We start from the raw sequence: 52,592 nt of genomic DNA, 5'->3' as shown, positions 1-52,592 counted from the left end.
AGCGCCCCGGAAAAAGTTCTGGCATACTTTACGGGCAGGCATAGAGTTGATCTCGCTGAATTGGTTGCACAATCAGTAGATCATATTTTCTCTATGCCTGTCCTTTTTTCTGGGGATTCACCAGCGCTTCGGCGGGGTTTTTATTACCTGAAATCCGAACCACGCAGATTAAACGCTGTGGGGATTACGCACGCCTGGAGAAACATAAATGCCTGACATCATACCAAATGTAGTAATAGGAATGCCTTCCCAACTATTCACGATGCCCCGCAAATTTGGTGCGGTATTTGGCGGTCGAATTTACATTGGACTCATCGACACAGATCCGACTATTCCGTCTAATCAAATTCAGGTTTATTTGGAGAATCAAGATGGTAGCCTTGTGCCAATGGTTCAGCCAATCCTGATTAATGCCGGTGGTTTCCCTGTTTATAATGGGCAAATAGCCAAATTCGTGACAGTGCAGGGCCACTCAATGGCCGTATATGACGCGCTTAACGTCCAACAGTTCTATTTCCCTAACGTGCTTAAGTACGACCCAGACCAGTTCAGGCAATATCTTGACTCACAAGGCGGCGCTGTAACAGTAGACATGCTGGGCGAGCCAACAGGGGCCTCTTTAGTTGGAGTTCAGCCGCAGGGTAATCTCCAACAGCTATTCTTCCATGTTACGCCGGAACAATTTGGTGCCATTGGTGACGGTACGGTACATCCATTATCTGAGCGATACGCAACTCTTGCAGCAGCGCAGGCAGTGTATCCGCATGTTACTTCACTAACGCAAACAATTGACTGGGCGGCGTGCCAAGCAGCTGATAAATACTCAAGGCTTTATGCTGTCGTGAAATCTCCACGGAATGCAATTTATCACTTGGGTTCAAACTATCTCGAATTGTCAATAAAAAGTAAATGGGATAGCGGTTTCGCCACAAGCAATAATGCCGGGGACTGTCCTCGCTTCACTCGAAATATTGAATCAACGCTTCCCGCATTTGGGCAGTATTGTATCGTAAGAGTTCAAAACGCAGCAGCAGCGGGTAGCGCTGATGAATTTGTACGTGGGATAATGTTCAAAGGTTATTGTCTGACTTACGGACTGCCAAATCGATCTGCGTCAAAAGGCTCACAGCGTATATGCTTGCACATGAACTACGGCCATGGAGCAGAATTAGATGTTGCTGTTAAAGGTGGGGAGTATGGCGTATTTGGATATTCGTTCTGGGGCAGTAAGGGGCAGTTAGTAATTGATTCGTGTCACAAGGCTTTTTATGCAGATCCGAAAACTATAACACCTGAAAATTTAACTCCACCGAGCAATACAAATACCTCTTTCGATTTCTATGTCAAAATAGATGCATGCCCGTTTGGTTTAGTATTACGATCTTGCCATTACTCAATATTCAATGGATTCATTGAGGGAGCGGTTATAGGTTTCGTTAACTATGACAGTACAAATGAAACTGCTATTGCGATCACAGCAATAGATAGTACAGGGATTGGTGATAATATCGGCATTGAAGCGTGGCAAGGTGCGCATATTTATAACTCACAATCAACAACAGACTTCTCTATTTCTCTTGCACAAAGTCATAATATCTCTAATACAACTGGGAAAAATGGCCCGTGGTATTCTATGTCACTATTAAATGGTGCGGTTCAGTTATTTACGCTGCCAGCTGGCAATAACGCACTTTATTATTCTGTAAATAGGGGAAGAAGTACCATTAGAAATGTAGATGGTGATTTTTCCGGTGCGCCATTTGATGCTGCATATCTTTGTTATCAGGACGTAAATAGCAAAACATTATTCGCAAATACGAGGATGTATACAGGTTCGATAAGAAACCTTTCCCCAGCAAATTGGGCTAACGTTGACGTAATAAATGATTTCTACCTCGAATCGCTATTCATTCCGGGCGGAGGAACTGGTCATAAGTATTCCGGTAAAGGGGTTTGTGTAGCATATGACTATTCGCTTTCTGCTATCGCTGCTGATGGCACCGTTACGATAACACCACCAGCGGGCTGGAGGATACTGTCAGCGGAGGCTCATGTGAATGTTAGCACCTCGGGACAAGCTTCATCAGCGGCGGTAGGAATCAAAACCAAGGCCGTTGACGGGTCATCGATAACTTTCCAGACAGGGATATCAGCAACCGGTTACAGCATACTCTATAGGCTGACGTTACAAATTATAAAGTAAACAGCAACACTAACACTAGTTTTTCAAAGCGCCATCCGTGGCGCTTATTCTTCATTTTTTCTTTATTTTCGCCATAACTGTTGCTATGGATATGAAAATTATTGCGTCAAATGAGAATGCCATTCCAAACAAGTGCTTAGATAAATCTCTATATCCCTCCCCAAAGAAAGATATATAGAGTTGAGATATGAGAAACATAAAAGTAAGTGAGGATATTATTAGGTAATTTTTGTTTCTAGTAATCAGAAATGTAATTGCTATAAGGATGATGCTGATAGGGATTTTATAGTCTTTTACCATTCGGTCTTTTATTCTTGTGAGCTTTGATGTCCACGAATCGGTTTTATCAACAATCATTTTTATAGACTTTGCCACATGAAAATAATCTGTTGTGTAGTTTTCTTTAACAATATCATCAAAAGGAATGGTTAGTAAAATAGACGGGTGTCTGACAAATTCCCTAATTGAGTCGGAGAACTCTATATGAGTGTTGTTTTTATAGCAATCACCACCCATTGTTGAACGGTATGATCCCTTTTCTTTATCAAGTTTTCCGCCCCACGCATCAATCCCAACGCATTCGCTATCAACCCCTTCAGGAAGTTGATAACCATTCATTTTCTCAAAAGCAAAAACACCATAATAAGCAGCGTGATATTTATTGAATCCAGTTGTTGCCGGAGTGGTTGTTACAAAAATAATGCATATTATTTGCGATATTATTAATGCGATAAGTGTCACCTTTCTATAGTTTTTCAACCAAAAAACAAAAGGAATAATCATTATTGGGAAATAGAAAAACTGGCTCTTGCTCCCACCGATTATAAGCGCAGAAATAACAACTACAAATGTGGATAATTTGGTATTTTCACGGTCATATAAACACAATAAAATTGCAGGTAAGCATATTAATAAAACTTGCTCTTGATAAAATGAAGGGAAAAAGGCAATGTTTGAAGATGAACAAACAAATAAAATCAATGCCGCCGATACGACGAAATCAAAATTATTTATAGAATCCGACTGTATTTTTTTGTATAGCTTGTAAAATGTAAATATATATATAACTTTCAATATTGCCGATAATATGCGCATGTCAAGAGTGCTTGTTACTAGTTTAAATACATGAGCTACAGCATAAAGTAAATATGTATATGTACTTCTGTATGTGTATTTTGCCAAACCCCAAAATTCATCATATAGAGGATATGTTAGAGACATATCCTGTTTGAATGGGGGTACTGTTGGCATGATTGAAAATATTGCTCTATTGAAGTCTCCTGTGTTTATCATATAAACATTTTTAGTGGTTACAATAACCAAAAAGCACACAACAAATAGAAATATCTTTTCTGAGTATTGCTTTAATATTTTATTGAACATTCGATGTTTTCTCTATTGATTATATAGCTGCCCATTTTAGTATCCATGCCTACTCTCCCAAAGATCCAGCTTATCCTACACTTAGCTGACCCTCACAAGGTAAGTCTATCATCTGTAAATCAGACGATCAGCTATTGATTTAGTGTTGAGAGATTGGGGGGCATTAAGTGAGTTGGATGATGGGCAGGGATGCCGAGGGGCGAGTGGGGCAAAAATGGGGCAAAAAATTACCGCAAACTAACTCGAACTATGCTAATCACAGTTGAGACACTTTGCGGTAAGTCACTGCCAGCCGTGAAGTTCACATGAACTTACGCGAATTTAAAATCAACCACTTCACATCATGAATATGGGCGTGTGACGGTTTTTCAGACGGATGAATAAAATAACTTGGGCTTTGAGCAATGAAATGCCAGCCCAAGAGATACTTTTATTATTGTGATAATTGAGTTCGCACCACAGAACAATTTCTCATTCAACATTTATGTAACAATTTAAAGCGATATTTATCCTTTAAATGAATTTATATAGGTGGCTGCTATGAGAAGTTTTTTGATCATATTCTTCGTTTATTTTCCTATTTTTGCCGGTGCTGCTGAACCGCAATCTATCTTGCCCGTCCCTGCCATAATGAAAGTCTCTGAAGCTGTTTGCAGTAATCGGTATGTCACTAAAGAACGAATTACATGCATGAAGTTAGTTGATGTATCCATTCTTAAAGCCTATTGGGTTGGGCAGATGAAAAGTTCCTGTACTTCAAAGTTTGGGGCCCCAAACCCGTCATGCAATAATATTAGATGGCTGGCAAATGCTTTAGACAGAATGGGGGGACAGTATCTTGAGGAATAGAGAAATATATCAATAACCGCTATAAACTGTGTCATACCATCTCTTCATGTGACAATGCCCATAAATACAATGATGCAGTTGTGCCATAAGGCGTGTAGCGGCGGCGATATTGTTCAAAACGTTCTCGCGGTAGCGTTTTGTGGCGATATAAATTCATCATACCGCGGCGGATGGCCAAATCTCCCCAACTGAGAATGTCTGGGCGAGAAAGTGAAGAAATAAGCAACATTTCTGCGGTCCAAATACCCACACCATTAAGATTTGATAGCTGGGAAATAACCTCATTATCGGGTAACTGAGAAATAGCGGATAAATCCAGTGAACCATTGAGTACCGCGTCGGCTGCGCCCTTGATATATCCGGCTTTACGCATGGTCATCCCGCAGCCTTGAATTGCTTCTATAGACGCAGCGGCAACCGTGAGCGGTGTCACTGTACCCAATAATGCCAACAGGCGTGCGTTAACAGTGAGCGCCGCTTTAACTGATATTTGCTGGTCAACGATATTTCTGATTAATGCAGCAAACAAATCCGGTGATAATGGGCGGGCTATCATTCCGAGCCGCTCAATAGCCGCCGCCATCTTTTTGTCCCGCCGCTTAAGATGATTAATCTCTATCTCACCGTAGTTGTAGAACATTCGCTGACTCCAATAAAAACCTCTCAAGATGAGATTTAGCATAGCGTTACTGTTCAGCCATTACTCTCTCTTTCTTGTCTTTTAAACAGTTTCTGCCAGCGAAATATCCTGGTTGCCAAGTTTTTGCAGTAAAGCTGAAATATCAATATTATCTACTTTATCGGCTTGCAGGTAGGTAATGGCGTATTCCTGCCAGATGCCGGATTGTAGGAATAAAATAAACAGTTCTCTATCCAGGTGATTTTCATTCACCATATTTAGCATAATATTCAGTGCTTCGGATAATAACTTTCCTGGTTTATAAGGGCGGTCGGCTGCGGTCAGGGCTTCAAATACATCGGCAATAGCCATCATTCGTACTGGAATACTCATCTGTTTATAAGTGAGTTGGCAAGGATATCCTTTACCGTCCATGCGCTCATGATGCCCACCAGCAATAGCGGCTACATTTGCCATGGTGCGCGGGAAAGGCAGTTTTTTGAGCATCACAATTGTTTGCATAATGTGTTCATTAATTTTATAGCGGTCTTCTTCTGTCAATGTTCCACGCCGAATACTGAGGTTATAAATCTCACCTCGGTTATAAAGCAAAGTCGGTTCTGGTACTTTGAAATCATAATATTCCTTGCGCTTATTGTTACTATCTCGGTAAATGAGATGTTCTTCCTTATCTGCCAGCATCGGTTCTAGCGCGGGTATTGAGGCAACTGGCTGTCGAGCTTTACGCTCGCGTTCTTCGTGAGCAATACCGACATTATCATCTAATGTGCGAGTCCAGTGATACCCGGCAATGTGCTGGATACGCGCTATGGCGTCATCGGACATAAATTCACCGCCGATATTACAGTGCGCGATAAAGTAAAAGTCATCATCCAACTGACGCAATTCAGCCACCAATAATTGTTGTTCAGTGTCATTAGCATTAATCGTGGCATGGCGGCGCAAGAAATCGATCTCTTTTTCGCATTTTAAGACTTCAAACCTCATCCGTATTTCATGGATACGGTCATAAATTAACTCCAGTTTAGTTGATTTATCCACCACAAATTCAGGTGTGGTTATCTTGCCACAGTCATGTAACCAGCATGCTGTATGCAGTTCTTCCCACTCATTCTCAGATAAACTAAAGTTAGCGAAAGGCCCTTCTTTGATATTCACCGCAGCTCTGGCGAGCATTTTGGTTATTTGGGGCACTCGCTGACAGTGCCCACCGGTATAAGCACTTTTGGCATCAATAGCACCCGCAATGAGCTCAATAAATGCATTGAGCAGGTTTTTTTGCTCTTGTAATAACTTCTGAGTTTCTACTGAAACAGATAAACTACCGACCAGTGCATTAACTAATTGAATTTTAGAATGTTCACGCTCTGCATTTAATTGATACGGGGTAAATAGCAATAAAAAACCCAAGAGTTGTTTATCATGAGTTTTCATGGGTACAGCAACAAAACGCAGTGGCAAATAAGGTTGCAGAAAGTCTTGTAATTGACTGAATATATTATTTTCATTTAAAGTTCCAGCAATGGTTTGCCCTGCTAGCACTGGCTGGAAAGTGGCGAAATTATTTTCTTTTATATCTAATGACGCCATTTCTGCCACTGGAATATTTTCGCCATTCCAGCGAAACGCCGTCGGTGTAAATATCCCTCCATCTTTATCGGCAAGAAATATAATCCCACCAGTCATTGCTGCAATTTCTGTCGTTTCACTTAATAACCCCTGCATTTGTCGGAAGAAGCTGTTTTCTGCCGTCAACATATTGCCCATTGAAATGAATTGCTTCAGTGTTGATTTCATTTTTGACATTGATTTGTGCAACTCATCGACTTCTTCAATCATGGATTGCTCTGATTGGCCTTCTTCGAAGTATAAGTTGCTTATAGCGTCAGCATCTTTGCGAAGACGAATCAGTGGATTGGATATTTTGCGTGAGAAATACCAAACAAGAGGTAAGCTGAGTAACAGTAGGATAAATGCAATAAAGGTTGAATAATGACGAATTGAATTCGCATCAGCAGTAAGGTAGCTTGCCGGAGTGGCAATGACCAACTGATATTTATTTCCGCTATTATTAATGTCGACAATTGAGCCGTACCAACGCTTATCTTGTGCATCAAAAATGATACTGCGGCTATTATCAATATTGTACTCAGCGCTATTCTCTTGGGTGTTTAGCAATGTTTGTAATACCGAAATCTGTTTGTCCGCATCCATTGGGTTTGCTGTGTTTTCTTGCGGATTAGGTAGGCTCGCGATAATTTCACCACGAGAATTTATAATAATGGCTTGGCTACCCAGAGGTAGATTTTGTCTTATTAAAAATTGTGATAATGAGGCTAGGGAAACATCTAACCCAATAATTGACTGATTATTTTCAGATCGGCGACTATAGGTAAAACCAGTTTCACCAGTACCTTTGAAAATATAAATAGGGGAGGTGACCAAGTTGGGGCTTGCCGAGGCCAGAATAAACCAATCTCGCCTCCTGGGATCATAGTTATCATTATCGCGTGGCATTACAGCAATGGGCTGCAGTTTCTCATTCAGATAAATAAAACGTTTCTCCGGTAAGCTATCGAGAAAACGATTACTTTGAATCATCCACTCAGCACCTTCTGGCGCATGAAATAATGTACGATTAGCCTCTGTTAGGCGACGTAGCATAAATAAATCACCATTAGGATAAGCGCTATACACAGCACTGGCGTAGTCATTCTGTTTCAGAACTTCAACAAATTTACTCACAAAAGCCATCCGCTGTTCAAGTGTCGATAATTCTGTGATTTGCATACTGGCGAGGAGGTTAACGGACATCATCATTGGTCGTGTTATCGCATCTAATTCTGCCGCAATAGCCTCCCCTGTTTTTTGATATTGGCTATTGGTGCTAATTTCAGTCAGTTTAGTCAGTTGGCTATAACCAAAAATAATGATCACAGTACCAATTGAGATAATCAGCAGAGTGAAAAAGGCTGCAATCTGAATATGCAAAGGATAGCGTTTTTTTAGTTTGAACAGGTTACTGGGCATCATGTCCATCCTGATAGTTTATTATTTAATCAATCTTAATCATAGAATGCACCTGTCTAACTAGCATATTCTTATTTTTTTCAGTAAGTTATGTCTAATCGCATGATTGTAAAGATTTTTATTGATATCAATCCAATATTATTGGAAGAAAAATCTAGTGATGGTATTAAAAAATAAGGTTTTAACGTGTGGAATATCTAAAAGCAGTATTTAGCAGTCAGGATGATTATCGATAAAAGATGTGGATACCTAAATACGGATGTAGGCGTTGATAGTGGGCACACAGGCAATTTGAAGTATGATGTGTGTTAGGCCCTAAATCAGGTTTAAATAATGATGATAATTGACTTCTGGTGGGTCGTTATTGGGAGGTTGTAAACGATGATGCCCACGTATGGCTGTAGGAGCAAATCCAAAACGCTTGCGAAAACGTTCGGCAAAACGTGATGCGCTCTCGTAACCTACCTGATTAGCAATCAATGAAATTGGCCAGTCGGTACCTTGTAACAAACGTAGAGCACTGGTCATGCGCACATCAATCATCAAATCCCGTAAGAGTATATTTTCGGCCGCTAATTTTCGCCGTAATACCACTTCACTCATTGCCATATGATCGGCAACTGCAGCCGCTGACCATATTTTGTGTGGGTCAAGTGCCAGACAACGGCGCACTCTCTCACTTAATGACCTGTCATCGTTTAATCTAAATTTAACACCACATTGTGCTAACCAAAGTAACAATTCCAGCATGCGGTGCCTGATGATCGCCGGGGGAATATCACCTATATCGGATATTGCTTTAAATGTACTCCCGAATGTATTCATAAATTCCGGTGCTAAATTACGCACCGGCATAACTCCAGGAATAACGCTAAGGCCAGTTGATGCGGGATGATTAGCAAAGGTCGCTATCAAATGCGGGTCACAACGCAGTTGGTGACTAAAAAATAACCCATCGTCAGATAAGCCATTAACAATATCAATTGTCTGGCCGCTACTGATGGCAACTATTTCACCTGCTCGGATAGTGCATTCCTGATTATCCCAGCGAATAATTTTATGCCCACGGTTAACCATAATGAGCAAAGGTTGCTCAATATAGACGGAGGTGAGCAGTAGCTCTGTGTGTTGAATAATATGTGCAGAGCTACCCACTCCAGGGCAAAAATTAATTATACGTTCCATCGACATTCATTTCACAATTTTAGCCTGAGAATATCTTTACGCTTTGAATAGCTGGCTGGCAACTTATTTTAATAGAAAAATGACAATAACCGACTATCTTAGCGAAAAGCATTAGGAGTGAGAGTGATAGCCAGTTAGATATGAGTAATTGTTACTATTAATATAATTTCATGTTAAAAATAATGACATTAAAAATCTATTGTCATGTTAATAATTTCAAATTTATCTTATTGCTCAGTAATTCATCGAAATTTTATGATTTTATGAATTGAATATTACTGAGTTTCACCTAACAATAATGCATGGTCAGGAAACTGACCATAAGTATTATTCACCGCCTGTTGCTTTGTTGACTGGCCAACCAACTCACTTAATGCATCAAGACGCAATTGTAATAGACGCTTAATCTCAATTTCATTATCCAAAATAGCACGAAGCTTTTCTCGTAATAACTCTTGCAGTGCTAGCGATGAGCATGAAGAAATAGTGACATGGGCGGTGCTTTCAACTGCTTTAAGATAAATCATTTCTAGATCAACCAGCGCATCCCAATTACCCTCGGTCGCCAGCACTAACATTTGCTCACTGAGGGTCAGGATTTGTTGATAATCGGACAAAAGGTGCTGGTGACGTTCCATTTAATGGGGTCCTAATCTGGTTGATAATTGGGGCCGATCTGCCGCCAGGCATCCGCGATGTTTTCGAGCAAAGCGAGCACTTCTGTAATAGCTTGTTCGTCATTATGCAAGTTGGCATGCAGCAAACGCCGAGACATATAGTCATATAAAGCCGACAAATTCTCTGCCATTTCGCCGCCTTTTTCCAAATCTAGCCCGGCATTCAGGCCGTTATTAATAATATCAATCGCTTTAGAGATCGCGGCCCCTTTAGCAGAAATATCTTTTTGATTCATCAAGATGCGGGCACGAACCAGGGCGCTTTGCGCCCCGTCGAATAGCATCACGATCAATTGATGGGGGCTGGCACTCATTACCCCGCTCTCTAATCCTACCTGAGCGTAGGCCTGACTCCCTGATCGGTTGTACATGCTCTATCCCTTTAAGAGAACTGCTGCGTTAAGAAGCTGGCGGTACTGTTCAGTGACGTCATCAGCTTATCTAATTGAGTAAATTGGGTTTTATAGCGCTCAATAGTGGCTGTGATACTAGCAGTCGTTGCTACAACTTGTTTGTCCAGGTTTTTTAATGACTTATTAATACCATCAGTCACGGTTTTTAATGTACCTTCCGTGGCATCTAAAGTGGTATTCAGTAAGTTATCCATCTGAGTCGCAAAACCTGTGGTCTTGCCATCACCGACAAAAAATGCAGTTACGCTATTGGGTTTATCTTTTAACGCGGCATCTAATTTGGTGGTATCGATAACCATCTTGCCATCAAGGTCTTGGGTTATCCCCATACTGGCTAAAGTTTTTAGATCCCCAGATTGACTCGAAGCTAATTGGCTTTTTAATTGCGTCTGAATAGAACGCAATGTGCCATCACCAACTAAAGCCCCATTGCTGGTGGACTGGTCGGCACCTGATTCTACTGCCGTATATTTAGTTAAAGAGCCAAATGTTGTTTGCAATGAGTTATAGGCGTCAACAAAGCTTTGGATAGCGGCTTTTGTGGCACTGCTATCACGGACAATATTCAATTGTTCTGGTGCGTCCGCTTTCGTGACGGCTTTCAGGTTGATAGTGACACCTTGAGGCGCATCAGTAATGGCATTACTTTGGCGTGTAATAGTGACACCGTTAACGCTCAATACTGCATCTTCTGCTTTTACTTTTTGCGTCATAGCGCCACTACCACCGCTGCTGCTGGGTGTGTAGTTTAGGAAATCATTTAAGGTATCATCGCCGGTCACACTAATGGTCATTTCTGACTGTGTCCCGGTATCTTTCGAGGTCAATGCCAGATAATAAGTATTATCATCGGCTTTCACGATACTGGCGCTAACACTGCCTTCCTGCTTATTAATCGCATCACGGATGCCGGTCAGAGAGGTCTGCTCACTGGTCAGGCTGATTTCCAGCGGATCTTTTTGACCCGGCTGGGTAATGGTAATCGTGCGAGTTGCGTTGTCATTGCCTAATTTATCGGTGGAGTTAGCGACATCTCCCGATAGCAGGGATTGCGCTTTAGCCAGATTAGTGACTGCAATACTGTAAGTGCCAGCACTGGCCGCACTGTCTGTCGTGGCACTGAATGCCGTGTTGGAACCACTGACAGCGGTAGAGTTCAATTTGTCAGCTTTTTTCAGTGCAGCGGAAGCGGTTTCAAGCTTTGCCAACGCACTTTGCAAAACACCATAAGCGGTTAGTTTGCCTTTATAACTAGTCTGTTGCGTAGTCAGCGGGGTAAGTCGTGTTTGTTCTGCTGCTGATAGTTGTGACAGTAGTGTACTTAAATCCAATCCTGACCCGGTGCCTAATGCGCTGATACTTGCCATTTATAATCCTTAATATTCAAGTGTCGTTGCAGAGGTTATCGGCCAGAGATTCAAAAAGTTTACACATAGAATAGAATTTATGATGGGCAGAATAACGGGGGATAACAGGGGGCTATTTGCTCCATTGGATAGAGTTCTAATTAAAGAGACGGTAAATAATAAGTTTCAGGAAAAATAAAAATTATTTGCCGGAATGTCTAAAGGTTCCTTAAAGAGCGCCGATACAAGTTGTGACGGTGATGAAGCCGTGGGCAGTAAGCCCAAACCATAACCCAACAGAATTTAAGGAATATCACTATGGCGGTAATTAACACTAACAGCTTGTCTCTGCTGACTCAGAACAACCTGAACAAATCCCAGTCTTCTTTAGGCACCGCCATTGAGCGTTTGTCTTCTGGTCTGCGTATTAATAGCGCAAAAGACGATGCAGCGGGTCAGGCGATTGCTAACCGTTTCACCTCTAACATTAAAGGCCTGACTCAAGCGGCGCGTAACGCTAACGACGGTATCTCTATCGCTCAGACCACTGAAGGTTCTCTGAACGAAATCAACAACAACTTGCAACGTGTGCGTGAACTGACTGTACAGGCATCTACCGGTTCCAACTCAAGCTCTGACCTGGATTCAATTCAGGATGAAATTGGTCTGCGTCTGGCTGAGATTGATCGTGTATCTGCACAAACTCAATTTAACGGCACAAAAGTACTGTCTGAAAATACCACCATGAACGTCCAGGTTGGCGCGAACGATGGCGAAACTATCGCCATTAAGTTGCAGAAAATTGATTCTCAGAGCCTGGGCTTAGGGAGCTACTCAGTCAGTGGTGTGTCTGGTGCATTAACCTCGTTAACTGATACCTCAGTTGATGGTGTTACAAAAAGTACAGCTCTTGATATTAAAGGTCTTGAGGCTGCTGCTGGTAAAGGCGCTACTGTACACGGTGTTGGTGAAGTAGCAACAGACAAGACAGGTACCTATTCAGACTATGTTATCCGTACTAATGACGGTAAACAATATCAAGGTGCTGTAGATGCTAATGGCAAAGTAACTTTCGCTGATACTACCCTCAAAACTACTGCCGCAACTGCAGCAACTTCAGCCGCAGCTGCAGCCGCAGCTCCTACAGATCCTACTCTTGCGGCCACTGCTAAAACAGACGCAGACGCTTTTACGACAGCTTTAACTGCGGCTAAACAATATACACCAGTTGGCGCAGCAACTGCATCACCACTGGAAACTTTGGATGCTGCAATCAAGCAAGTTGATGGTTTCCGTAGCCAGTTAGGTGCGGTACAAAACCGTTTCGAATCTGCAGTAACCAACTTAAACAACACCGTAAACAACCTGACTTCTGCCCGTAGCCGTATCGAAGATGCTGATTACGCAACTGAAGTTTCAAACATGAGCCGTGCACAGATTCTGCAACAAGCAGGGACTTCTGTACTGTCTCAAGCCAATCAGGTTCCACAAACTGTATTGTCTCTGCTGCGTTAATTCCTCAGAAACACTGCATTATTCAGCCCCGCCTTTTCGGCGGGGTTTTTATATCGCGATAGGAATTTTACGCTAAGGAAATAATCGACAGGGTTATTTCCTTAGAATATAAGTTCAAATCTGGCGCTAATTATTTATTTTTAGGGATTTTTTGCCGCTATTTAGCGCTCTTTATTTGCAATCCTTGCAATGGGTTAACAGTAAAAGTCATGGGCATAAGTCAAATAGCCGCCTTTTTGTAGGCCTATTCAGGCGATTGGCTGGCTGACCGGACAGGATAATGGTACGACTCTCTTACCCTTAGGTGCCTGTCTAGTGAGTGATCTGTATACCGCCGAAGGCGTGATGGACAAGAATTCCCTCTGGCAACGCTATGTTCCTCTGGTTCGCCATGAAGCATTGCGCTTGCAGGTGCGCCTGCCCGCCAGTGTGGAATTGGATGATTTGTTGCAGGCTGGGGGGATTGGTCTGCTGAATGCTGTTGAGCGTTATGACGCTTTACAAGGAACCGCATTTACCACTTATGCGGTACAGCGCATACGTGGCGCGATGTTGGATGAACTGCGCAGCCGAGATTGGGCACCGCGCAGTGTGCGGCGCAATGCGCGCGAAGTCGCCAGTGCCATGCAAAAGGTGGAGCAGCGGCTCGGGCGTCCAGCGACTGAGCAGGAAGTCGCACAACTCCTTGATATCGATTTGGCGGAGTACCGTCAGATCTTGTTGGATACCAACAACAGCCAGCTTTTTTCCTATGACGAATGGCGGGAAGAACAGGGTGAAAGTGTCGAGCCGATGCTGGAAGGGCATGAGGATGCCAACCCGCTACAACATTTATTGGAAGGAAATCTGCGCCAACGTGTTATTGAAGCGATCGAGGCCCTGCCGGAACGTGAAAAAATGGTGTTGACGCTGTATTACCAGGAAGAACTGAACCTGAAAGAAATCGGAGCCGTGCTGGAAGTGGGGGAATCCCGCGTCAGCCAGCTTCATAGCCAGGCGATAAAACGCTTACGCAGCCGCCTGAATAACGACTCTTAATTCATTTTCGCTCAGTGACATCACAGTGTTTAACTTTATTAATGCAGGTCTTCTTATGCCAGGACTTCAGTTAAAAAAGCGGCCGCTGAGCCGTTATTTAAAAGATTATAAGCACGGCCAAACTCATTGTTCACATTGCCATAAACAGCTTGATCGTATGGCGTTGGTTTTTCGCGGACAAATTATCAATAAAGAAGCCATTGCCGGAATGGATCAACCGATTGATGATCAAGTCTGGTTAAAGCTTCAGCATGAATTAACCGCGTTATGCCGTTTTTGCAGTGAGATATATTGCAATAGCACACCGGGTTATTTCGATATTATGGCGTTCAAACAGTATTTATTTGAACAAACTGAAATGAGCCATAGCACTGTGCGCGAATATGTTGTGCGTCTACGTCGCTTAGATGAAATGCTGGTTGCAAGAAATTATCCAGCAGAAACATTTACCAGAGAAACATGCGCCAGTGAAACTCTTCATCAAAGTATTATTGATGAACTGCCAAATGCCGCACATAACAATTACCGTATTGCTTTGCGTAAATATGGTCAATATTTGGCCTGGCAAAAAAGCTACTAAGGCTAATGACGGGTTGACCTTAGTTGAGAAAACTCGGTGTTTTTACCGAGACTACCGCTAATATAACGTAAAATTATTAAATCAATATTTTCAGTGATTCCGCGCCCAGCAAGGTTTTCCTTGACTGGGCGTTTTATTATCTAATGCATTCCCCTGCATTATTGTTCTCCGGCATCTATAATAAAAATAAGTGATTATTACGATTACTTCTGATAAATCTATATTTCCATTTTGTACTTGAAGTAGCAGGGTTAGCAGCACCCACTTACCCGAGTCACTGGCTTAAATCAGTTCATTGGGGTTCGCATACTGTTGATCTTTAACGCCAATTGCTTTGGGGCAGAGTTAAAATAACTTGATTAATTTCTTGGGGGGCCTGTGACGCTTCAACACAAATTGGCGCAATTTCCGCGTTTGGATCTGGTCGGTAATGCCACGCCGTTGGAAAAACTATCGCGACTCTCCGATTATCTGGGACGTGAAATTTATATCAAACGTGATGATGTCACGCCGCTGGCGCTTGGGGGCAATAAGCTGCGTAAATTGGAGTTTTTAGCGGCGGATGCACTGAGGCAGGGCGCTGATACACTGATTACCGCTGGCGCTATCCAATCTAACCATGTGCGGCAAACGGCGGCGGTTGCTGCAAAATTGGGATTACATTGTGTTGCATTACTTGAGAATCCTATCGGTACCTCGCAGGAAAACTATCTGACCAATGGCAATCGATTGCTGCTGGATTTGTTTAATGTTGATGTGGTGATGTGCGATGGATTACATGATCCAAACCAACAATTGGCTGAGTTGGCAACCCGTATCGAGGCTCAGGGTTTTCGTCCATATGTTGTGCCAGTCGGGGGATCTAATGCTCTAGGTGCCTTGGGATATGTGCAATGCGCATTGGAAATTGCGGCTCAGTCGGCCGGGAATGTCACCTTTAGTTCGGTGGTTGTAGCTTCCGGTAGCGCGGGTACCCATGCAGGGCTGGCCGTGGGTTTACAGCAACTGTTACCCCAAGCAGAACTGATTGGCGTCACTGTCTCGCGTAAAGCACAAGAACAGCGCCCGAAAGTGACAGATATCCAGAAAACACTCGCCGAATCTCTTGGGTTCACTGACGCGTTGGCAGACATTACCCTGTGGGATGATTATTTCGCACCGCAATATGGCATGCCCAACGAAGAAGGGCTGGCGGCAATTGGGCTGTTGGCAAGGCAGGAGGGGATATTGTTGGATCCGGTTTATACCGGTAAGGCGATGGCTGGTTTACTGGATGGCCTCGAGCAGAACAAGTTTCGCGATGATGGCCCGATTTTGTTTATTCATACCGGCGGTGCACCTGCGCTATTTGCTTATCATCCGCAGGTGTAGTCTTTGGTTATTGCTTATTCCATTTATAGCTATCGTTATTAGTTTATATTCCTTTAATCCATTAAAAACACTGATAAAGTGTTGAATATCAAAAATAAACATGACAGTTGGAGTATGTATGGGCTTTTCAATTGTACGTCGTCGGATGGTCTTGGGTATGGTGGCAGTTGCGCTGGCAACAGGCCTGAATGTGAAATCTTACGCTGCGGGTGACCTGTTAGATCAGGTTAAGGATCGAGGAACTCTGATTGTCGGGTTGGAAGGAACTTATCCACCGTTTAGTTTCCAAGGTGAAGACGGCAAGCTTACGGGTTTTGAAGTGGATTTCGCCAATGCTCTGGCGCAGCATATGGGCGTCAAAGCAAAAATCACCCCGACCAAATGGGATGGTATGTTGGCCTCATTGGAATCTAAGCGTATTGATGTGGCGATTAACCAAGTTACCATTTCAGATGAGCGCAAGAAAAAATACGATTTCTCAACGCCTTATACAGTTTCGGGTATTCAGGTTCTGACCAAAAAAGGTAATGAAGGCAATTTCAACAAGCCTGAAGATCTGGTCGGCAAAAAAGTGGGTGTCGGGTTGGGCAGTAACTATGAGCAATGGTTACGTGAGAATCTAAAAGATGTTGATATTCGTACCTATGATGATGACCCAACTAAGTATCAAGATCTTCGTGTAGGTCGTACAGATGCTATTTTAGTTGACCGTTTAGCGGCATTGGATTTGGTGAAGAAAACCAATAACACTTTAGCGGCTGCAGGCCCGGCATTTGCCCGTCAGGAATCTGGTATAGCTTTGCGTAAGAACAACCCTGAGTTGTTAGCGGCTATCAACAAAGCCATTGCTGAAATGCAAGAAGACGGCACTTTGGCCAAGATTTCCGAAAAATATTTTGGCGCGGATGTCACTAAATAATGCAAGAAAGTATTCAATTGGTGCTGGATTCAGCACCATTTTTATTGAAAGGTGCTTGGTTTACCCTCCAGCTTAGTCTGGGGGGGATGTTCTTTGGTCTGGCATTAGGTTTTATGTTAGCCATGATGCGGTTATCTCGCTTCTTGCCCCTTTCACTTCTCTCTCGCTTTTACGTCTCCATTTTCCGTGGTACCCCATTAATTGCCCAACTGTTTATGATTTATTACGGTTTACCGCAATTTGGGATTGAGCTGGATCCTATGCCTGCCGCCTTGATTGGCTTATCACTCAATACCGCAGCTTATACATCAGAGACATTGCGAGCCGCTATTTCATCCATTGAGAAAGGGCAGTGGGAAGCCGCCGCCAGTATCGGGATGACGCGGTGGCAAACCCTCTATCGGGTGATATTACCGCAAGCTGGCCGTACTGCTTTGCCCCCGTTGGGTAACAGCTTTATCGGTTTAGTCAAAGACACTTCTCTGGCCGCGACTATCCAGGTTCCCGAACTTTTCCGACAAGCGCAATTGGTGACCTCCCGCACCTTGGAAGTTTTCACTATGTATCTGGCGGCCTCGCTGATTTATTGGATCATGGCAACAGTGTTGTCAGCATTACAAAATCGCTTGGAAGCGCATGTTAATCGTCAGGATCAGGAGTAACCATGAGTACCATCGACGTTAAAAAACTGACCAAACAGTTTAAAGGTCAACAGGTGCTGCACGGTATCTCACTTGAAGTGAATAGCGGTGAAGTGGTTGCGATCATTGGCCCGAGCGGCTCCGGTAAGACGACTCTGTTGCGTAGCATCAATCTGCTTGAGATCCCTGACTCTGGAATTATTCGCGTCGGTGATATAGAGATTGATGGCAGTATCCCTATTAGCAAGCAGCAGCGGCAAGTTCGGGCATTGCGGCAGAAAGTCGGGTTTGTCTTCCAGAGCTTCAATTTGTTTCCGCATCGTTCGGTGCTGGAAAATATTATTGAAGGGCCGGTTATCGTCAAAGGCGAAAAACGAGCAGAGGCTGAAAAACGTGCGCGTGAGTTGCTGGCAAAAGTTGGGTTAAGTGGCAAGGAAGACGCCTATCCTCGCCGCTTATCCGGCGGGCAGCAACAACGAGTAGCTATAGCACGAGCACTGGCGATGCAACCTCAGGTTATTCTGTTTGATGAACCGACATCTGCATTGGACCCGGAGCTGGTGGGCGAAGTATTAGGCACTATTCGCGCACTGGCAGAAGAAAAGCGGACGATGGTTATCGTCACTCATGAAATGAGTTTTGCTCGTGATGTGGCGGACCGCGTTATCTTTATGGACCACGGGCGCATTGTTGAACAAGGGCCAGCAAAAGAGCTGTTTGCTCATCCACAGCATGAACGTACGCGGCAGTTCCTTGATAAATTTTTGAATAATCGCTGATTAACCTGATTTCCAGCGAGACATGCCAAGTCATTGTGGGGGCAATCATCTAGCCCCCGTTTTGGTGATAGTTTTATTGATAATGGTTTTATTGGCAAGAATTCTAAAGGAAGGCCTCGAGTTTAAGGCGATAAGCTGTTGTTTTAACTTCTTTCATCCGCCCATGGCCCGGTAACACTTTTTGTTCAACAGTGACCAACCCGGCTTTTTTCAGAATAGCCACATCACGAGTGACGGCACTACGATCCCTTTTTAGGCGAGTAGAGAGGGAGGTGATAGAACCCGGATACATTTTCACTGTTCGTAGCAGAACAATCCGTGCGGCACTTAATACCCGCACCATCTCTAGCGGGTCTTCGAACGTAATGGTGTGCTCTTCCGGTAATGTTTGCCCCGCATCGGCGAGAGTAGCGAGTTTTTTGCCTCGTTTAAAAAAATCATCTTCCGTTGCTGTTTTGATGACTAGCTTGTCCATTAACTTCTCCTTAGTGAAGTCCAATCCTTTTGAAAGCAATCTTCTATCTGTTCAAAGCTGACAAAATCAACTGATTCAATTGCGCCCAAGTAATGGCGGTGATGAAAACCATGGGCATTGTCATAACCGATGACCCGACCATTATCACCTTGCGATAGACAGTGATTAATATAAGCCAAATTATAACGGGTGATGGTACCGAAACGGTCAACCCATATTTCACGGCGCAATTGACCATTTCCCCGTCGGCTAGCAATTTGATGCGTTTCATTGATAATTTTTTTATCAGCCATGAATATAATTATCACCTCTGAATGTTGTTGTACACAATATATTCACTAAGAAGAAAGCTAAGCGCATGTACCGCCCAGCGGTTTGTTTTAATTAATAATGGGTTAGACTCACTTAAGGACACAAGGGCGCTAGTTCAATGATGCAGGATATGACTGGAGAAAAAGAAGATGCTTGCAGTTTTGCACCCCGAATTGCGGGGACTCTCGGAAAAGATTCCGCTGGCGGTGTTATTGCTTAAGTCAAAAAATAAGGCCCCGAAGGGCCTTGGTAGATGAAACTCACTTATACATATTCATTACCTGAAAGCTTAGCCGATAGTCATCAAGCTGGCATTCCCACCCGCGGCTGCAGTATTGACACTCAATGAGTGCTCAATGAGCAAACGCTCTAGCAGGATATTGGTTTCACCGCGTGCAAAGCCTTGTACTGAGACAATTGGCCCATCAATTTGCGCTATCTGCTCGCATAAGGTGCGTAGTTGATCTGCATCTCCATGATAGATAACGGCATCAAAGGTGATGTTAGCTGTTTGCCAATCTTTCGCGAAAGTAATGCGTGATTTTACAACCGTGGGTAATGTGCGGAATAAGTCTTTTTGTAGCGTATTTTCCAGCCATAGCACTTCACTCCCGACCGCCAAAACTGCAGCCAATTGTGTCAGTGCATCCGCCTCTGTATCTGCCAGACACAGGATACGTTCACGAGGTAACAGGGCGTAGGTGTTTCGTTCACCGGTAGGCCCCGGTAATAGCCGGACAGTGCCGCCTTGTGCCAGCTCACCATAACGCGCAGCCAACTGAATTAATGCAGTATTCTGGTGCTCATTAGCCCATTTAGCCAGAGCATGATGGGCCGTTTGTAGTGCTTCACGGCCTAAGATATTTTGCACTTGCCCATTATCCTGATGAACAAGCGTGTTGATTACTGCATCTTCTGGCCGGCTACACAGGAGGCGATACAGATACAGTGGGCCACCGGCTTTAGGCCCCGTCCCGGAGAGGCCTTCACCGCCAAAAGGTTGGACGCCAACTACGGCCCCGACCATATTGCGGTTGACGTAGAGATTCCCCACTTTGGCTTTTTCAGTGACTTGAGTAATGGTTTCATCAATACGGGTATGAATACCTAACGTTAAACCATAACCAGAAGCATTAATTTGGTCGACTAGCGCACTGATATTTTGGCGCTGGAAGCGCACGACGTGCAGAACCGGGCCGAAAACTTCTTTTTGTAGCTCATCAAAGCTATCCAGTTCTATTAATGTCGGTTTGATAAAAGTCCCGCGCTGCCACTCTGTTTCGTCCAAACTATTGGCTCTGGCGGCTTGATACACTTTGCGCCCTTTAGCTCGCATTGCTTGAATATGTCGTTCAATACCCGCTTTGGCTTGCGTATCAATAACCGGCCCGATATCGGTAGACAGGCGCTCTGGGTTACCCATGCGGCATTCAGCCATGGCGCCCCGCAGCATTTGTAGCGTGTGCTCGGCAACATCATCCTGAATACAGAGGATCCGTAAGGCCGAGCAGCGCTGACCGGCGCTATCAAAGGCTGAGGCGACTACATCGGTCACCACTTGCTCAGTGAGCGCCGAGGAATCAACAATCATGGCATTCAAACCGCCAGTTTCGGCAATCAGCGGGGTTGGACGGCCTTGTGGATCGAGTCTGCCGGCGATGCTGCGTTGTAAAATAGCCGCCACTTCAGTTGAACCGGTAAACATCACGCCGCGCACGCGGGCATCATTAACTAAGGCTGCGCCGACACTATCACCCTGGCCGGGAAGCAATTGGAGCACACCTTGTGGGATACCGGCCTCCAGCAAGATACGCACTGCTTGAGCAGCAATCAGCGGGGTTTGCTCCGCCGGTTTTGCCAAAACACTATTACCAGCGGCTAATGCGGCAGCAACCTGACCGGTAAATATCGCCAGCGGGAAGTTCCACGGGCTGATGCAAACTACTGGGCCGAGTGGGCGGTGGCTATCATTGGAAAAGTTATCATGCACCATTCCGGCATAATAATGCAGGAAATCAACCGCCTCACGGACTTCTGCAATCGCGTTACTGAAGGTTTTACCGGCTTCACGCACCAGTATGCCCATCAGTGTTTGCATCTGATTTTCCATCAACTCGGCAGCACGCACTAAAATAGCGGCGCGCTCGACAGGGGGAGTGGCAAACCAAATCGCCCCGGCACTGGCGGCTGCATCCAATGCACGGCTGACTTCTGCATCGGTTGCTTCACGAACGTAGCCGACGATATCTGCCGGTTCTGCCGGGTTGATGATCGGCTGTTCCAATTTATTACCCTGTTCCGCGCCGCTATCAAGTTCTGCATTAATCAGCGGTTCTGCCCGCCACACTTGGCTCGCGCTGGCCAGCAGAGCGCTGGAAAGAGATGCCAAACGGTGCTCGTTCGCCAGATCCAAACCGCTGGAGTTAGCTCGTTTCTCGCCATACAACTCACGCGGTAAAGGAATGCGCGGGTGCGGTAAACCAAGTTGGCCTTCACTGGCTGCAATGGCTTCTACTGCACTGACCGGATCAGCCACTAGCTCATCCAGCGGCAGTGTGGCATCCGCAATGCGGTTGACAAATGAAGTATTGGCCCCGTTTTCCAACAGGCGGCGTACCAGATAAGCCAGCAAGGTTTCATGAGTACCAACCGGGGCATAAATGCGACATGGGCGGTTCAGCTTGCCCTCAGCAACTTTACCCACCACCTGCTCATACAGCGGTTCACCCATACCATGTAGGCATTGGAATTCGTATTGGCCGGGATAGTAGTTTTGTCCGGCCAGATGATAAATTGCAGATAAAGTATGTGCGTTGTGTGTCGCAAATTGTGGATAAATCAGGCTAGGGACGGCCAATAACTTACGCGCGCAGGCCAGATAAGAAACATCGGTATAAACCTTGCGGGTATAAACCGGATAACCTTCCAAACCATCCACTTGAGCGCGTTTTATTTCGCTGTCCCAATATGCCCCTTTGACCAGGCGAATCATCAGCCGGCGGCGGCTGCGCTGCGCCAGTTCAATCACTGCATCAATGGTGGCCGGGCAGCGTTTCTGGTAAGCCTGAATCACAAAACCGATACCATTCCAACCGGCCAATTTTGGCTCGAAGCAGAGTTTTTCCAGCAGATCGAGTGAAATTTCCAGACGATCGGCTTCTTCCGCGTCAATATTAATTCCAATGTCATATTGGCGGGCTTGTAAAGTCAGAGACAGCAAACGTGGGTAAAGCTCATCCATTACGCGCTCGTATTGGGCACGGCTATAGCGCGGGTGTAGGGCCGAAAGTTTGATTGAGATCCCCGGCCCCTCATAGATACCGCGGCCATTGGAGGCTTTGCCGATAGCATGAATAGCCTGCTGATAGGAGAGCAAATAGGCCTGAGCATCGGCTTCCGTCAGCGCCGCTTCCCCTAACATATCGTAAGAATAGCGGAACCCTTTATCTTCCAGTTTGCGCGCATTGGCTAAGGCTTCGGCGATAGTTTCACCGGTGACGAATTGCTCACCCATCAGGCGCATTGCCATATCTACGCCCTTGCGGATCAGCGGCTCCCCCCCTTTACCGATAATCCTATTTAATGAACTGGAAAGTTTGGTTTCATTATGAGTTGAGACCAAACGGCCGGTAAACAGTAAGCCCCAGGTCGCCGCATTGACAAACATGGACGGGCTACGGCCTAAGTGAGAGTGCCAATTGCCATTGCTGATTTTATCGCGGATCAGCGCATCACGAGTTGGTTTGTCAGGAATACGCAGCAGTGCTTCCGCAAGACACATCAATGCCACGCCCTCTTGGGACGACAGGGAAAACTCTTGCAGCAAACTTTGCACTATACCGGCACGACCATTAGCGCTTTTTTGATTTCTTAGTTTCTCAGCAATGGAATAAGCGAGTTGATGCGCTGCTTGGGCTAAATCTTCGGGTAAACGGGCCTGTTCCAATAACATAGGAATGGCTTCTGTTTCCGGGCGGCGGTAGGCCGCTGTAATGGCTGCTCGGGTAACGGATTGTGGCAACACTTGTTCGGCGAATTCTAAGAAAGGTTGATGATTATTCTCAGTAATTTGCGGCATAATATCGTCCGCTTCAGATGAAGAGGACGTCTGTGCCATTGGGAGTTCCGGTAATTCGCTGTTATTTTCCAGCCGCTCCAAATAGTTAAAAATGGCCTGTTTAATCAGCCAGTGTGGTGTGCGATCAACACGTTGTGCGGCGGCCTTAATTCGGTCGCGTGTTGCTTCGTCGAGCTTCACGCCCATTGTAGTGCTAGCCATACTGTCCGGCTCCTTAATCAGGGTGGTTAGTATTTTAATGCAAACAATATCAAGCATGTTGCAACTTTGTGCAACCGTGTTAAATCGGCTGTATAAGCGAAGTGTGAATTCAGTCTTGTTTTTAACAATTATCCGGTGATCCAGATTGTTCAAATATTAAGTAAAACTGTTGCTGGCACTAATAACAGTAGGTTTTTAGGGGGTTTACCTTAAGTATCACTCATTTTGTCGTGTTGGGTGTCACTACCAACAGGGCTTAATGTGACGCAGAGTGAAATTTTTGTAATAAATTTGTTTAAATTGTTGTGGCGGAAGAAAAGACTCAACTAGGATAGCAACTACAAGATAGCAACCGCAAGATAGCCATTTGCTAACGTGTAGTGTATTTCAGATTTTAGCGCCCATCTCTGGTGCAACTCAGTGTCACGTTCCGACAAACCAGAGAGAAAGCATGGTGCAGCCTTACAAGGCAAACACTCAATATCATGGGATATTAAAACGATAATATACAAAATGGAGATATAGCATGACCATGAATACACCGATGTTGGTGACTTTTTTAGTTTACATTGTTGGGATGATCCTCATTGGTCTTGTGGCTTATCGGGCGACCAAAAGCTTTGATGACTATATTCTAGGCGGGCGAAGTTTAGGGAGCGTGGTGACGGCATTGTCCGCTGGGGCTTCCGATATGAGCGGCTGGTTATTAATGGGATTACCGGGGGCTATCTTTTTGTCGGGTATATCCGAGAGCTGGATAGCTATAGGTTTGACCATTGGTGCTTATTTAAACTGGAAATTAGTGGCTGGCCGTTTACGGGTTCATACCGAAGCGAATAATAATGCTCTGACCTTACCGGACTATTTCACCAGTCGTTTTGAAGATAAAAGCAAGCTGTTACGGGTAATATCAGCCGTAGTTATTTTAGTCTTCTTTACTATTTATTGTGCTTCAGGAATCGTTGCCGGAGCGCGGTTATTCGAAAGCACTTTTGACATGAACTACAGCACCGCCTTGTGGGCAGGGGCTGCGGCTACTATCGCTTATACCTTTATTGGCGGTTTCCTGGCGGTCAGTTGGACTGATACTGTACAAGCGACATTGATGATTTTTGCGCTGATTCTGACCCCAATTATGGTGATCCTGGCTGTGGGGGGGATTGATACCTCAGTGATGGTTATTGCCGCGAAAAACCCTGCCAATATTGATATGTTCAAAGGGTTGAATCTGGTTGCTATCCTTTCTCTGCTGGGTTGGGGCTTGGGCTATTTTGGTCAGCCACATATTCTGGCGCGTTTTATGGCGGCAGACTCTCACCGCACTATTCGTAGCGCCCGCCGTATCAGTATGACCTGGATGATTCTGTGTTTGGCAGGGACTATTGCCGTGGGTTTCTTCGGGATTGCCTACTTCGAGAACAATCCGCAATACGCCGGAAGTGTGACTCAAAATGGTGAGCGCGTCTTTATTGAATTAGCCAAGTTGCTGTTCAATCCATGGATGGCCGGTATTTTGCTGTCTGCGATTTTGGCGGCGGTAATGAGTACGTTAAGCTGCCAATTATTGGTGTGCTCCAGTGCATTAACGGAAGATTTGTACAAAGCGTTTCTGCGTAAAAAAGCCAGCCAGAAAGAGTTGGTCTGGGTGGGGCGTGCCATGGTGTTGTTGGTGGCGTTAATTGCCATCGCATTAGCAGCGGACCCCGATAACCGGGTGCTTGGTCTGGTGAGTTATGCTTGGGCGGGCTTTGGTGCGGCCTTTGGGCCAGTGGTTCTAATTTCAGTCATGTGGCCACGGATGACCCGCAATGGTGCGTTGGTGGGGATGCTGGTCGGCGCAATTACGGTGATTGTTTGGAAGCAATATGCCTGGTTGGGTTTATACGAAATTATCCCCGGTTTCTTGTTCGCCAGTATCGCGATCCTAGTGGTGAGTTTACTGGGTAAAAGCCCGAGCAATGCGATGACCGAACGTTTTCGTCAGGCGGAAGCTGAGTTTAAAACTGTCTAAAAATAACTTTTATCTTTAATCCACATAGCCTCCTGCAAAACAGGGGGCTTTTTTATAGAAAATACCGCCTGGACTTCATTACTGCATTAATTTGTATCCTAATGAATTTATTTGCTATTTAACCCGCCAGAAACAACTTGCCACAGTTTGCTTAACAATATTCTTATTCCGCCTCTTGAATTTCTTTTTGCCAGAATGATAATCACTATCGTTTTACTTTTCTTTACGTTTATTGACGATGTTCTTAATCGCATATTTTCCTTACTGCCCACCTCAGGGGTGTTTAGCATGTTTGTCCCATTTCTTATTATGTTTCGTGAAGGGCTGGAGGCGGCGCTGATTGTCAGCTTGATCGCCAGTTATCTTAAACGTACTCAACGCGGTCAATGGATGGGGGCAGTATGGGTGGGGGTTATCACCGCCGCAGCACTTTGCCTGGCTATCGGTATATTTATTAATGAAACCACCGGTGAGTTCCCACAAAAACAACAAGAGCTGTTCGAAGGGATTATCGCCGTGGTGGCGGTTTGCATATTAACCTATATGGTTTTCTGGATGCGCAAAGTCTCTAAGTCAGTCAAAGTTCACTTAGAAGGGGCTATTGATAACGCCCTGAAATTTGATAGTAAAAAAGGCCGAGGCCAAGGATGGGCATTAGTCGCAATGGTCTTTTTTGCCGTGGCGCGCGAAGGTCTGGAGTCAGTTTTCTTTTTATTAGCTGCTTTTCAGCAGGATGTCGGAATTGGCGCACCCATCGGCGCAATATTGGGCCTGAGCTGCGCTATTTTGGTCGGTATAGCTATCTACTGGGGCGGCGTTAAATTACATCTGGCTAAATTCTTCAAATGGACCAGCCTGTTTATTCTGTTTGTGGCCGCTGGTCTTGCTGCTGGGGCGATAAGAGCCTTTCATGAAGCCGGCCTGTGGAACTATTTCCAAGATATCGCTTTTGACCTGACCAATGTGCTTTCAACACACTCTTTATTGGGCACCTTCCTCGAGGGCATGTTTGGCTATCAGGAAGCTCCTACCGTCAGTGAAGTCGCGGTCTACTTTATTTATTTGATTCCGGCATTGATTTTCTTTTTCCTTCCACCACGCGCCACGGCGACTTTAACCGTACCGGCTGCGCGGAAAACTAACCAATAATTCAGGGATTTATCACATGTCTAACCGGTTCTTCCGTCGCACAGCTCTACATGCCGCCTTACTGGCATTGCCTGTTTTCGCCATTAGCGCACAGGCTGCTGATATTCCTCAGGTTAAAATCACTGTCACTGATAAACAATGTGAGCCAATGGCGCTGTCTATCCCCGCCGGTAAAACACAGTTTATTGTTCACAATGCCAGCCCAAAAGGGTTGGAGTGGGAAATCCTGAAAGGGGTTATGGTGGTTGAAGAACGTGAGAATATCGCGCCAGGTTTTACCCAGAAAATGACTGCCAACCTGGAACCGGGTGAATACGATATGACCTGTGGTTTACTCAGTAACCCTAAAGGTAAATTGACCGTTACTGCTGGTTCTGACACTGCGACCAAGCCGGATGCCATGGCACTGGTGGGGCCGATTGCCGAGTATAAAGTGTATGTTATTCAAGAAGTGGCTCAGTTAGTCACTCAAACCAAAGCTTTCACTGATGCAGTGAAAAAAGGTGATTTGGCCTTAGCCCGTAAGCTCTACGCACCGACTCGTCAGCATTATGAGCGTATCGAACCGATTGCTGAATTGTTCTCTGATTTGGACGGCAGTATTGATGCCCGTGAAGACGATTTTGAACAGAAAGCGGCTGATCCAAAATTCACTGGTTTCCACCGTTTAGAAAAAATCCTATTTGGCGACAATACCACCAAAGGGGCTGATAAATTTGCTGACCAACTGTATCAAGACACGCTGGAACTGCAAAAACGTATTACCGGCCTAACATTTGCGCCGAACAAAGTCGTGGGTGGGGCTGCAGGTTTAATTGAAGAAGTGGCCGCCAGTAAAATCAGTGGTGAAGAAGATCGCTATAGCCGCACAGATTTGTGGGATTTCCAGGCAAACGTCGATGGCGCACAGAAAATTGTTAATCTGTTGCGGCCATTGCTGGAAAAAGCCGATAAACCATTATTGGATAAGATCGATGCCAACTTCGCCACAGTTGCTGGCATATTAGCGAAATACCGCACTAAAGATGGCTACGAATCCTACGAGAAGTTAACCGATGCAGATCGCAATGCGATGAAAGGGCCGATTACGGCACTGGCAGAAGACCTTGCTCAACTGCGTGGCGTATTGGGTCTGGATTGAGGCATTAAAATGAGTAAGAAAACCGGCCCGCAACACGGGCCGTATCAGCAAGATAAAGATAATGAGGCCGTTTTACCCTCTCGTCGGCGTTTGCTCTTGGGAATGGGGATGATGAGTGGCGCATTGGCGCTCGGTGCGGCAAAAATAGCCCGTGCTGCGGATTGTCCTACTCCAGAGGCTGCTTCCGCGCAAGATGATCGCTGGCAAAAACAGCCTTTTTACGGTCAGCATCAATCTGGCGTATTAACCTCGCAGCAAGCGGCGATGATGTTGGTGGCATTTGATGTGTTGGCAACAGATAAAACCGCATTGATTCGGCTATTCAAGCTATTAACTGAGCGTATTGCTTTTTTGACCACTGGCGGACATGCGCCTTCAGTGAATGCGAAACTGCCGCCATTGGATTCGGGCATTATGGGGCCGGAAATTTATCCCGATAACCTGACGATCACTGTTTCTGTCGGCGATTCGCTGTTTGATGAGCGTTTTGGCTTGCAAGGGCAAAAACCACTGCGGCTTCAGAGAATGAGCCGCTTTCCTAATGATTCATTGGATGCGGGTTTGTGTCATGGTGATATATTGCTGCAAATTTGCGCTAATACTAATGAAACCGTGATCCATGCGTTGCGCGATATTATCAAGCATTCGCCGGATCTTCTCAGTGTTCGCTGGAAGCGCGAAGGGTTTATTTCTGCCCATGCCGCTCGCAGCAGAGGTAAAGAAACGCCCATCAATTTGTTAGGTTTTAAAGACGGAACCGCCAATCCGAAAACCAGTGATAAGCCGCTGATGAATCAAGTAGTCTGGGTTCAGGGAAATGCCGGAGAACCTGCCTGGGCGGTAGGGGGGAGCTATCAGGCGGCGCGAATTATCCGCTTCAAAGTCGAGTTCTGGGATCGGACGCCCTTGCAAGAACAGCAAACTATTTTTGGCCGTGATAAACACAGCGGTGCGCCTTTGGGCATGATACATGAGCATGATGAACCGGATTACACTAAAGACCCTGACGGCAAAGTGATCCCGATGGATGCGCATATTCGGCTGGCCAATCCGCGCACGGCGGAAACTCAGAATAACTTGATGCTGCGCCGTGGCTACAGCTATTCACTGGGCGTATCAAATTCGGGGCAATTGGACATGGGACTATTATTTGTCTGCTATCAGTCTGATTTAGAAAAAGCGTTTTTGACCGTGCAAAAACGGCTGGATGGAGAAGCGCTCGAAGAGTATGTAAAACCTATTGGCGGGGGCTACTTCTTCGTCTTACCGGGGGTGGCGGATGCTAATCACTATCTGGCGCAAGGATTACTGGAAGCTTAATGTACTCGTCATAATTCAAGCTGCATGTGTGTTAGCTGCTCTCACTACTCGGCCCGTCCATGGGCCTCGCCTCTGCGAGGCCGCTGCAAGCAGCGTTCAAATCTGCTCCCGGCAGATTTGTCACCCCAGCCACTTACTTGTGTAAACTCCTGAGGATTAATGAGCCTCAAAGAGGCTCACCCTACGGGCTAGCATAAATGCTGTTCAAATCGGTTTTCACCGATTTGTCACTCGTTTGCCGCCTTCCTGCAACTCGAATTATTTATAGCATATTGAAATAAAGCACCACTTTTGCGGTGCTTTTTCTGACCCTTTAACGCGTTAATTTGGCTGTGATTTTCGCTACATGTTCGCCCTGGAAACGTGCAATGGCGAGTTCCTCCGCGCTAGGTTGGCGGGAACCATCACCGCCAGCAATAGTGGTTGCGCCATAAGGCGTGCCACCACGGGTATGCGAAACATCGAATAGCTCTTTGGCACCATAGCCGATAGGGACAATGATAAAACCGTGATGGGCTAAGGTGGTCCAGGTTGAAGTGATAGTGTGTTCTTGCCCGCCGCCGGTTCCAGTAGAGGCAAATACACTGGCGACTTTGCCATACAATGCGCCGGAAGCCCACAGCCCACCGGTTTGATCAAGGAATGTACGCATTTGCCCCGCCATATTACCAAAGCGAGTTGGCGTACCGAAAATGATGCCATCGTAATCAGCTAACTCTTGCGGGGTTGCCACGGGGGCTTTTTGGTTGGTTTTCCCTCCCGCTTTGGCGATAATATCGGCTGACATGGTTTCCGGCACGCGCTTAATGGTCACTTCAACGCCGCTGACTTTTTGGGCACCCTCGGCAATTGCGCCGGCAAGTGTTTCGATATGCCCATACATGGAATAGTAAAGCACTAGAATTTTCGCCATCTCGCTTTGCTCCAATCATATTTATTGAATAATGCTGATGATGTAATCATAGTCGCTGCTTATGATACCTATTAACCATACGCCAATACGCTCAAGCTGCAACTTTGACCGCACGGAGAGCAAAAGTACGTTGTATGGGGACCGTGCGAAAACATCGCAGAGCAATATAGGGCTTTAGGCCTAATTTAGTGCTTTGGCTCTACTAAAAATAAAGTAGGAAAGTAATACAGTAAATCCTGTTAACGCTATATATCCCCCCACATACACCAACCCATAAGGTAATAAAATACTAATAATTAATGGTGCTACACCACCAAATAAACTCGGTGCGAGATTACATCCTACGCCCATGGTGGCAGTATGACCTTGTGCAATATTAGCAACAACGGATTGTATACAACTTATTATTAAGGCTGCATTGGCAGTGATCAAAAATTGAGCCAATAAAACCAATTCAAGGTTGTTACTTGATAGTAGGAAATACAATGGGGCAGTAAAAATAATCAAGATAAAAACGCCCCATCTAAAACCTTTGGCAGCGGTTAAGTGCTTGTCAATTAACCAGCCAAATAATAACATGAGAATTAAGAGCAATAATGTGGATAACATGGCATATACATTTTTTAAATTACCTATTTGGAGCGTTTCTCGAATAAGCGACATTGACATATTCTGAGTATAGAACACAGTTACTGAAGGGGCGAGAGTCAGAACCATCTGTATTACATTCAACCAGTTAACATGGCGATGGCAATCAATTGGAGGCTGGATAGGTAATTTAATACGAAACCAAAAACTGATTGCAATATTGACGATGCCGAACAGCAGAGGAATCCGCCAGCCGAATGTTTGCATGGAGGTTGGGTCAAGAGTTCTTTCTAGCACATATACCATTAATAGTGAGGCGAGTACGCCAATAAGTGCACTACCACTGATAAGACTACTAATTCTGGCGCGTTCATTGTCGGCTGCATCATTATAAAGATATGTCGTTAGTGTTGCTAATTCACCACCAAAGCTGAGCGACAATGTCATCTGTAGTAGCAATACCACCAATGGTGCAGTATATCCTAATATACTGATAGGCAATAATGCCATACACAGGGTTGCCACCCCAGTAATAAAACTGGAAAGGATCAAGGCGGCCTTACGGCCGACTCTATCAGCATAATGACCAATAAGATAACCACCAAGGGGGCGAGTGAGAAACCTGAGAGCAAATATTCCCCATACAATACTGTCTGCCTGCGCATATCCTTGTTGTGCGAATTCCGCACTGAGATACCCCGATATAGCAGTAAATACCGCGATATCATAATACTCCAAGGTATTACCTGCTACGGCTCCTAATCTGAATCTCCATTTCATTTTATTCCCTCATTTACTATTTTGTAGTTATGTTGTTTTAATAAGAATATCTAAACAAGCCAGTGTGACACCGTGCTCTTTAAGTGCTTTAAATAACACAGCGGATGATTGATTTTGACAATCAAGCTTCTCTTTTATACGGTTAATTCGGGTTTGTATGGTTGTTGCTGAACACCCCTGAAGCGCAGCAATTTCTTTTACTCTCCGATGTGAAAGTAAATATCGAATGGTTATGATTTCTTTTTGCGTAAAACGAATATTGCCAAAACGCATATAGGGATGACAATCAAGAGCGTCAGTGTTATTGTCATTAGGCTCTATTATATCAATGATAGTGTTATCCCTCAGTGGTAAACTAATTTCCTGTTGATTATTTTTTGTTTTCCATATTTGGTTAGCATAGTCACTCAATGTGGGTTTTAATTTTAGAAAGTTCATCATGTCTTTTGACGATAATTCACCAGTGGAACACAGAGATGTCAGTTCAAAAATTGAACCGTGGCGAGTACAGATATTTATTTGAGTTTTCAGATTCTTATTTTTAAATTTAGATAGAGTATTTAAGTAGCTATCTGGGTAGTTATGCCAGGGTTCTATTCCAGGCGTTAATCGCTTACCTATTTGCAAGTCAAGTTCATCATTCCAGAATAATAAATGCCAATTATAATCGCTACACATACAGGTAATTTCTTTATTAACTACATCTATGACACCATGACCTACGATAGTATTATCCCAATCAAAACAATGTGCGAAAGTAGAACGCATATTATTGCTATTATTTTCAAATTGATTATTTTTAACATCCATAATTAGCTCCTAAATTTATGATAATGAAGTGATGGAAGTATTGTTTTACAGCTTTATCACATATCACGCTGTCATAAAAAATAAAAGATCTTTTTATTGCGATAACATGTTAATGATTTCTGCATTAGGCTATTTTATGTCAACCTGATACTCACTGAGATAAGTTGATAATATGGTTATAGTAATGATTTTTATGCACTATAATAACGGAGTTACATATTATGAATGATACTGATTGGCATCATGCTGATATTATTGCGGCTATCCGTAAAAAAGGTTCTTCGCTCTCAGCATTGTCGCGTGGCGCGGGGTTACATTCATCTACTTTGAGCAATGCTATTAATCGACATTGGCCAAAAGGAGAAGCTATTATTGCTAGTTTCTTGGGTGTTGATGCAGCAGTTATATGGCCATCACGTTATAAACCAAACGAGAAAAACAAAAAGAGTGAATTAATTTAAGTCGTATCTATCTGACATCGCCAGATGCCAGATAGATGTTTATTATTATGACAAATTGCGCAATTTCTTTTGTAGGCGCTTTTGCTGCCAGCGTTCAACCCAATTACCTAATAAGAAAAGGTTTATGGCTCTTAATCCCAATGGGATGCTTAAGCCCAAAACCACCCACCAAGCCCACATATAGCTGGGGGAAGTAAACCAGTTAATGGCAAATAATATGGCGCACAGGATAACGGCCCGCAGTAATTGGCGCAAAAATGACATTTCATTTTCAACAGCTTTACGTGCATCTAATACTCGCTGATCAACTGCTTCGCCAGGCCCATCTTGAGGTTGATTGGCATCAAGTGAATAGAGTTCGCTGACTTTCAATTCCATCACCGCCGCAATGGCACTCAAGGTTTCGAGACTGGCTTGTTCGCCATTTTCGATTCGCTGAATAGTGCGTACGTTGAGGCTACAGAGTTCCGCTAATTGCTCTTGTGACCAAGCCCGCGCCTGGCGTAATTCACGAATACGATAAAGATTCATTCTTAACTCCCCTGAGATTTGAAAGTATGTCTACAAACCTAAACGTAAGTGCGCAATATCACCACGACAGCAACCAGACAATAACCCGACATCTGTCTGCCGCAAGGGTGACTGCCTTGATTCGGCCAGTTTAGTAAAGAATAGCCGCGCTAATTCAGCTCAAACCCTCATCCAGCAGCGGGTATTTATCACAATTACTGACTATCTACATTGACAGTGTAACGTCCGATTAATATCTTCAATAGAAGTAAAGCTCCATTTATAAATCATTTATGGAGTTTGGTTGTTGTCACCACTCAACCCAATATAACGATTAATTAATGAGGAACATCTTGATGACTCAGATATATCATCAATATAAGAAAAAATTGAGTACAAAAGTCATTCTGCTGGGGGTGTTTATTCCCCTTGTCACGCTTTCTTTATCTTACGCTAATGCTGAGAGTTATCCCGATATACCTGTCCCTTTTAAATATGGAACGGGTACTCGGATTAATAACAATCTATATATCGGTCTCGGCAGTGCCGGTCAATCCTGGTATCGCCTTGATACAGATAAAACCAGTGACGGTTGGCAGAAAATAGCCGATTTCCCAGGTCAACCCCGTGAACAGGCCGTCACTGTAGCATTAGACGGCAAATTATATGTTTTTGGTGGGGTAGGTAAAAATGCCGCCAGCGACACACAGGTAAGCGCACTGAATGATGTTTATCGATATGACCCGCAAACTAATCAATGGCAGCCGTTGGCAACACGAGCACCGCGTGGCTTGGTCGGAACTGCCGCCACTACCCTGAATGGCTCTCAGGCGCTGCTGCTAGGGGGCGTCAATAAGGCTATTTTCGATGGCTACTTCGCGGATCTAGCCTCTGCGGGCAGCAATGAAACTCAGAAAAATGCGGTTATTAATGCGTATTTTGAACAGAAACCAGCGGACTATTTCTATAACCGCGATGTATTAGTGTATGACCCGGCCAAAAATCAGTGGAAAAGTGGCGGGCAGATGCCATTTTTAGGGACCGCAGGATCAGCTATCGCGACTATAAATAGCAATCTTATATTAATAAACGGTGAAATTAAGCCCGGCTTACGGACGACGGCAGTGTGGCAGGGTAAAAAGCAGGGGACAGAACTCCAATGGCAACAGCGGCCGGATTTGATTGCTGAAAAAGGTGCGGTACAAGAAGGGCTGGCGGGGGCTTTTGCTGGCATTAGCCATGATGTGGTGCTAGTGGGCGGTGGGGCCAACTTCCCCGGTTCATGGAAACAATTCAATGCAGGTCAGTTATATGCCCATAAAGGGCTGAAAAAACAGTGGCAACAACCCATTTATGCGCTGGTGGATAATCAATGGCAGGTTTTTGGGAAATTACCTCAACCACTGGGTTACGGCGTATCTATTCAAGATAAAGATAAAGTGATTTTGGTGGGAGGAGAAACAACTGATGGTGTTGCCACCTCAGCAGTGACCCAGCTTTCTTGGCAAGATGGCAAACTACACCTTGAGTAATTAGATTAATATGATAACGCTCTATATTGAGCTTTTTAGCATAATATAAGAGCGTTATGGCGCAATATCGGCTCTCCTGTACAAACTACATCGCTGCCAATAGGCGAAATTGCCGCGCAACACGGTTATATTTCAGCGTCGCGTTTTCAGCAACATTTTGGTTTAACATCCAGTAGGTTGCGTGAAGCGATAACCGTCCCTTGACCAAGGGAATTGCGAATCATGGGCAGCTTTATGTTATGGGCTATCACTCAGCATGACACCAATAACTGAATAGGGTGGGCCGCTAAAACTGGCGCCAGAAAAACTCTGACGCCAGATAATGACTACAAATTACTGTCGTATAGGCGAGTTTTGCGCTTTTTCAAGATGATATAGCCGATGGTGAGAATGACAAACCACAATGGCGTCACAATCAGTGCCTGGCGGGTATCACTTTCCAGTGTCAACAATACCAATACAAAGGCGAAGAATGCCATGCACACCCAAGACATGAAAATACCGGCTGGCATTTTGTAGATGGACTTTTTATGCAGCGCCGGGCGTCTTTTGCGATACACCAGATAAGAGCAAAGGATGATGGTCCAGACGAACATAAATAAAATCGCCGATACCGTGGTGACCAGAGTAAATACGGTCATGACGTTCGGAATAAGGTAAATCAACACCACGCCACCTAGCAAGCAAATACAAGAGAATGTCAGGCCAGAGGCGGGAACAGAACGGCGCGATAACTTACCAAATTGTTTTGGCGCATCGCCTTCTTTCGCTAAACCGAACAGCATACGGCTGGTGGAGAATACGCCACTGTTGGCTGACGAGGCCGCAGAAGTTAACACCACAAAGTTGATAACACTGGCAGCAGCGGGTAAGCCGACTAAAACGAATAACTCAACAAACGGGCTTTTATCGGCAACCACTGAACTCCATGGGGTCACCGACATAATCATAATCAATGAGAAGACATAGAACATTATGATGCGGATAGGAATGGAGTTAATCGCACGCGGCAATACCACCTCTGGATCTTTGGTTTCAGCGGCGGTGGTCCCAACCAATTCAATGCCCACAAAAGCAAAGACAGCAATCTGGAAACCAGCAAAGAAGCCACTGATTCCTTTCGGGAACATTCCTCCATCATTCCATAAATGGGCAAATGATGCAGTAGTGCCAGAAGGTGACTGATAACTCATTAATACCATGGTCAGGCCAGCAAAGATCAGAGCCACAATGGCCACAATTTTGATCATAGCGAACCAGAATTCCATTTCACCGAACATTTTTACTGTTGCCAGATTCAGCGACAGCAGCAGTAAAACCACTAATAATGAAGCGACCCATTGTGAGAAACCAGGGAACCAGAATTGCGCATAAGCCGTGATGGCAACAACATCCGCGATGCCGGTTATCACCCAACAAAACCAATAAGTCCAGCCAGTGAAAAACCCCGCCCATGGGCCAAGCAAATCAGCGGCAAAATCACTGAATGATTTATATTTCAGATTCGACAGCAGCAATTCACCCATTGCTCGCATCACGAAAAACAACATAAAACCGATAATCATATAAACAAAAATAATTGACGGCCCGGCAAGGCTGATGGTTTTACCCGATCCCATAAACAAACCAGTACCTATGGCGCCGCCGATAGCTATCAGCTGAATATGACGGTTGGAGAGACTTCGTTGAAGGTGCTCTTCAGGTTCCGGCAACGGTTTTGCCACTATCTTGGATTGGTCTACCATCTTTCCCATTCCCTCTTCCTGTATTTGTGAAGTTGTTGAGCTCTATGTTGGCTCTTTGGTCTTACCCTGTCTGTCTATTAGATTTTTTGTATGCTTTAAGTACAATTTTTAAATTATTTAATATCTTCGCAACAATAATTACACAATGCGCCTCATTTTCCAGTGTTTATATTTCACACACTGAATTTTGTTAAGTTCATCACAGCATATGGAATTACAACATGAAGTTACATAACTAACAATAATCGTCAGCATCAGGTGCATAATTAATTCGTAGAGAGGAATCTCACGCGGTATAAAGAGAAAAATCCGATGAAGTGTTTGACAGCCAAGTCCAACAGGAGAATAATTATTGCCGTTGGGTCGTTAGCTCAGTTGGTAGAGCAGTTGACTCTTAATCAATTGGTCGCAGGTTCGAACCCTGCACGACCCACCAACAGAATCAATCACTTAGCATTAACCTCTAATTTCAAATCTATTTCATGGGACATATTTGGGACACAATCATTAAATATTGCGTCTATTTGCCTGGCGTGTTCATTTAAATGATTTGGTGAAAGATGGGCATATCTTTTCACCATTTCAATTGATTCCCATCCGCCCATTTCTTGTAATGCAGAAATAGGAACTCCGGATTGAACCAACCAACTTGCCCATGTATGCCTTAAATCATGAAATCTGAAATTATCTATTCCGGCTCTTTTTAATCCAGCCTTCCAAGCCTTATTTCCGTCAACTCTCATTTTCCTTATTTCTGGTGTTAATTTTCCGTTAGGTTTCACTGATGATGACATGGGAACAAAAACCCATCGATTATGCTTCCCAATCTGCCCACGCAAAACTTTGCATGCTGTGTCATTTAGGGCGGCGCCTATCGCTCTGCCATTTTTCGCATCCTCAGAATGTATCCAGGCTATCTTTCTTTGAATATCCAGTTGAGACCACTCCAAGTCCAAGATGTTTGATCTTCTTAGCCCAGTGGCAAGGGCAAATAAAACTACCGGTTTAAAGTGGTCAGACATTTCACTGATAAGCCTCCTTGCTTCTTCGTGAGTCAACCATCTGATCCTCCGATTCTTCGGCTGCCTAGCCTTAACGTTTGGGGCCGAATCCAACCATTGCCATTCATCCCCGACTTTGACGCAGCAAGTAGTTTGCTGTGTAGTGGGACGTAAGTATCTGGGGGACTGAATATAGATTCTATACCTGGAACTTCTGGGGAAATAAGGGTCATCTTCGCTTCGATAGCTATCATAAGGGTTATTTCTCTGCTCCCTTAATTGGAGTCCCAGAAAGAGTACCCGGCGTCGTTGGAAGGACAAGTAATAATATACGAATGGAATTTGATGTTACTCCATTCCCTATCACTATAAGCGGTGATCGCTATTCTCAGGATCATGTATATTTTAAAGGATCTGTAACTTCAGATGCAAACTATGATTCTGCAAACGAAACAGCTTGCGACATAACCTTGTTGGGAGGGGGCGGTTCGGTTTCATTTGAGTTTGGTATTGAAAATGGGAAGGCGTCCATTTAATTGGGGTTGGAAACCAAGAGATATCTGCCGCGTTCGGCTTTTTAGTGATGCGCATTATAAAATGTCGATAGGAAATTATAGAGCAGTAATTTTTCAGCATTAAATCAAAAGCCCCGAAAGGGGCTTATTTCAATGTTATTATGTTCCTTTCACCCTCGGAAAGAGTTATATACCTACTTTCAAATATTATTTTACTATTGTTTGATGTAATATTTACATTATTAGCCATTTCAACTGGGATGTTATAATGCTTTAGCATTATCATGCCAGACCAACTATATAACGGCGTTATCATCCATTTAAGTACAGGAAATCTTTTGAACTCCATACTTGTTGCTTGGCTGGTTGATACTTGACCTGTAATGTACATCTTACTTTTAAACCATGACTTTGGTATCTCGCTAGCTATTTGATAAAATACTTTATCTTCTAATGCTCTTTGTGATTTGCTGGCATTAGCATAAGCTGACGACAAGGAAAGACTTAGGGTTACTGGTATTATACAAGCGACAATAGAAATTATTTTTTTATCAATTAAAGTGCATAGATACCCTACAAGAAGCATTAATCCCGGCATTCCCATCATTACCCGTGGCGCTACAACTGTCTTGTCAATAAATAAAAATGGCCCTGCCACCGAAAATATAGAAACCAGTATGCTAGACATTATAAGTATAATTGAAATTATTTTTGATTTTAAGCTTTCATTGTTTTTTATTATTTTTAAAGATATAGAGAAAATAGCTATTGTAGCTACAAATAGCGCTATAGCCCAAGCATAAATAAATGCTGTGTTATTCAAGCTTTCAACGATTGCAGCAAATCTGTTAATATTGTTTCTCAAGCTTTCTATTGGATTGCTTGCCTTAAAGATTAAGTCAGAATTAACTGATTTCGCAACATAAATTGGAACTATAATCTTTAAATATATAATTAATGCCAATATTAATGATAGCCCTCTATTTATTACCGCTTTTGCTGCCACAATGCCACTTCCAGTAGAGCGTATATTGAAAATTATTTCAATTGCGCAAATGGCAATAAATATATTAACAGTTGCTTGGTATAAACATAGCGATGCTATTATCATTATGGCCGATAAAAACACCCTAGACACTAACCCGACTTTTTGAACCAAAATAGAGTATGGCAAAACACTAAAGAAAACGCCAAGCATCATAGGGAAGCTATCAAATTGATATGATAGATTCTGTAAAAAAAATGGACTTAGCGAAAATAGAGAAAATGCTATGCCAGTAGTAATGTCTCTTTTTATAGCAAAACGGTTGTATAGGATGATAGATGAGGCAGCAAGAAGAGTTGTCGCCAAAATTAATGTTAATGGGAATAAATTAACAACAAAGTCGCTTCCGAACCCAAGCCCCATGACTACAACGTCAGACAATGGTCTTCCAAGCGCACCCCAGTAAGCTTCTCCATTTGCGGATCGAAGTATATCATCCTGATATAAGATACCAGATAACAGTATAGGAAGTGAGAATAAGGCTGTGATGATTGCTATAGCCTTGCTTCCACTATCAAATAGATATCTTTCTTTCATTTATTTCCCTTAACTATATAGCGCGGTCGGCTTTTTGATTCCATATATATACGTCCAATGTACTCACCAAGCACCCCTATCCCTATTAGCTGAATCCCACCAAGAAATAGTATTGCAGTCATTAAAGATGGATATCCCGGAACCGGGTTACCCCAAATCAATTTATCTACAATCATCCATGCAGCATAAATAAATGCGAATGCAGATACGGCAAGCCCAATGTATGACCACATTCGCAGTGGGAACGTAGAGAAGCTGGTGATCCCCTCAAGTGCAAGGTTCCATAGCTTCCAACCATTAAACTTCGATTCTCCAGCGCAACGTTCAGCACGTGAATACTCCACAACTTCAGTCCTGCCACCAACCCATGACAATATTCCCTTCATGAATAGGTTACGCTCTGGAAGCAGCTTGATATTTTCAACTGTTTCGCGCGACATCAATCTGAAATCACCCACATTTTCTTCTATTTTTGGGGTGCTAATTTTATTGTGGAGCTTATAGAACCATTCTGCTGATTTTCGCTTAAGTCCACTGTCAGTGGAGCGATCTGAGCGTTTAGCTAAAACAACATCTGCGCCAGCTTTCCATTTTTCGATTAGCTGCGGTATGACATCAATCGGGTCTTGTAGGTCAACATCAATAGGGATAATCGCATCGCCTGTCGCATGGTCAAGCCCGGCGAATAAAGCTGGTTCTTTGCCAAAGTTGCGGGTAAAGCTTAAGGGAACAACAAGAGAGTCTGAGATAGCCAGCGCGTTAATAATATTTTTTGTTGAGTCTTTGCTTCCATCATCGATAAAAACAATCTCAATCTCATAAGGCTTTAGTGGCTCATATTCGCGAACTGCTTTATAGAAGATGGGGATCGCGTCTTCTTCGTTGAATACAGGCACAACCAGAGAAATTTTCATTTAGTTTCCCTAAATACAATGAATTTCGAGTAGAAAAATCCGCATACAAGACTGATGGCTGAGAAGCATATCAGCGTAAACAGGGCAGGGAGTCCGAAGTAATCAGCAAACCAGCCCGTTGCTGCGCTAAGCACCCCCATGAACCCGACATAAAGCATGTATCGCACTGTCGTTGTGCGTGCCTTAAATGTGAATCGGGCATTAGCAAAGAATGAGAATGTCACTGCTACACAGAAAGCGATGAAGTTAGCCAGCGCCTGATTAGTGTGGAAAGCGTAAAGGCAAACGGCAAACACTACCCAGTGGATAGCGGTATTAAAAATACCAACTGTAAAATATTTTGAAAATAGCTTAAGCATTTGTCAATAAGAGTCATTTTAAGTAATGGCAAGAGTGTAGCATTTGAGATGCTAATGATCAGCTATTGATTGAGTTGTTCTAAAAATCATACGAGTGATGTGGGTAAGCGTAGCTATGTGTATGGTGGCATGTGTACCGGAGAGAAGTGTGAATGCAGTTTTAGGCTTTAAAAACAGTCTGTTACATGTGATTTTAGGGGGCATTAGTCGCAGGTTCGAACCCTGCACGACCCACCAGCAAACTCCGAAATATCAATAAATTACAAAACCCTCAGTTAAAACCCCCAAAAGTAGTGGCGACAAAATGGCGACAGAAATCTGTGGCAATGGCGATATTTTGACGCTAAAAAAAACCGCGAGTTAGCAGGTTGTTTTTTAGCCAAATAATATAATTAGAAATTGAGCGTTGATTGCCCTTGAGCAGTTGAATGTGGCGGAATTTTATTAATAACACCCAGCGTCATAATAGAGCGAATAAAATGTCTCCATTATAATAAAGGTGTGTCCGTAATTAATATTGGTACACTGATTATATCTCTCTTTAGTTTCGGCAGATATTTCACGACTGGATCGAGTATGTGCTGTGCAACGGCAAATAGGGCATTTCATCATAATAAACACTTCAACGTTCATTTGAGTTTATTAACTACTTTAAATTACTCAAATTGATAAATAATCTGTTTTTATTCAATGCGTTATACTGATAATCATTTGAGATGCTTGATTTTTCGTAGTCTGGGGATCATGCTCATTTCATGAACATCAGACTCTCACCTGAACAAATTGCAGTCCTTGAGATTCAGCACCGACAAAGTCGTAACCGCCGTGTCTGCGACAGGATTCGTTCTGTGCTTTGGTCTGCTCAGGGCTGGTCAACGGCCATGATTGCTCAATCACAGTTCATTCATGAGACCACTGTTCTGCGCTGTATCACCGGGTTTCACTGGTGCAGGACTGGGCGGTGGATGAATAAAAATGTTCGGAACAACCAGTATTTTGTCTCTGCAAAAGCCTCCGGGTGGCGATAACCGAATTTTTCAGACATACCCTGCCAAGTGATCGCGGGGAAGCGCGCAAGTCGCATTAACGATAATTTTCAAAAACTCACATCTGTATCTTCGGGATGATTGGGTTTAAGTCGACTGTTCTGTACTACGGATAACTTTATGAGTTCACTCAAATTACATTTCAACATTCTGGCAGGATACAACGCATGGGCGAATGAGCGTTTGTATTCCTGTGTTGGACAGATTGGCTCAGATGCCTATCGTAACGATTGTGGTGCTTTCTTCGGATCTATCGAGGGAACGCTAAATCACCTACTCGTGACCGACCGGATATGGAGGCATCGGTTAAGCGCATTACCTGAAACAGGGTATTGTTTGGACCAGATTCTATTCGACAATGATTTGCCTGGTTTAAGACTGGCACGGAAAGAAGAAGATGAGAAGATCGTTGATTTTATCGTGGGGTTGTCGGAAGCCGACCTGAGTACCACTATCACCTATCGCCGGGCTTCGACGCCAGAGCTGAAAAAGCAGATTATCTGGTCTGCTTTGGCTCACTGGTTCAATCACCAGGCCCATCATCGAGGGCAGGTTCATGCGATGTTGTCACGCGTTTCGGGGAAAGCGCCCGAACTAGACTTGCTGATATATCAAAGGCAACAGGAAAACAGCAATTAACTCGATGTTCAATGTGTGTAGAAGATTGATAGGGAATTGCGCCACCTCGGTTGCTTCATGGCGGCGACATCAAGACGTTTAATTCTTCATCTTGAAGTTTATTTTCAATATTTATCAATATGTTGTATCTAATAGTGGAACTTCAAGTTCAAGGTTGATGCAGCACTGATCCGGAAAGTCTTTTTATTCGTTGATCATCTTACCTAAAAATATTTTCAAACATATATCTGTCATCGGTAATATGCGATTCTGGACATAAGAATACGAATTCTACCGTTGTTTTTGCGATGAGTTGATGTGCAGTATTGGGATAAATGCAAAATACAGAACCTTTGCTAAATTTATCTTCTCGGTGATTTTTTAAAATACCCTCTATAACGTCTGCTGTCCAAATTGAACCCTCTCCCGAAAGGATGATATACCATTCCTCACCCTCAGTATGACTATGGCAGACAACATACTTTCCTTGATCAATTATTGTACCATAGGCCTGTAACCCCTCTTTCTTAAACATTTCTATAATTGATATACCCACCACAGGGTCTTCTTTTACTTTATTTCCAGCAAAATTTGAAAAATTTATCATGCCAAACATCCTTTTAGTCAGCAGAGTAAAAAATGGCCTGAACATTTGATGGTAACCGCTATTTAATAATTAAATAATCACGACTTAAGTATAAAGACAAGATGAGTAATTTATTATTTAATTAATAATTAAAATATAATCCCAATACTAAAAGGTGAATTGAATGAATGAAAATCTATACGACGCTCTCAAATTATTAATACATTTTTTTGCGCTAAGCTCTGAACCTTGGGGGGCAAAAGATAATCAATCAAAGTTTATTTATGCAAATGATAAATACAAATCCTTATTGGCGTTACCAAACAAATTTTGCGTTGAAGGACGATTTGATGGAGAACTCCCAGCGCCTACTGCTGAGTTTCAAACAGATTTTCAACAGCATGACCGCAAAGTAGAGCTATTGCAAGACCGTATAACATCAATTGAAATACATGCTTTTGATGGTCAATCATATTTTCAAGCTTGGTTTTTTGATAAGTATCCTTTAATAGATAAAGATGGTGTTTCACAAGGAACGATTTTCCATGGAAGACCGGTCGATAATCTATTGCTGAAGAATTTGTATAAAATAAAAATCCCAACCTCAGGGCGCTCCTTTTCCTCATCCAATGCAGGCCAATCTGTAATTTGTTGTGCTGTTGGGCCCCATTCTTCTAAATGTGTAATAATAAAACCATGCTTAATCAAAATATTAATATAATTTCCTAAGGTTCTATGCTGTTTGATAACCCTCTTAGCCAACCAATCTGTTACCCGTTTCCCTTCAGCCTGATAGCCATTTACTGGCCACTCCGGAGCACCATCCAATCCATCAATTGAACGACTAAGTTTGGCGTAACCTGAAAAAACGTCCTGATTATCATAAATATTTTGCGTCATTTATATTATTCCATAAAAAATATCTAGTTAAGCAAAAGGCGTGCTTTCAGCTAACAGCCAGCTGTTATAAGAGAATAATAGGAATCTGAATACCCCTAAATCAATGATAGATAAGGCTTACATTATCCCATTAGTAAAAGAAATACACAGTCTATTACCTTATTGCCCGCCCAAATTTTATAAAGTGAGCCATACTATGAGATAACGGTAAAATGGAGTATCAAGCCTATGAAAAACCCCACTATTTTTCAGTTCTTTCATTGGTATTATCCTGACGGAGGTAAGCTATGGCAGGAGGTCGCTGAGCAAGCAGAGCATATTAGTCAACTTGGGATTAATTATGTTTGGCTTCCTCCAGCCTATAAAGGAGCCTCGGGTGGATATTCTGTCGGATATGATACCTATGACTTATTTGATTTAGGTGAATTTGATCAGAAGGGGACTCAGGCGACAAAATACGGAAATAAAGAGGAGCTTGTGAATGCAATTAATCGCTTAAAGGAAGTGGATATCAAAATCCTTTTTGATGTTGTATTCAATCATAAAATGGGTGCTGATGAAAAAGAAGCGGTAAGTGTCCATAACGTCAATATTGAAAACCGTACTGACATTGACGATGAGGTTATCGATACCCAGGCTTATACCCGATTTACTTTTCCGGGCCGTAATGAAATATATTCCTCCTTTATTTGGGATAAGCAGTGCATTAATGGCGTTGACCATATTGAAGATCCGGCAGGTGAAGGTATTTTTAAGATTATAAATGATTATAGCAATGAAGGTTGGGGAACCGAAGTTGACGATGAGTTAGGTAATTTTGATTATCTAATGGGAGCCGATATTGATTTTCGTAACCCCGCAGTAATAGAGGAGCTAAAGTATTGGGGGGAATGGTTGTTAGAAACACTACCCATTGATGGTTTCCGTTTGGATGCAGTAAAGCATATTCCTGCATGGTTCTTTAAACAATGGATTCAGCACGTACAAAATAAAGCGGATCATGATTTGCTGATTATCGCGGAATATTGGTCTCCTGATATTACAAAGTTACAACAATATCTGGAACGGGTGGAAGGTTTGGCAATGCTGTTTGATGTCGCTTTACACCACAAGTTTCACGAAGCCTCAAATCAAGGTGAGGATTTTGATCTTACACAAGTGTTCAGTGGGACATTAATTGAAGCCGATCCAATGCATACCATCACTATAGTGGCAAATCATGACACTCAACCACTCCAATCGCTAGAAGCGCCAGTCGAGCCTTGGTTTAAACCGCTAGCATACGCATTAATTTTAATTCGTGAGCAGGGGATACCATGCGTATTTTATCCTGATTTATTTGGTACTAGCTATGAAGATACTGGGGATGATGGCGGGACTTATCAAATAGAAATGCCAATCATTGCGGAGTTAGATAAATTAATTCAAGCTAGAAAGCGCTTCGCACATGGTGCACAAAGTGACTATTTTGATGATAAGAATTGTATTGCTTTTGTGCGAGCTGGCACAGAGGAAGACCCCGGCTGTGTTGTTATTCTTTCTAATGGTGCGGAAAATAAGAAAGTAATCACGCTTGGGGAAGACTTAGCTAATAAAGAGTTTGCTGATTTTTTAGGTAATCATCCGGCTATTATTACTACAGATGATTCTGGTGAGGCGGTATTCCCAGTAAGTGGGGGGAGTGTGAGCCTTTGGGTACAAAAAGAGTTTTTGCAATAATATGATGTGAGTTAACCTTGTATACCCCAAAAACGTTAGGTGATTAATCATGGTCTTCGTCATTATTTGGTTTGTTGTTGCAGGACTAAGCGAGTATTTGGTCTGGGGTTATCCTCTGTTGGCGGTATCATTAGCACTATTTTTTGTGGTGCTTGGTGGCTACTGGATTTACAAAATCAGAAAAATTCAGGTCAGTGATGAGCCGTCTGATGAGGTGAGATCAAAGTCAATCAGTAATTTAAACCTGACTTTTTCTGTAATAATGCTGGCTATTCATGCCCTTGTTTTGTTGCTATTACGCTGATTAGACGAGGTTTATAACATAGCCGCCGTTAACTGTGCCACTGACTCCAGGCTGATATGAGTATCCAGGCTGCAATAATCCAACATAAAACAGCGGCACTTAACGCAATGGATAAACGTAGGTGGTCAAGAAAAAAATAAAGTGATATCAGATAGATAAAGTAAGGAATAATTGCCCATAAGCCAAAAATAATTGTTACACGCAATGCTTCGATGCTACGTTCACTGCCGACAATATAATGCGCAAGAAGCGCAAACGTTGGAAACAATGGGATCAAGCCCGCAATATAGTAATTACGTGTTTTCGATAATATTCCAATTAACACCACAACGCTGGCACCGATTAATGCTTTAAGTAATAGGCTCATCATTGTCTCGAACGACCATAAAATAAGCTGCCGATAGAGTATATTTCGATGAAAGAAAAAGAATTTTCTATATCGGCAGCATGACTGCATAGGGATATTACAGGCTGTCACTTGCTGCTATTGACGATAGCCGCTTTTAATTTGAGCCAGTGTATTGGCGAAAACTTCAGCTTGAGCAGTGTCTTCGATATCGGCAATGGAACGTTCGATATTTAAGATTACTTTCCCCGCATCGGCTTGGCCGATCGCTTTTAGCAGCAGGGTTACAGTAGCTTTCAAACATGCAACTTCATTGGCTAAAGTTTCTGGATCAGCAGAAGTGGTAAAGTCTGGATTACTCATTTTTTTTCCTGAAGTAGTCGCTTGCTTGTGGACAAGATGGATGCAGGTAGACCCGCACGACAGTGAACATAAGCGGCATTATTAAACAGTTATCGTATTATATCATAAACTGATGATTAGCTTTGATAACATGTGCGCAATCTTCAATGAGCGCCACAAGCCAAGAGAGTATTTATGCTGATGCTGTGGCCAATCTATGTCTCTATTCGTGCTGGATGGATTAACTTAATTAAGTTCATAATGTCCATATTTTCTTATAATGGGTAAATTGTGTTAAAAATCACGCATTTTCATAGTGAATAAAAGATCAATAATAAATAAAAAAATAAGAATAATTCCTATACTTAAAAATAGAACAAAATTATCTGATTGTTAGTTGTATCAATATGTTGTGTTTGCTGGCATAAAAATAACTTTTCTGAGGGTGAAAATTATTTTTTTTATGAACGAATAGATAACCACAAGAAAAATCTTAAAAAAACTTTTCTTTTTTATCTTGTCATTAATTGATACATCTGAAATTTTATGTACATAGTAAAAATGTTGATGAAAACAATATCTGTCAAACGATATAGATATGAATTTGCAATTATTCTGTATTCATTCTTTGCCCGAAAACAAGTAATATCATTACTGTAAGTAAAGCGTGATTAGGTTACTCCCTTATTTTTGGAGAATTTTCTTTGATTAGCGTTCTTCTTGTTGATGACCACGAACTGGTGCGCGCAGGGATACGACGCATTCTTGAAGACATCAAGGGTATCAAAGTAGCGGATGAGATGCAGTGTGGTGAAGATGCGGTAAAATGGTGCCGCAGCCATATTGTTGATATCGTATTGATGGATATGAATATGCCCGGCATCGGCGGGTTGGAGGCTACACGTAAAATTTTACGCTTCTCTCCGGATACTAAAGTTATCATGTTGACTATTCATACTGAGAATCCATTACCCGCGAAAGTTATGCAGGCGGGTGCCTGTGGGTACTTAAGTAAAGGTGCGGCACCTCAGGATGTAGTGACTGCTATCCGTGCTGTTCATTCGGGGCAACGTTACATAGCCTCAGATATTGCACAGCAAATGGCGTTGGGGCAGTTGGAACCCTCGACGGAAACACCTTTTAGTTGTTTATCTGAGCGTGAGTTACAAATTATGCTCATGATAACGAAAGGCCAGAAGGTGAATGAGATATCGGAACAACTTCATCTGAGCCCAAAAACGGTGAACAGTTACCGTTACCGGATGTTTAGTAAGCTTAATATTAGTGGTGACGTTGAATTGACCCACTTGGCTATCCGCCATGGGCTGTTTAACGCGGAGACGTTATCAAATAGTGACTGATTGTTTTGATTCTAAAGAGTTTTTGAAAACTGTCACCAGCCAACCTGGTGTTTACCGCATGTATGATAAGGCGGGAACAGTTATTTATGTCGGCAAAGCGAAAGATCTCAAGAAGCGCCTGACCAGCTATTTCCGTGCTCAGGTTGCGAGCCGTAAAACGGAAACCTTAGTTAAGAATATTGCCCAGATTGATGTAACCGTCACTCATACGGAGACGGAAGCGCTCTTACTTGAGCATAATTACATCAAACTTTATCAGCCCCGTTACAATGTGTTGTTGCGGGATGATAAATCGTATCCACTTATTTTCCTCAGTGCAGATAAGCATCCTCGTCTGGCGATTCATCGTGGTGCAAAGCATGAGAAAGGGGAATATTTTGGGCCATTTCCAAATTCCTATGCCGTTCGCGAAACTTTAGCATTATTACAAAAGCTTTTTCCTGTTAGACAATGTGAAAACAGTGTTTATCGCAATCGCTCGCGGCCTTGTCTGCAATACCAAATTGGCCGTTGTTCTGGGCCCTGTGTTACCGGATTAGTGACTGAAGAAGAGTATCAGCGCCAGGTCGATTATGTGCGTTTGTTCCTCTCAGGCAAAGACCAACAAGTATTGACGCAATTGATATCACGGATGGAAGATGCCAGTCGATTGCTTCATTTTGAAGATGCGGCGCGTACTCGTGACCAAATACAAGCGGTACGGCGCGTTACGGAGCAGCAGTTTGTTTCCGGCGACAGTGAAGATCTCGATGTCATCGGGGTAGCGTTTGATGCTGGATTAGCTTGTGTACATGTGTTGTTTATTCGGCAGGGAAAGGTTCTGGGAAGCCGAAGTTATTTCCCCAAGGTTCCTGCTGGAACTGAATTGAGTGAAGTTGTTCAGACATTCGTCGGGCAGTTTTACTTACAAGGAAGCCAAGGGCGTACGCTCCCGGGTGAAATTTTGTTAGATTTCACCCTTGAGGAAAAGGATCTGTTGGCATCCTCTCTTTCTGAACTGGCGGGAAGAAAAATTCAGATCCAAAGTCGTCCTCGTGGTGATCGAGCTCGTTACCTCAAGCTTGCTCGGACGAATGCTTCAACAGCACTGGTGACACGGTTATCGCAGCAATCAACTATCCATCAACGAATGAAAGAGTTGGCTAAGATTCTCAATCTTGATGAGATAAATCGGATGGAATGTTTTGATATCAGCCATACGATGGGAGAACAAACAGTAGCATCTTGTGTGGTATTTGACGCAAATGGTCCTGTACGTTCGGAATATAGGCGCTACAATATTAGTGGTATCACGCCGGGTGATGATTATGCGGCTATGTCTCAAGTGCTGAAACGCCGATACGGCAAAGCATTAGATGATAAAAAGATCCCCGACGTTATCTTTATTGACGGTGGTAAAGGTCAGTTATCCCAAGCTTTTGACGTTTTTGCTTCACTAAATGTTACGTGGGACAAGCAAAAACCGCTATTAGTTGGGGTTGCTAAAGGAAGTGACCGAAAAGCAGGGCTAGAAACATTGTTTCTGGCAGCTGAAGGGGAGGGCTTTTCATTGCCGCCAGACTCTCCTGCATTACATTTAATTCAACATATTCGTGACGATTCTCACAATCATGCAATAACTGGGCATAGGCAGCGTCGTTCAAAAGTAAAAAATACTAGTGCATTAGAAATGATAGAGGGAGTTGGCCCTAAACGGCGGCAAATACTGCTGAAGTATATGGGGGGACTGCAACCTTTACTTAATGCTAGCGTCGAGGAAATTGCAAAAGTGCCGAGTATTTCACAAGCATTGGCAGAAAAAATCTACAATGCATTGAAACACTGAAGCTAATGTTGCACCATACTCATAATATCCACACCAGCCAGATAGTTATCGTAGCATTATGCAATTGAATATACCGACTTGGCTTACCCTGTTTCGTGTTGTACTCATCCCATTCTTCGTTTTGGCGTTTTACCTGCCATTCGTATGGGCTCCGATGGTTTGTGCCATCATTTTCGTGTTTGCAGCAGCAACCGATTGGTTCGATGGCTTTTTAGCCCGCCGCTGGAAGCAAACAACCCGTTTTGGGGCTTTTCTTGACCCTGTTGCGGATAAAGTTATGGTGGCCATCGCATTAGTGTTGGTTGCTGAATATTACCATGTCTGGTGGATTACTTTGCCGGCAGCGACCATGATTGCCCGTGAAATTATCATTTCCTCTCTCCGGGAATGGATGGCTGAAATTGGTAAACGCAGCAGTGTTGCGGTTTCATGGATTGGTAAGGTAAAAACAACTGCTCAAATGGGCTCATTAGTTGGGTTACTTTGGCGTCCTGACCACAATATTGAGCTTGCGAGCTTTGTTCTACTCTACATTGCCGCGGTACTGACATTTTGGTCAATGTTTCAATATTTAAACGCTGCCTGGAAAGATTTGCTCGAACCTTGATCGAAGCGCCGGAAAAAGCAGCAAACGAACGAATTAGTCAGATAATTTTATTGACTCATCGCGTCAGGTAAGTAGAATGCATCGCATCAGACGGCAGCAACCAAATGTCGAAAGATAGCAAAAAAATCAGTAAGTTCTGATGTTGCGGGAATAGCTCAGTTGGTAGAGCACGACCTTGCCAAGGTCGGGGTCGCGAGTTCGAGTCTCGTTTCCCGCTCCAAATTAGTAGGTTGGCTATAAGCGAACCTCAGCAGTAAGGCAAAGAAGAATAAGGCGCGTTGGCAGAGTGGCCATGCTACGGATTGCAAATCCGTCTACCTCGGTTCGACTCCGGGACGCGCCTCCAGTTTTCCAGAGCCCGGGTGGTGAAATCGGTAGACACAAGGGATTTAAAATCCCTCGGCTTATGGCTGTGCGGGTTCAAGTCCCGCCCCGGGCACCATGGAAAATAGTATAAGTAAAACAAAGTAGTATGAGTATGTCGTTAACCGCCGTGAGGCGGTTTTTTTGTGCCTGAGATTTGAAAGTGGCAGCAGAGTGACTACAAAATGACTACATTGTGTCTACGGCACTTTTCACACGCCCAAGGCTGCATCCAGTAGCAAGCACGATAAACCGCCAGTTATCCCCAATAAGATATTAATTACGCCGAATTTTAATAATAAAAAAACCTGCAATTTGCAGGCTTCTTTAATTACATCCACAACACGCCTTGATTCCCTTTAGGGTGGGGCGGTACAGCATTAATTATTCCCGGTTCCATTATCGTTTCAACGATAGTTTCATGGGTCTTAAAGGTTTTGCCGCAATTAATATTGGTGCACTGGTGATAGCGTTCTTTCGTTTCGTCACTAAGGTAACGGCTGGATCTCGCGTGTGCTGCAAATTTACAGCGTGGGCAATGCATCATATTTACCTCCGAAACTGCATATTCAGTAATTATGCTGATCTTATCACTGGCGTTCGCATTTGTGAAATAAATATCAATTAGTTGAATGTTGCTACTCGGTGGCCTCATAAGTGACATCCGACAACAACACTTCGAGAGATAACTGGGTGGTGTAGCCGCTGTTGCTCAGGCTGTGCGCTACCTTGCTGATGATCCAGTTTTGTTGGTCTATCACGGATTTAAAGCCATTAACCGCGACAGGGGTTTCAGGAAATAAATCAGCGCGCCCCATGGCTAAAGTGATAGAGAACTCAGCAACACCGCGCTGTAACTTCTCCCATTTAGATTGAGCGGCGCGCATGGCGGCTTTTTGCGTGGCGTAAACGGTGGTGATAGCAAAAACGTTATCTTCTGACCCCACCAGATAATCCCCTTGTTTTTCCTCCACCGGTTTTTTCACTGTAGCGGCTTTGGTGCGCGTCGGTTTGGCTTTGGGGTGTTCCAGTGCGCGGAGCTGTTTAAACTTTGGCTTGCGCTGCAACTTAACTTTTTTCGGCTTGGCCGGTTTGGGGTCTTTGGTGTGCAACCAACTGGCACTCACACCGGTATAGGCGCCCCGGTCAGCAATACTAAAGCTATGCTGGTCGCCATCCTGCCGGGTGATGGTCATCTGCGGAATGGGTTTACCGCTGGCAGTAACACCGCTACCCGGCTTGATAAATAACAATCGCCCGGCTTTGACGGCCGCTACCGCGCCATTCAGTGTGGCTAACCGGGTGATAAACTTGGCGTCTGTTTCTTGCGTTTGGTCGATGTGTGAAATAGCGATATCCGCCAGTCCGTCAGCCAGCATGGCTTTCAGGTTATTACGCTCGGCCACCTGCGCCACTACTTTTCCCAGTGTTGTTTCATGGTAAGAGACTTCACGCCGGGTATTGAGCGAGCCGCGAAAATCCGCACTGCGAGCGCGAATGGTCAGCGTGTCCGGTGCGCCATGGTGTTCGACCTCATCCACGGTAAAATCACCTTTACCTATCAGGCTCCCCCCTTTCCAGCCCAAGAATACCGACAGCACCGCGCCCC

General features: G+C 43.8%; 45 protein-coding genes, 4 tRNA genes and 4 pseudogenes. 26 read left to right on the top strand and 27 right to left on the bottom strand.

Annotated features, from left to right (window positions below):
- Window positions 1–216: hypothetical protein (locus OVO64_RS19765; protein WP_267248961.1), on the top strand; the 216-nt coding region annotated here is incomplete at its 5' end.
- Window positions 209–2,203 carry a phage head-binding domain-containing protein gene (locus OVO64_RS19760; RefSeq protein ID WP_267248960.1) on the top strand — a complete coding sequence of 665 codons (1,995 nt, stop codon included), beginning with the start codon at window positions 209–211 and terminating at the stop codon, window positions 2,201–2,203. The genes OVO64_RS19765 and OVO64_RS19760, both read left to right, overlap by 8 nt.
- Before the next feature lie 51 nt (window positions 2,204–2,254).
- Here the strand turns inward: OVO64_RS19760 and OVO64_RS19755 are convergent, their stop codons facing one another.
- From OVO64_RS19755 to fliD, 7 genes are all read right to left on the bottom strand, one after another.
- On the bottom strand, window positions 2,255–3,496 hold the full coding sequence (locus tag OVO64_RS19755; protein WP_186377485.1) for a hypothetical protein: 1,242 nt from the start codon (window positions 3,494–3,496) through the stop codon (window positions 2,255–2,257).
- A gap of 970 nt (window positions 3,497–4,466) precedes the next feature.
- Entirely contained in the window at window positions 4,467–5,075 is a 609-nt protein-coding gene (locus tag OVO64_RS19750) for a DNA-3-methyladenine glycosylase family protein (protein ID WP_038633712.1), read from the bottom strand.
- An 81-nt stretch (window positions 5,076–5,156) separates the two neighbouring features.
- Complete coding sequence (locus OVO64_RS19745; protein ID WP_050291786.1) at window positions 5,157–8,105, bottom strand: HD domain-containing phosphohydrolase; 2,949 nt, start codon at window positions 8,103–8,105, stop codon at window positions 5,157–5,159.
- A 315-nt stretch (window positions 8,106–8,420) separates the two neighbouring features.
- Window positions 8,421–9,290: a helix-turn-helix transcriptional regulator gene (locus OVO64_RS19740; RefSeq protein ID WP_038633708.1), complete on the bottom strand. Its 870-nt coding sequence runs from the start codon at window positions 9,288–9,290 to the stop codon at window positions 8,421–8,423.
- Between the two features lie 275 nt (window positions 9,291–9,565).
- Entirely contained in the window at window positions 9,566–9,928 is a 363-nt protein-coding gene (gene fliT, locus OVO64_RS19735; RefSeq protein ID WP_038633706.1) for a flagella biosynthesis regulatory protein FliT, read from the bottom strand.
- Between the two features lie 11 nt (window positions 9,929–9,939).
- On the bottom strand, window positions 9,940–10,338 hold the full coding sequence (gene fliS / locus OVO64_RS19730; RefSeq protein ID WP_145509376.1) for a flagellar export chaperone FliS: 399 nt from the start codon (window positions 10,336–10,338) through the stop codon (window positions 9,940–9,942).
- Window positions 10,339–10,349: 11 nt separating this feature from the next.
- Window positions 10,350–11,747, bottom strand: coding sequence for a flagellar filament capping protein FliD (gene fliD, locus OVO64_RS19725; protein WP_145509377.1), 1,398 nt, complete (start codon window positions 11,745–11,747; stop codon window positions 10,350–10,352).
- Between the two features lie 297 nt (window positions 11,748–12,044).
- On the opposite strand from fliD, the gene OVO64_RS19720 reads away from it, so the two are divergent.
- From OVO64_RS19720 to tcyN, 7 genes are all read left to right on the top strand, one after another.
- Window positions 12,045–13,241, top strand: coding sequence for a FliC/FljB family flagellin (locus OVO64_RS19720; RefSeq protein WP_267248959.1), 1,197 nt, complete (start codon window positions 12,045–12,047; stop codon window positions 13,239–13,241).
- Between the two features lie 315 nt (window positions 13,242–13,556).
- Entirely contained in the window at window positions 13,557–14,279 is a 723-nt protein-coding gene (locus tag OVO64_RS19715; RefSeq protein WP_038633699.1) for an RNA polymerase sigma factor FliA, read from the top strand.
- A gap of 55 nt (window positions 14,280–14,334) precedes the next feature.
- On the top strand, window positions 14,335–14,859 hold the full coding sequence (fliZ, locus tag OVO64_RS19710) for a flagella biosynthesis regulatory protein FliZ (RefSeq protein WP_038633696.1): 525 nt from the start codon (window positions 14,335–14,337) through the stop codon (window positions 14,857–14,859).
- Window positions 14,860–15,237: 378 nt separating this feature from the next.
- Window positions 15,238–16,230: a D-cysteine desulfhydrase gene (locus OVO64_RS19705; RefSeq protein WP_038633694.1), complete on the top strand. Its 993-nt coding sequence runs from the start codon at window positions 15,238–15,240 to the stop codon at window positions 16,228–16,230.
- 118 nt (window positions 16,231–16,348) lie between these two features.
- Complete coding sequence (gene tcyJ / locus OVO64_RS19700; protein WP_038633692.1) at window positions 16,349–17,149, top strand: cystine ABC transporter substrate-binding protein; 801 nt, start codon at window positions 16,349–16,351, stop codon at window positions 17,147–17,149.
- A complete protein-coding gene (tcyL, locus tag OVO64_RS19695) occupies window positions 17,149–17,811 on the top strand; it encodes a cystine ABC transporter permease (RefSeq protein ID WP_032820934.1) in 663 nt (220 codons plus the stop codon). The genes tcyJ and tcyL overlap by 1 nt, the downstream gene beginning before the upstream one ends.
- 2 nt (window positions 17,812–17,813) lie before the next feature.
- Window positions 17,814–18,569: an L-cystine ABC transporter ATP-binding protein TcyN gene (gene tcyN / locus OVO64_RS19690; RefSeq protein WP_038633689.1), complete on the top strand. Its 756-nt coding sequence runs from the start codon at window positions 17,814–17,816 to the stop codon at window positions 18,567–18,569.
- A 103-nt stretch (window positions 18,570–18,672) separates the two neighbouring features.
- On the opposite strand, the gene OVO64_RS19685 is transcribed toward tcyN, so the two are convergent.
- The 3 genes from OVO64_RS19685 to putA all read right to left on the bottom strand — a co-directional run bounded on the left by OVO64_RS19685 (window position 18,673) and on the right by putA (window position 23,635).
- Window positions 18,673–19,044 (bottom strand): MarR family transcriptional regulator, encoded by a 372-nt coding sequence (locus tag OVO64_RS19685; protein ID WP_038633687.1) that lies wholly within the window; start codon window positions 19,042–19,044, stop codon window positions 18,673–18,675.
- Entirely contained in the window at window positions 19,044–19,337 is a 294-nt protein-coding gene (locus OVO64_RS19680) for a toxin-antitoxin system TumE family protein (protein WP_038633685.1), read from the bottom strand. Before OVO64_RS19680 ends, OVO64_RS19685 begins: the two co-directional genes overlap by 1 nt.
- Window positions 19,338–19,645: 308 nt before the next feature.
- Window positions 19,646–23,635 carry a trifunctional transcriptional regulator/proline dehydrogenase/L-glutamate gamma-semialdehyde dehydrogenase gene (putA, locus tag OVO64_RS19675; RefSeq protein ID WP_267248958.1) on the bottom strand — a complete coding sequence of 1,330 codons (3,990 nt, stop codon included), beginning with the start codon at window positions 23,633–23,635 and terminating at the stop codon, window positions 19,646–19,648.
- 526 nt (window positions 23,636–24,161) lie between these two features.
- Here putA and putP point away from each other — a divergent pair.
- The 4 genes from putP (at window position 24,162) to efeB (ending at window position 29,256) form a co-directional block, all read left to right on the top strand.
- Complete coding sequence (gene putP / locus OVO64_RS19670; protein WP_038633681.1) at window positions 24,162–25,646, top strand: sodium/proline symporter PutP; 1,485 nt, start codon at window positions 24,162–24,164, stop codon at window positions 25,644–25,646.
- A gap of 288 nt (window positions 25,647–25,934) precedes the next feature.
- Window positions 25,935–26,795, top strand: coding sequence for an iron uptake transporter permease EfeU (efeU, locus tag OVO64_RS19665; protein WP_038633676.1), 861 nt, complete (start codon window positions 25,935–25,937; stop codon window positions 26,793–26,795).
- Window positions 26,796–26,811: 16 nt separating this feature from the next.
- On the top strand, window positions 26,812–27,936 hold the full coding sequence (efeO, locus tag OVO64_RS19660; RefSeq protein ID WP_038633674.1) for an iron uptake system protein EfeO: 1,125 nt from the start codon (window positions 26,812–26,814) through the stop codon (window positions 27,934–27,936).
- Between the two features lie 9 nt (window positions 27,937–27,945).
- A complete protein-coding gene (gene efeB, locus OVO64_RS19655) occupies window positions 27,946–29,256 on the top strand; it encodes an iron uptake transporter deferrochelatase/peroxidase subunit (RefSeq protein ID WP_042562362.1) in 1,311 nt (436 codons plus the stop codon).
- Window positions 29,257–29,569: 313 nt separating this feature from the next.
- Here the strand turns inward: efeB and wrbA are convergent, their stop codons facing one another.
- The 3 genes from wrbA to OVO64_RS19640 form a co-directional block, all read right to left on the bottom strand.
- Entirely contained in the window at window positions 29,570–30,169 is a 600-nt protein-coding gene (wrbA, locus tag OVO64_RS19650) for an NAD(P)H:quinone oxidoreductase (RefSeq protein WP_038633669.1), read from the bottom strand.
- Between the two features lie 180 nt (window positions 30,170–30,349).
- Window positions 30,350–31,537 carry an MFS transporter gene (locus OVO64_RS19645; protein ID WP_145586483.1) on the bottom strand — a complete coding sequence of 396 codons (1,188 nt, stop codon included), beginning with the start codon at window positions 31,535–31,537 and terminating at the stop codon, window positions 30,350–30,352.
- Between the two features lie 27 nt (window positions 31,538–31,564).
- The gene (locus OVO64_RS19640; RefSeq protein WP_038633665.1) at window positions 31,565–32,347 is read right to left on the bottom strand and encodes a helix-turn-helix transcriptional regulator; all 783 of its coding nucleotides are present in this window, start codon (window positions 32,345–32,347) and stop codon (window positions 31,565–31,567) included.
- A gap of 221 nt (window positions 32,348–32,568) precedes the next feature.
- Between OVO64_RS19640 and OVO64_RS19635 the strand changes: the two genes are divergently transcribed.
- Window positions 32,569–32,808, top strand: a complete 240-nt coding sequence (locus OVO64_RS19635) for a helix-turn-helix domain-containing protein (RefSeq protein ID WP_038633662.1) — start codon at window positions 32,569–32,571, stop codon at window positions 32,806–32,808.
- 45 nt (window positions 32,809–32,853) lie between these two features.
- On the opposite strand, the gene OVO64_RS19630 is transcribed toward OVO64_RS19635, so the two are convergent.
- A complete protein-coding gene (locus OVO64_RS19630) occupies window positions 32,854–33,339 on the bottom strand; it encodes a helix-turn-helix domain-containing protein (protein ID WP_038633660.1) in 486 nt (161 codons plus the stop codon).
- 335 nt (window positions 33,340–33,674) lie between these two features.
- On the opposite strand from OVO64_RS19630, the gene OVO64_RS19625 reads away from it, so the two are divergent.
- Window positions 33,675–34,850 (top strand): N-acetylneuraminate epimerase, encoded by a 1,176-nt coding sequence (locus tag OVO64_RS19625; RefSeq protein ID WP_145540300.1) that lies wholly within the window; start codon window positions 33,675–33,677, stop codon window positions 34,848–34,850.
- Window positions 34,851–35,176: 326 nt separating this feature from the next.
- Here OVO64_RS19625 and cycA read toward each other — a convergent pair whose 3' ends face one another.
- Entirely contained in the window at window positions 35,177–36,595 is a 1,419-nt protein-coding gene (cycA, locus tag OVO64_RS19620; protein ID WP_186377471.1) for a D-serine/D-alanine/glycine transporter, read from the bottom strand.
- Between the two features lie 360 nt (window positions 36,596–36,955).
- Here cycA and OVO64_RS19615 point away from each other — a divergent pair.
- A tRNA-Lys gene (locus tag OVO64_RS19615) sits at window positions 36,956–37,031 on the top strand.
- Between the two features lie 10 nt (window positions 37,032–37,041).
- On the opposite strand, the pseudogene OVO64_RS19610 reads toward OVO64_RS19615, so the two are convergent.
- From OVO64_RS19610 to OVO64_RS19585, 6 genes and pseudogenes are all read right to left on the bottom strand, one after another.
- Window positions 37,042–37,722: pseudogene (locus tag OVO64_RS19610) on the bottom strand (site-specific integrase); the annotation flags it as partial.
- A 534-nt stretch (window positions 37,723–38,256) separates the two neighbouring features.
- Entirely contained in the window at window positions 38,257–39,693 is a 1,437-nt protein-coding gene (locus OVO64_RS19605; RefSeq protein WP_267248957.1) for a glucosyltransferase domain-containing protein, read from the bottom strand.
- Window positions 39,690–40,607 carry a glycosyltransferase family 2 protein gene (locus OVO64_RS19600; protein ID WP_120011221.1) on the bottom strand — a complete coding sequence of 306 codons (918 nt, stop codon included), beginning with the start codon at window positions 40,605–40,607 and terminating at the stop codon, window positions 39,690–39,692. Before OVO64_RS19600 ends, OVO64_RS19605 begins: the two co-directional genes overlap by 4 nt.
- Window positions 40,604–40,966, bottom strand: a complete 363-nt coding sequence (locus OVO64_RS19595) for a GtrA family protein (protein WP_038633647.1) — start codon at window positions 40,964–40,966, stop codon at window positions 40,604–40,606. The genes OVO64_RS19600 and OVO64_RS19595 overlap by 4 nt, the downstream gene beginning before the upstream one ends.
- Window positions 40,967–41,358: 392 nt before the next feature.
- A pseudogene (locus tag OVO64_RS19590) lies at window positions 41,359–41,578 on the bottom strand (ogr/Delta-like zinc finger family protein).
- 150 nt (window positions 41,579–41,728) lie between these two features.
- The gene (locus OVO64_RS19585) at window positions 41,729–41,863 is read right to left on the bottom strand and encodes a hypothetical protein (protein WP_261369766.1); all 135 of its coding nucleotides are present in this window, start codon (window positions 41,861–41,863) and stop codon (window positions 41,729–41,731) included.
- A gap of 269 nt (window positions 41,864–42,132) precedes the next feature.
- Here OVO64_RS19585 and OVO64_RS19580 point away from each other — a divergent pair, with 269 nt between their 5' ends.
- The gene (locus OVO64_RS19580) at window positions 42,133–42,651 is read left to right on the top strand and encodes a DinB family protein (protein WP_038633646.1); all 519 of its coding nucleotides are present in this window, start codon (window positions 42,133–42,135) and stop codon (window positions 42,649–42,651) included.
- A gap of 199 nt (window positions 42,652–42,850) precedes the next feature.
- On the opposite strand, the gene OVO64_RS19575 is transcribed toward OVO64_RS19580, so the two are convergent.
- Entirely contained in the window at window positions 42,851–43,237 is a 387-nt protein-coding gene (locus OVO64_RS19575) for a cupin domain-containing protein (protein WP_265526123.1), read from the bottom strand.
- A 163-nt stretch (window positions 43,238–43,400) separates the two neighbouring features.
- Between OVO64_RS19575 and OVO64_RS19570 the strand changes: the two are divergent.
- Window positions 43,401–43,823: pseudogene (locus tag OVO64_RS19570) on the top strand (PAS domain-containing protein); the annotation flags it as partial.
- On the opposite strand, the pseudogene OVO64_RS20575 reads toward OVO64_RS19570, so the two are convergent.
- A pseudogene (locus tag OVO64_RS20575) lies at window positions 43,796–44,041 on the bottom strand (SAM-dependent methyltransferase); the annotation flags it as partial. The pseudogenes OVO64_RS19570 and OVO64_RS20575 sit on opposite strands and share 28 nt — an antisense overlap.
- A 303-nt stretch (window positions 44,042–44,344) precedes the next feature.
- Between OVO64_RS20575 and amyA the strand changes: the two are divergent.
- On the top strand, window positions 44,345–45,835 hold the full coding sequence (amyA, locus tag OVO64_RS19565) for an alpha-amylase (protein WP_038633641.1): 1,491 nt from the start codon (window positions 44,345–44,347) through the stop codon (window positions 45,833–45,835).
- A 49-nt stretch (window positions 45,836–45,884) separates the two neighbouring features.
- Window positions 45,885–46,139, top strand: a complete 255-nt coding sequence (locus OVO64_RS19560) for a hypothetical protein (protein ID WP_038633638.1) — start codon at window positions 45,885–45,887, stop codon at window positions 46,137–46,139.
- A gap of 28 nt (window positions 46,140–46,167) precedes the next feature.
- On the opposite strand, the gene OVO64_RS19555 is transcribed toward OVO64_RS19560, so the two are convergent.
- Together OVO64_RS19555 and OVO64_RS19550 are read right to left on the bottom strand one after the other, a co-directional pair.
- Entirely contained in the window at window positions 46,168–46,506 is a 339-nt protein-coding gene (locus OVO64_RS19555; protein WP_050291805.1) for a GlpM family protein, read from the bottom strand.
- 117 nt (window positions 46,507–46,623) lie between these two features.
- Window positions 46,624–46,848 carry a DUF2594 family protein gene (locus tag OVO64_RS19550; protein WP_038633636.1) on the bottom strand — a complete coding sequence of 75 codons (225 nt, stop codon included), beginning with the start codon at window positions 46,846–46,848 and terminating at the stop codon, window positions 46,624–46,626.
- A gap of 683 nt (window positions 46,849–47,531) precedes the next feature.
- Between OVO64_RS19550 and uvrY the strand changes: the two genes are divergently transcribed.
- From uvrY to OVO64_RS19520, 6 genes are all read left to right on the top strand, one after another.
- Window positions 47,532–48,188, top strand: coding sequence for a UvrY/SirA/GacA family response regulator transcription factor (uvrY, locus tag OVO64_RS19545; RefSeq protein WP_038633633.1), 657 nt, complete (start codon window positions 47,532–47,534; stop codon window positions 48,186–48,188).
- Entirely contained in the window at window positions 48,181–50,013 is a 1,833-nt protein-coding gene (uvrC, locus tag OVO64_RS19540) for an excinuclease ABC subunit UvrC (RefSeq protein WP_038633630.1), read from the top strand. Before uvrY ends, uvrC begins: the two co-directional genes overlap by 8 nt.
- Window positions 50,014–50,071: 58 nt before the next feature.
- Complete coding sequence (gene pgsA, locus OVO64_RS19535; protein WP_038633627.1) at window positions 50,072–50,620, top strand: CDP-diacylglycerol--glycerol-3-phosphate 3-phosphatidyltransferase; 549 nt, start codon at window positions 50,072–50,074, stop codon at window positions 50,618–50,620.
- Between the two features lie 144 nt (window positions 50,621–50,764).
- Window positions 50,765–50,840 (top strand) — tRNA-Gly (locus OVO64_RS19530).
- A gap of 52 nt (window positions 50,841–50,892) precedes the next feature.
- Window positions 50,893–50,966 (top strand) — tRNA-Cys (locus tag OVO64_RS19525).
- Window positions 50,967–50,976: 10 nt separating this feature from the next.
- Window positions 50,977–51,062: transfer RNA gene (locus tag OVO64_RS19520), tRNA-Leu, on the top strand.
- 252 nt (window positions 51,063–51,314) lie between these two features.
- Here OVO64_RS19520 and OVO64_RS19515 read toward each other — a convergent pair.
- Both OVO64_RS19515 and OVO64_RS19510 read right to left on the bottom strand, forming a co-directional pair.
- Window positions 51,315–51,530: a DNA-binding transcriptional regulator gene (locus OVO64_RS19515; RefSeq protein WP_014609037.1), complete on the bottom strand. Its 216-nt coding sequence runs from the start codon at window positions 51,528–51,530 to the stop codon at window positions 51,315–51,317.
- A gap of 91 nt (window positions 51,531–51,621) precedes the next feature.
- The coding region (locus OVO64_RS19510) for a contractile injection system protein, VgrG/Pvc8 family (protein WP_267248956.1) at window positions 51,622–52,592 on the bottom strand (971 nt) is incomplete at its 5' end.

The organism is Yersinia sp. Marseille-Q5920, assembly GCF_946902935.1.
Classification (GTDB): domain Bacteria; phylum Pseudomonadota; class Gammaproteobacteria; order Enterobacterales; family Enterobacteriaceae; genus Yersinia; species Yersinia rochesterensis.
This window is presented reverse-complemented; position numbering and strand designations above follow the sequence as displayed.

Coding starts and splice junctions, on each gene's coding strand:
- OVO64_RS19760 (WP_267248960.1), top strand. CDS start 209: ATGCCTGACATCATACCAAATGTAGTAATAGGAATGCCTTCCCAACTA.
- OVO64_RS19755 (WP_186377485.1), bottom strand. CDS start 3,496: ATGATAAACACAGGAGACTTCAATAGAGCAATATTTTCAATCATGCCA.
- OVO64_RS19750 (WP_038633712.1), bottom strand. CDS start 5,075: ATGTTCTACAACTACGGTGAGATAGAGATTAATCATCTTAAGCGGCGG.
- OVO64_RS19745 (WP_050291786.1), bottom strand. CDS start 8,105: ATGCCCAGTAACCTGTTCAAACTAAAAAAACGCTATCCTTTGCATATT.
- OVO64_RS19740 (WP_038633708.1), bottom strand. CDS start 9,290: ATGGAACGTATAATTAATTTTTGCCCTGGAGTGGGTAGCTCTGCACAT.
- fliT (WP_038633706.1), bottom strand. CDS start 9,928: ATGGAACGTCACCAGCACCTTTTGTCCGATTATCAACAAATCCTGACC.
- fliS (WP_145509376.1), bottom strand. CDS start 10,338: ATGTACAACCGATCAGGGAGTCAGGCCTACGCTCAGGTAGGATTAGAG.
- fliD (WP_145509377.1), bottom strand. CDS start 11,747: ATGGCAAGTATCAGCGCATTAGGCACCGGGTCAGGATTGGATTTAAGT.
- OVO64_RS19720 (WP_267248959.1), top strand. CDS start 12,045: ATGGCGGTAATTAACACTAACAGCTTGTCTCTGCTGACTCAGAACAAC.
- fliZ (WP_038633696.1), top strand. CDS start 14,335: ATGCCAGGACTTCAGTTAAAAAAGCGGCCGCTGAGCCGTTATTTAAAA.
- tcyJ (WP_038633692.1), top strand. CDS start 16,349: ATGGGCTTTTCAATTGTACGTCGTCGGATGGTCTTGGGTATGGTGGCA.
- tcyL (WP_032820934.1), top strand. CDS start 17,149: ATGCAAGAAAGTATTCAATTGGTGCTGGATTCAGCACCATTTTTATTG.
- tcyN (WP_038633689.1), top strand. CDS start 17,814: ATGAGTACCATCGACGTTAAAAAACTGACCAAACAGTTTAAAGGTCAA.
- OVO64_RS19685 (WP_038633687.1), bottom strand. CDS start 19,044: ATGGACAAGCTAGTCATCAAAACAGCAACGGAAGATGATTTTTTTAAA.
- OVO64_RS19680 (WP_038633685.1), bottom strand. CDS start 19,337: ATGGCTGATAAAAAAATTATCAATGAAACGCATCAAATTGCTAGCCGA.
- putA (WP_267248958.1), bottom strand. CDS start 23,635: ATGGCTAGCACTACAATGGGCGTGAAGCTCGACGAAGCAACACGCGAC.
- putP (WP_038633681.1), top strand. CDS start 24,162: ATGACCATGAATACACCGATGTTGGTGACTTTTTTAGTTTACATTGTT.
- efeU (WP_038633676.1), top strand. CDS start 25,935: ATGTTTGTCCCATTTCTTATTATGTTTCGTGAAGGGCTGGAGGCGGCG.
- efeO (WP_038633674.1), top strand. CDS start 26,812: ATGTCTAACCGGTTCTTCCGTCGCACAGCTCTACATGCCGCCTTACTG.
- efeB (WP_042562362.1), top strand. CDS start 27,946: ATGAGTAAGAAAACCGGCCCGCAACACGGGCCGTATCAGCAAGATAAA.
- wrbA (WP_038633669.1), bottom strand. CDS start 30,169: ATGGCGAAAATTCTAGTGCTTTACTATTCCATGTATGGGCATATCGAA.
- OVO64_RS19645 (WP_145586483.1), bottom strand. CDS start 31,537: ATGAAATGGAGATTCAGATTAGGAGCCGTAGCAGGTAATACCTTGGAG.
- OVO64_RS19640 (WP_038633665.1), bottom strand. CDS start 32,347: ATGGATGTTAAAAATAATCAATTTGAAAATAATAGCAATAATATGCGT.
- OVO64_RS19635 (WP_038633662.1), top strand. CDS start 32,569: ATGAATGATACTGATTGGCATCATGCTGATATTATTGCGGCTATCCGT.
- OVO64_RS19630 (WP_038633660.1), bottom strand. CDS start 33,339: ATGAATCTTTATCGTATTCGTGAATTACGCCAGGCGCGGGCTTGGTCA.
- OVO64_RS19625 (WP_145540300.1), top strand. CDS start 33,675: ATGACTCAGATATATCATCAATATAAGAAAAAATTGAGTACAAAAGTC.
- cycA (WP_186377471.1), bottom strand. CDS start 36,595: ATGGTAGACCAATCCAAGATAGTGGCAAAACCGTTGCCGGAACCTGAA.
- OVO64_RS19605 (WP_267248957.1), bottom strand. CDS start 39,693: ATGAAAGAAAGATATCTATTTGATAGTGGAAGCAAGGCTATAGCAATC.
- OVO64_RS19600 (WP_120011221.1), bottom strand. CDS start 40,607: ATGAAAATTTCTCTGGTTGTGCCTGTATTCAACGAAGAAGACGCGATC.
- OVO64_RS19595 (WP_038633647.1), bottom strand. CDS start 40,966: ATGCTTAAGCTATTTTCAAAATATTTTACAGTTGGTATTTTTAATACC.
- OVO64_RS19580 (WP_038633646.1), top strand. CDS start 42,133: ATGAGTTCACTCAAATTACATTTCAACATTCTGGCAGGATACAACGCA.
- OVO64_RS19575 (WP_265526123.1), bottom strand. CDS start 43,237: ATGATAAATTTTTCAAATTTTGCTGGAAATAAAGTAAAAGAAGACCCT.
- amyA (WP_038633641.1), top strand. CDS start 44,345: ATGAAAAACCCCACTATTTTTCAGTTCTTTCATTGGTATTATCCTGAC.
- OVO64_RS19560 (WP_038633638.1), top strand. CDS start 45,885: ATGGTCTTCGTCATTATTTGGTTTGTTGTTGCAGGACTAAGCGAGTAT.
- OVO64_RS19555 (WP_050291805.1), bottom strand. CDS start 46,506: ATGAGCCTATTACTTAAAGCATTAATCGGTGCCAGCGTTGTGGTGTTA.
- OVO64_RS19550 (WP_038633636.1), bottom strand. CDS start 46,848: ATGAGTAATCCAGACTTTACCACTTCTGCTGATCCAGAAACTTTAGCC.
- pgsA (WP_038633627.1), top strand. CDS start 50,072: ATGCAATTGAATATACCGACTTGGCTTACCCTGTTTCGTGTTGTACTC.
- OVO64_RS19515 (WP_014609037.1), bottom strand. CDS start 51,530: ATGATGCATTGCCCACGCTGTAAATTTGCAGCACACGCGAGATCCAGC.